52 protein-coding genes (2 of these 52 cut by a window edge) are annotated in these 57,671 nt (G+C 36.6%); 25 read left to right on the top strand and 27 right to left on the bottom strand.

What is annotated here, in order from left to right; genetic code table 11:
* The 8 genes from EGI05_RS15210 to EGI05_RS15175 all read left to right on the top strand — a co-directional run.
* On the top strand, positions 1-1,032 hold the final stretch of the coding sequence (locus EGI05_RS15210) for a GH92 family glycosyl hydrolase (protein WP_228428626.1). Its footprint begins 1,200 nt before the window's first position; 1,032 of the gene's 2,232 nt are visible here — the last part of the coding sequence; its start codon lies beyond the left edge, outside the window; it ends in the stop codon at positions 1,030-1,032.
* A gap of 29 nt (positions 1,033-1,061) precedes the next feature.
* Positions 1,062-2,489: a glycoside hydrolase family 125 protein gene (locus EGI05_RS15205; RefSeq protein WP_123263880.1), complete on the top strand. Its 1,428-nt coding sequence runs from the start codon at positions 1,062-1,064 to the stop codon at positions 2,487-2,489.
* 133 nt (positions 2,490-2,622) lie between these two features.
* Positions 2,623-4,947: a glucosamine-6-phosphate isomerase gene (locus EGI05_RS15200; RefSeq protein ID WP_123263879.1), complete on the top strand. Its 2,325-nt coding sequence runs from the start codon at positions 2,623-2,625 to the stop codon at positions 4,945-4,947.
* Positions 4,948-5,006: 59 nt separating this feature from the next.
* A complete protein-coding gene (locus EGI05_RS15195; protein ID WP_123263878.1) occupies positions 5,007-7,157 on the top strand; it encodes an endo-beta-N-acetylglucosaminidase H in 2,151 nt (716 codons plus the stop codon).
* Positions 7,158-7,227: 70 nt separating this feature from the next.
* Positions 7,228-9,615, top strand: a complete 2,388-nt coding sequence (locus EGI05_RS15190; protein WP_123263877.1) for an endo-beta-N-acetylglucosaminidase H — start codon at positions 7,228-7,230, stop codon at positions 9,613-9,615.
* 165 nt (positions 9,616-9,780) lie between these two features.
* On the top strand, positions 9,781-10,644 hold the full coding sequence (locus EGI05_RS15185) for an ROK family protein (RefSeq protein ID WP_123263876.1): 864 nt from the start codon (positions 9,781-9,783) through the stop codon (positions 10,642-10,644).
* Positions 10,645-10,658: 14 nt separating this feature from the next.
* Positions 10,659-12,932, top strand: a complete 2,274-nt coding sequence (locus EGI05_RS15180; RefSeq protein WP_123263875.1) for a GH92 family glycosyl hydrolase — start codon at positions 10,659-10,661, stop codon at positions 12,930-12,932.
* Between the two features lie 33 nt (positions 12,933-12,965).
* Positions 12,966-13,463, top strand: a complete 498-nt coding sequence (locus EGI05_RS15175) for a cupin domain-containing protein (protein ID WP_123263874.1) — start codon at positions 12,966-12,968, stop codon at positions 13,461-13,463.
* Positions 13,464-13,557: 94 nt separating this feature from the next.
* On the opposite strand, the gene EGI05_RS15170 is transcribed toward EGI05_RS15175, so the two are convergent.
* The 5 genes from EGI05_RS15170 to EGI05_RS15150 form a co-directional block, all read right to left on the bottom strand.
* Positions 13,558-16,242, bottom strand: a complete 2,685-nt coding sequence (locus EGI05_RS15170; protein ID WP_185144977.1) for a TonB-dependent receptor domain-containing protein — start codon at positions 16,240-16,242, stop codon at positions 13,558-13,560.
* A 67-nt stretch (positions 16,243-16,309) separates the two neighbouring features.
* Positions 16,310-16,678, bottom strand: a complete 369-nt coding sequence (locus EGI05_RS15165) for a hypothetical protein (protein ID WP_123263873.1) — start codon at positions 16,676-16,678, stop codon at positions 16,310-16,312.
* An 18-nt stretch (positions 16,679-16,696) separates the two neighbouring features.
* Positions 16,697-17,332, bottom strand: a complete 636-nt coding sequence (locus EGI05_RS15160) for a hypothetical protein (protein ID WP_123263872.1) — start codon at positions 17,330-17,332, stop codon at positions 16,697-16,699.
* Between the two features lie 78 nt (positions 17,333-17,410).
* A complete protein-coding gene (locus tag EGI05_RS15155) occupies positions 17,411-18,097 on the bottom strand; it encodes a response regulator transcription factor (RefSeq protein ID WP_121462357.1) in 687 nt (228 codons plus the stop codon).
* Between the two features lie 79 nt (positions 18,098-18,176).
* The gene (locus EGI05_RS15150; RefSeq protein ID WP_123263871.1) at positions 18,177-19,724 is read right to left on the bottom strand and encodes a sensor histidine kinase; all 1,548 of its coding nucleotides are present in this window, start codon (positions 19,722-19,724) and stop codon (positions 18,177-18,179) included.
* Positions 19,725-19,925: 201 nt separating this feature from the next.
* Between EGI05_RS15150 and EGI05_RS15145 the strand changes: the two genes are divergently transcribed.
* The gene (locus EGI05_RS15145; RefSeq protein WP_123263870.1) at positions 19,926-20,414 is read left to right on the top strand and encodes an SRPBCC family protein; all 489 of its coding nucleotides are present in this window, start codon (positions 19,926-19,928) and stop codon (positions 20,412-20,414) included.
* A 111-nt stretch (positions 20,415-20,525) separates the two neighbouring features.
* On the opposite strand, the gene EGI05_RS15140 is transcribed toward EGI05_RS15145, so the two are convergent.
* The 5 genes from EGI05_RS15140 to EGI05_RS15120 all read right to left on the bottom strand — a co-directional run bounded on the left by EGI05_RS15140 (position 20,526) and on the right by EGI05_RS15120 (position 24,744).
* Positions 20,526-20,867, bottom strand: a complete 342-nt coding sequence (locus tag EGI05_RS15140) for a hypothetical protein (RefSeq protein ID WP_123263869.1) — start codon at positions 20,865-20,867, stop codon at positions 20,526-20,528.
* Positions 20,868-20,911: 44 nt separating this feature from the next.
* Positions 20,912-21,274: a four helix bundle protein gene (locus EGI05_RS15135; RefSeq protein WP_228428625.1), complete on the bottom strand. Its 363-nt coding sequence runs from the start codon at positions 21,272-21,274 to the stop codon at positions 20,912-20,914.
* Between the two features lie 14 nt (positions 21,275-21,288).
* Positions 21,289-23,334 (bottom strand): S9 family peptidase, encoded by a 2,046-nt coding sequence (locus tag EGI05_RS15130; RefSeq protein WP_123263868.1) that lies wholly within the window; start codon positions 23,332-23,334, stop codon positions 21,289-21,291.
* An 88-nt stretch (positions 23,335-23,422) separates the two neighbouring features.
* On the bottom strand, positions 23,423-24,163 hold the full coding sequence (locus tag EGI05_RS15125; protein ID WP_123264382.1) for a uroporphyrinogen-III synthase: 741 nt from the start codon (positions 24,161-24,163) through the stop codon (positions 23,423-23,425).
* Positions 24,164-24,174: 11 nt separating this feature from the next.
* Entirely contained in the window at positions 24,175-24,744 is a 570-nt protein-coding gene (locus EGI05_RS15120) for a DUF4271 domain-containing protein (RefSeq protein ID WP_245142994.1), read from the bottom strand.
* A 175-nt stretch (positions 24,745-24,919) separates the two neighbouring features.
* Between EGI05_RS15120 and EGI05_RS15115 the strand changes: the two genes are divergently transcribed.
* The 4 genes from EGI05_RS15115 to EGI05_RS15100 are packed head-to-tail and all read left to right on the top strand — an operon-like array spanning position 24,920 to position 28,264.
* The gene (locus tag EGI05_RS15115; RefSeq protein ID WP_123263866.1) at positions 24,920-25,636 is read left to right on the top strand and encodes a polyprenol monophosphomannose synthase; all 717 of its coding nucleotides are present in this window, start codon (positions 24,920-24,922) and stop codon (positions 25,634-25,636) included.
* Positions 25,633-26,001, top strand: a complete 369-nt coding sequence (locus tag EGI05_RS15110) for a DUF4296 domain-containing protein (RefSeq protein WP_123264381.1) — start codon at positions 25,633-25,635, stop codon at positions 25,999-26,001. The genes EGI05_RS15115 and EGI05_RS15110 overlap by 4 nt, the downstream gene beginning before the upstream one ends.
* Positions 26,002-26,007: 6 nt before the next feature.
* Complete coding sequence (gene tgt, locus EGI05_RS15105) at positions 26,008-27,141, top strand: tRNA guanosine(34) transglycosylase Tgt (RefSeq protein ID WP_123263865.1); 1,134 nt, start codon at positions 26,008-26,010, stop codon at positions 27,139-27,141.
* 10 nt (positions 27,142-27,151) lie between these two features.
* Entirely contained in the window at positions 27,152-28,264 is a 1,113-nt protein-coding gene (locus EGI05_RS15100; protein ID WP_123263864.1) for an LptF/LptG family permease, read from the top strand.
* On the opposite strand, the gene EGI05_RS15095 is transcribed toward EGI05_RS15100, so the two are convergent.
* Positions 28,258-28,971 carry a biotin--[acetyl-CoA-carboxylase] ligase gene (locus EGI05_RS15095; RefSeq protein WP_123263863.1) on the bottom strand — a complete coding sequence of 238 codons (714 nt, stop codon included), beginning with the start codon at positions 28,969-28,971 and terminating at the stop codon, positions 28,258-28,260. The two genes, EGI05_RS15100 and EGI05_RS15095, sit on opposite strands and share 7 nt — an antisense overlap.
* An 87-nt stretch (positions 28,972-29,058) precedes the next feature.
* Here EGI05_RS15095 and rsfS point away from each other — a divergent pair, with 87 nt between their 5' ends.
* From rsfS to EGI05_RS15065, 6 genes are all read left to right on the top strand, one after another.
* On the top strand, positions 29,059-29,427 hold the full coding sequence (gene rsfS / locus EGI05_RS15090) for a ribosome silencing factor (RefSeq protein WP_123263862.1): 369 nt from the start codon (positions 29,059-29,061) through the stop codon (positions 29,425-29,427).
* Positions 29,428-29,442: 15 nt separating this feature from the next.
* Positions 29,443-31,434, top strand: a complete 1,992-nt coding sequence (ftsH, locus tag EGI05_RS15085; RefSeq protein WP_123263861.1) for an ATP-dependent zinc metalloprotease FtsH — start codon at positions 29,443-29,445, stop codon at positions 31,432-31,434.
* A gap of 135 nt (positions 31,435-31,569) precedes the next feature.
* Positions 31,570-32,151 (top strand): LUD domain-containing protein, encoded by a 582-nt coding sequence (locus EGI05_RS15080; RefSeq protein ID WP_123263860.1) that lies wholly within the window; start codon positions 31,570-31,572, stop codon positions 32,149-32,151.
* A 24-nt stretch (positions 32,152-32,175) separates the two neighbouring features.
* Entirely contained in the window at positions 32,176-33,048 is an 873-nt protein-coding gene (locus EGI05_RS15075; RefSeq protein ID WP_123263859.1) for a phosphatidate cytidylyltransferase, read from the top strand.
* A 4-nt stretch (positions 33,049-33,052) separates the two neighbouring features.
* The gene (locus tag EGI05_RS15070) at positions 33,053-33,706 is read left to right on the top strand and encodes a phosphatidylserine decarboxylase family protein (RefSeq protein WP_123263858.1); all 654 of its coding nucleotides are present in this window, start codon (positions 33,053-33,055) and stop codon (positions 33,704-33,706) included.
* A 165-nt stretch (positions 33,707-33,871) separates the two neighbouring features.
* Entirely contained in the window at positions 33,872-35,203 is a 1,332-nt protein-coding gene (locus tag EGI05_RS15065) for a peptide-N-glycosidase F-related protein (RefSeq protein ID WP_134197463.1), read from the top strand.
* Positions 35,204-35,239: 36 nt separating this feature from the next.
* On the opposite strand, the gene EGI05_RS15060 is transcribed toward EGI05_RS15065, so the two are convergent.
* The 4 genes from EGI05_RS15060 to EGI05_RS15045 form a co-directional block, all read right to left on the bottom strand.
* A complete protein-coding gene (locus EGI05_RS15060; RefSeq protein ID WP_123263856.1) occupies positions 35,240-35,587 on the bottom strand; it encodes a DUF1801 domain-containing protein in 348 nt (115 codons plus the stop codon).
* 23 nt (positions 35,588-35,610) lie between these two features.
* Entirely contained in the window at positions 35,611-37,479 is a 1,869-nt protein-coding gene (locus EGI05_RS15055; RefSeq protein WP_123263855.1) for an ABC transporter ATP-binding protein, read from the bottom strand.
* A 51-nt stretch (positions 37,480-37,530) separates the two neighbouring features.
* Positions 37,531-38,454 carry a M28 family peptidase gene (locus EGI05_RS15050; protein ID WP_123263854.1) on the bottom strand — a complete coding sequence of 308 codons (924 nt, stop codon included), beginning with the start codon at positions 38,452-38,454 and terminating at the stop codon, positions 37,531-37,533.
* 208 nt (positions 38,455-38,662) lie between these two features.
* A complete protein-coding gene (locus EGI05_RS15045) occupies positions 38,663-39,052 on the bottom strand; it encodes a DUF4293 domain-containing protein (protein ID WP_123264380.1) in 390 nt (129 codons plus the stop codon).
* Positions 39,053-39,196: 144 nt separating this feature from the next.
* On the opposite strand from EGI05_RS15045, the gene rho reads away from it, so the two are divergent.
* Both rho and EGI05_RS15035 read left to right on the top strand, forming a co-directional pair.
* Positions 39,197-40,993, top strand: coding sequence for a transcription termination factor Rho (gene rho / locus EGI05_RS15040; RefSeq protein ID WP_123263853.1), 1,797 nt, complete (start codon positions 39,197-39,199; stop codon positions 40,991-40,993).
* Between the two features lie 237 nt (positions 40,994-41,230).
* Positions 41,231-41,827, top strand: a complete 597-nt coding sequence (locus tag EGI05_RS15035; protein WP_123263852.1) for a superoxide dismutase — start codon at positions 41,231-41,233, stop codon at positions 41,825-41,827.
* Positions 41,828-42,162: 335 nt separating this feature from the next.
* On the opposite strand, the gene EGI05_RS15030 is transcribed toward EGI05_RS15035, so the two are convergent.
* Together EGI05_RS15030 and EGI05_RS15025 are read right to left on the bottom strand one after the other, a co-directional pair.
* The gene (locus EGI05_RS15030) at positions 42,163-42,585 is read right to left on the bottom strand and encodes a DUF6146 family protein (protein WP_123263851.1); all 423 of its coding nucleotides are present in this window, start codon (positions 42,583-42,585) and stop codon (positions 42,163-42,165) included.
* Between the two features lie 47 nt (positions 42,586-42,632).
* Positions 42,633-43,832: an endonuclease/exonuclease/phosphatase family protein gene (locus EGI05_RS15025; RefSeq protein ID WP_123263850.1), complete on the bottom strand. Its 1,200-nt coding sequence runs from the start codon at positions 43,830-43,832 to the stop codon at positions 42,633-42,635.
* 242 nt (positions 43,833-44,074) lie between these two features.
* Here EGI05_RS15025 and EGI05_RS15020 point away from each other — a divergent pair, with 242 nt between their 5' ends.
* Both EGI05_RS15020 and EGI05_RS15015 read left to right on the top strand, forming a co-directional pair.
* Positions 44,075-46,810, top strand: coding sequence for a TonB-dependent receptor (locus EGI05_RS15020; RefSeq protein ID WP_123263849.1), 2,736 nt, complete (start codon positions 44,075-44,077; stop codon positions 46,808-46,810).
* Positions 46,811-46,820: 10 nt separating this feature from the next.
* Complete coding sequence (locus tag EGI05_RS15015) at positions 46,821-48,893, top strand: DUF5689 domain-containing protein (protein WP_123263848.1); 2,073 nt, start codon at positions 46,821-46,823, stop codon at positions 48,891-48,893.
* Between the two features lie 67 nt (positions 48,894-48,960).
* On the opposite strand, the gene EGI05_RS15010 is transcribed toward EGI05_RS15015, so the two are convergent.
* The 6 genes from EGI05_RS15010 to EGI05_RS14985 all read right to left on the bottom strand — a co-directional run bounded on the left by EGI05_RS15010 (position 48,961) and on the right by EGI05_RS14985 (position 52,993).
* Entirely contained in the window at positions 48,961-49,365 is a 405-nt protein-coding gene (locus EGI05_RS15010) for a DUF6896 domain-containing protein (RefSeq protein ID WP_123263847.1), read from the bottom strand.
* A gap of 66 nt (positions 49,366-49,431) precedes the next feature.
* Positions 49,432-49,902, bottom strand: coding sequence for a DUF6702 family protein (locus EGI05_RS15005; protein WP_228428624.1), 471 nt, complete (start codon positions 49,900-49,902; stop codon positions 49,432-49,434).
* 59 nt (positions 49,903-49,961) lie between these two features.
* On the bottom strand, positions 49,962-50,711 hold the full coding sequence (locus EGI05_RS15000) for an LOG family protein (protein WP_123263845.1): 750 nt from the start codon (positions 50,709-50,711) through the stop codon (positions 49,962-49,964).
* A gap of 7 nt (positions 50,712-50,718) precedes the next feature.
* Positions 50,719-51,432, bottom strand: a complete 714-nt coding sequence (locus EGI05_RS14995) for a nucleotidyltransferase family protein (protein WP_123263844.1) — start codon at positions 51,430-51,432, stop codon at positions 50,719-50,721.
* A 77-nt stretch (positions 51,433-51,509) separates the two neighbouring features.
* Entirely contained in the window at positions 51,510-51,920 is a 411-nt protein-coding gene (locus tag EGI05_RS14990; RefSeq protein WP_123263843.1) for a RapZ C-terminal domain-containing protein, read from the bottom strand.
* A 50-nt stretch (positions 51,921-51,970) separates the two neighbouring features.
* Positions 51,971-52,993: an aminoglycoside phosphotransferase family protein gene (locus EGI05_RS14985; RefSeq protein ID WP_123263842.1), complete on the bottom strand. Its 1,023-nt coding sequence runs from the start codon at positions 52,991-52,993 to the stop codon at positions 51,971-51,973.
* 38 nt (positions 52,994-53,031) lie between these two features.
* Here EGI05_RS14985 and xrtF point away from each other — a divergent pair, with 38 nt between their 5' ends.
* Positions 53,032-53,562, top strand: a complete 531-nt coding sequence (gene xrtF / locus EGI05_RS14980) for an exosortase family protein XrtF (protein WP_123263841.1) — start codon at positions 53,032-53,034, stop codon at positions 53,560-53,562.
* Complete coding sequence (locus tag EGI05_RS14975; protein ID WP_123263840.1) at positions 53,549-53,983, top strand: exosortase F system-associated membrane protein; 435 nt, start codon at positions 53,549-53,551, stop codon at positions 53,981-53,983. Before xrtF ends, EGI05_RS14975 begins: the two co-directional genes overlap by 14 nt.
* Before the next feature lie 5 nt (positions 53,984-53,988).
* Here EGI05_RS14975 and EGI05_RS14970 read toward each other — a convergent pair whose 3' ends face one another.
* The 4 genes from EGI05_RS14970 to EGI05_RS14955 all read right to left on the bottom strand — a co-directional run.
* Positions 53,989-54,975: a cation diffusion facilitator family transporter gene (locus EGI05_RS14970; RefSeq protein ID WP_123263839.1), complete on the bottom strand. Its 987-nt coding sequence runs from the start codon at positions 54,973-54,975 to the stop codon at positions 53,989-53,991.
* 54 nt (positions 54,976-55,029) lie between these two features.
* Positions 55,030-56,022, bottom strand: coding sequence for an aspartate-semialdehyde dehydrogenase (locus EGI05_RS14965; protein ID WP_123263838.1), 993 nt, complete (start codon positions 56,020-56,022; stop codon positions 55,030-55,032).
* Positions 56,023-56,054: 32 nt separating this feature from the next.
* Positions 56,055-56,486: a hypothetical protein gene (locus EGI05_RS14960; RefSeq protein ID WP_123263837.1), complete on the bottom strand. Its 432-nt coding sequence runs from the start codon at positions 56,484-56,486 to the stop codon at positions 56,055-56,057.
* 77 nt (positions 56,487-56,563) lie between these two features.
* A protein-coding gene (locus tag EGI05_RS14955; RefSeq protein WP_123263836.1) for a TonB-dependent receptor crosses the window boundary here: on the bottom strand, positions 56,564-57,671 show its 3' portion. Its footprint extends 1,577 nt past the window's final position; the window shows 1,108 of its 2,685 coding nt (coding positions 1,578-2,685); the start codon falls outside the window, past its right edge — the gene reads right to left on this strand; it ends in the stop codon at positions 56,564-56,566.

The raw sequence follows: 57,671 nt of genomic DNA, 5'->3' as shown, positions 1-57,671 counted from the left end.
GGGTATGATAATTTCTGTATGCTTGGATATCACAGTGCTTCCGTAATTTGGGATGCTATTTCCAAAGGAGTGCCGGGGATTGATGCTGAAAAAGCATTTGCAGCCATGAAAGATGCTTCCTTAACAGATAAGATGAGCAGCAGTGACGGGGGAGGAGGCCTCAATGATTACATTAAATTAGGATATACCCCGTCAGAAAATGGAGCTTCTGTTTCAGCAACTCTGGAATATGCTTATGACGATTGGTGTATTCAACAATTGGCAGAAAAGCTTGGTAAAAAGGAAGATGCAGAAGTATATAAAAAACGTTCAATGAACTTCCTGAATACATTCAACAAGCAAAACAATCATTTCTGGCCAAAACAGAAAAACGGAGAATTTATCCCTGATTTTGCTTTGAATGACTGGAAAAAACTACAACCTCACTGGGTTTCAGGAAATATTTGGGCGTATGACTTTTTTGTTCCCCATCAGATTGATGAAATGATCAGTTTGTACGGGGGAAAGAAAGGATTTGAAGAAAAGCTGGACAAAACATTTACCGAAGAGCTTAAGATGGAAGGCGAACAGCATGTTGATATTTCAGGATTCATTGGGTCTTTAGGATTTGGAGATGAGCCGGGACATCATGTTCCATATCTTTATAATTATGCAGGAGCTCCATACAAAACCCAGAAAATGGTAAAATATATCCGCGACAATATGTATGCTGCAAAACCCGATGGAATTGTGAATAATGAAGACTGTGGGCAAATGTCGGCGTGGTATATTTTCTCTTCATTAGGATTTTATCCTGTGACGCCGGGAAAACCTGTGTATGCGATCGGAGCTCCACAATTTCCAAAAGTATCTCTACAATTGGAAAATGGAAAAACCTTTACTGTTATCGCGGATAAAATATCAGATAAGAATATCTATGTTCAGAAAATGTTTTTGAACGGAAAAGAATTTAAAAGCTGGGAACTGAATCACAGTGATATTATGAAAGGAGGGGAGCTTAGATTTGTAATGGGAAGCAAACCTGTAAAATAACGATAAAAAAATAACGAAATAAAGTATCAATGGAAAGGAGAAAATTTATAAAAACAAGTGCACTGGCAGGAGCAGGATTGCTGTTTACGCAGAATGTTTTTGCAAAAAGCTTACACATCGAAGAATTTCCTGTTGTCCGTGTTCCTAAAGATAAAAGACACTTTACCAGTGAAGCGGTGGAAAATGCAATTGCCGCTTTTAAAAAGAAAGTAAAAAATAAAGAATTGGCCTGGCTTTTCGAAAACTGCTTTCCTAATACATTAGATACCACTGTTTTTTATAAAGAAGCCAATGGAAATCCAGATACCTATGTAATTACCGGAGATATAGATGCGATGTGGCTTCGCGATAGTTCTGCACAGGTTTTCCCTTACCTGCAGTTTTCAAAGAAAGACGAAAAACTGCATAAACTTATTTCGGGTGTTATTCATAAACAGACAGAATTTATTCTGAAAGATCCTTATGCCAATGCATTCTATAATGATGAAAATAAGGTAAGCGAATGGAAAGAACATGATCATACGGATATGAAACCGGGAACCCATGAGAGAAAATGGGAAATAGACTCACTGTGTTATCCTATTCGCCTGGCGTATCATTTCTGGAAGACCACCGGAGATACAAAACCTTTTGACAATAAATGGTTGCAGGGAATTAAACTTACCTTGCAGACGTTTATAGAACAGCAAAGGAAAACCAATTTAGGTCCCTATAAATTCGAGCGTACAACATCCTGGGCTACAGATGGAATTCCGATGGGAGGATATGGCTATCCTACAAAACCTGTCGGACTCATCAATTCAATGTTCCGTCCAAGTGATGATGCTACTATTTATGCATTCCTGATTCCGTCCAATTTATTCGCTGTAGTAAGCCTGCGTCAGGCAGCGGAAATGGTTTCACAGATCAAAAACGAAAAAGCATTAGCTCAGCAGTTGAGCAGCCTTGCCGATGAGGTGGATGCTGCCATCAAAAAATACGGGATCTATGACCATCCTGAATATGGAAAAATATATGCTTTTGAAACCAATGGGTTTGGAAGCTATAACCTGATGGATGATGCCAATTGCCCAAGCCTGCTGGGATTACCTTATTTAGATGCGGTGAAGCCGGATGATCCTGTATATCTTAATACCAGAAAATATGTGTGGTCAAAAGATAATCCATTCTTTTTTAAAGGCAGACTGGCCGAAGGGATCGGAGGTCCTCATATCGGTCTTGACATGATCTGGCCGATGAGCATCATTATGAAAGCTCTTACCACAAAAGATAAAAGTGAGATCCGATGGTGCATAGAAACCTTACAGAAAACCCACGGAGGCACAGGTTTCATGCATGAGTCCTTTCACAAGGACGATGACAAGAAATTTACCAGGGCATGGTTTGCATGGGCGAACACATTGTTCGGGGAACTATTATGGAAAACCTTTAATGAAAATCAGGATTTATTGACGTAACAGATAAATAATATTCCGTTTTCTTTTTGAATGATAACATTGGCAAAGCTTGTTCGGGCATTGCTCGTGGAGGTATTGCTAAAAACGACCATATTCTTTTCAAACAAAAACAATACAGTAAAACTCTTGAAACATGGGAAACAGTGATCATTTTACTCCGGTAGAAAAATCATTTTTAAATGATTCTTTGAGAAACAATAAGGTGAATGTACCTTATATTGTGGTGGACAATTTTCCTAATCTGGGAATGCTTACAGCGTTTCGTTTTCTGGAATGGGTAAGCAAAAACCCAAAAGGGGTGATCAGTCTTCCTACAGGGAAAACCCCGGAATACTTTATTTTCTGGACCAAGCATATTCTTGAGAATTGGGATAAAGAAAATATTATAGAGCTTAGGAAAAAGCACCATTTGGTTTTCAATGAAAAACCATCACTGGCTGATCTTCATTTTGTTCAGATTGATGAATTTTATCCGATAGATTCATCACAGGTCAACAGCTTTTATCATTATGTGAACAAATATTACATTGAAGGTCTGGGTTTGAAACCGGAAAATGCATTGCTGATTAATTGTAAAGAAATTCCTCTGGCTTCAGGAAAAAGTATTCAGGAAATTTTTCCTGATAATAAGGTCAATCTCGAGCTGAGATATCGTGAAGCTCAAAACCCGTTAGAAGAATTACAGCAAGAATCCATTTTTCTTATTGATAACTGGTGCTCGGAATATGAGCAGAAAATCCGCAAACTGGGGGGGATCGGTTTTTTTCTGGGCGGAATTGGACCAGATGGACATATTGCTTTTAATATCAAAGGTTCTGACCCTTATTCCACCACACGATTAACCTCCACGAACTTTGAGACACAGGCTGTTGCAGCCGGAGATCTTGGCGGAATTGAAATTTCAAGAGAGCGATTGGTGATTACCATTGGGTTGGAAACCATTACGTATAATAAAAATGCAGTAGCTATCATATTCGCAGCGGGAGAAGCGAAGGCTCCCATGGTAAAAGATGCGCTGGAGCTTCCACCTTCCAATCTGTATCCTGCATCTGTTCTCACTCACCTTCCAAATGGCAGGTTTTATCTTACATCCGGGGCCGCAAGCTTGTTAAAAGACTCTGTTGATGAATATTATCATTCAGGAGATTGGTCTCAGGAGAAAACAGATAAAGCAATTATGAGCCTCACTGAAAAGCTGAACAAATATGCAGAACACATTACTTTAGATGACCTTAGAGCAGATCAGTACACCCGTCTGATTCCGGACCTCAATGAAAATACGGTTCAATCGGTTATTGATTCCATTAAAAATAAAATACAAAAAGGTACGGCCAGACTTGGAAATGAAATTTTTTACCACACAGGTCCGCATCATGACGATATCTCTTTAGGACTTTTACCTTATATCCACTATCAGTCAAGAGATGAGACCAATATATCCCATTATTCGGTTCTTACATCAGGATTCACGGCAGTTACCAATAAATTTTTGATAAAAATCCTGAATGATACCCTTTCTTTTATCAAAAAAGGAGATATAGAAATGCTTCAGTATCCGGATTTCTTTGAGATAGGATATAAAAATAAAAAAGATAAGGACGTTTATCATTACCTGATCAATATTGCTTCCGGAAATGCGGATGAGAAATCAAGGGCAGTTTCCCATAGGATGGTAAGGAATATAGTTGAGCTTTGGAGCCTGAAAACACAACAGGAGTTGGAAGAAAAGATCAGTGAAATTATTAATGTGATCAATTCCAGCTATGACGGGCAAAATCCGGCACCTAAGATCCAGACATTGAAAGGAATGATCCGTGAATATGAAGAAGAATTGGTCTGGGCGCATTTCGGGGTTAGGACAAAGAATGTACATCATCTCAGGCTTGGATTTTATACAGGAGCTATTTTCACGGAAAAGCCCAATAGGGAGAGAGATGTTATTCCGATCCTTCAACAGCTCAGAGACATCAATCCTACTGTAATAAGTTTAGCATTTGATCCTGAAGGAAGCGGACCCGATACTCACTACAAGGTTTTACAGGCTATCGCAGAAGCGGTAAGAGAATGGGGGAAGGAAAAAGATCTTTCTCAGCTTAAAATCTGGGGATATAGAAATGTATGGTATCAGTTCCATGCAGCGGATGTCACTCATATTTTTCCGGTATCACTCAATGCAATGAATACGATGGACGAGAGTTTCACCAATAGTTATCTGAGCCAGGTGGAGGCCTCTTTTCCAAGCTACCGGTACAACGGGAAATTCAGCAGTCTTTCTATCCAGACTTGGGTGGAACAATTGCAGGCAGTTCAGCTTGTATTGGGGAAACCCTACTTTTATGATAATGAAAGCCCAAGATTACGGGCCACCCATGGTCTCCTTTTTTTCAAAGAAATGAATGTGGAAGAATTTTTACGATCTGCCCGGGAGCTGGAGAAGTCAACAGAAGGAGTACTCTGATCTCACTTGAAATTTTGTTTCAACAATCTTATAAAAATCAACAAAAAAATGCTCTATTTATGAAAAAAATGAAACTCTTTTCTCTACTGGCTATACTTTTTATGTATGGCTCGTTATGTGCCCAAGGCAATAATCCTAAAGGAATTTGCTATGTGGAAGTGAATAATAACAATATCCTGAATGCAGGATCATACAAACTGCAGACATCTAATAAATACTTATTTGATGTGGTGAATATTTTTGCGGCCAATATCAACTATGATACAAGTCGTGGAAGAGCGTATTTATATAGTAATAATAATGTGACCAAAGTACTGACTAACGCACAGACCTATATTAAGCCATTACAGGATAAGGGGATGAAAGTGTTGTTGACTATTTTGGGAAACCATCAAGGTGCAGGAATCTGTAATTTCCCAACCCGTGAGGCGGCAAAAGATTTTGCTTTACAGCTTGCTCATACCGTTAATACCTATGGCCTGGATGGAATTGACTTTGATGATGAATATTCCGATTATGGAAATAATGGAACGGGGCAGCCCAATTCAAGTTCATTTGTAATGCTTGTACAGGAATTGAGAGCACTATTGCCTGATAAGATCATTTCGTTTTATTATTATGGTCCAGCTTCCTCAAGACTGTCTTGGAATGGGTTCAGGGTAGGAGATTACATCAACTATAGCTGGAACGCTATGTATGGTACTTTCTCTGCTCCCAATGTTCCGCCTCTTACCAATGCACAGATTTCTCCTGCAGCAGTTTGGTTGGGGAATACTTCCAATTCTACGACAACCAGTCTGGCGACTCAAACCAAGAATGGTAGCTACGGATTATTCCTTTGGTATGATCTTCATGGAACCAATGAGGCTACACAGCTTTCGGCAGGAACCCAAACATTATATGGAGAACAAACGGTGTTAAGCACTCCTTTACAGTCATGGTCGCAAGGGACGAACTGTGATGCGCCTATTGGATTATTAGCAAATAATCTTAACGGGACAAGCGCCAAATTGAATTGGACAGCAGTGGGAACCAATACTTATGATGTAGACTATAAGCTGGCAACTTCCAGTACATGGATCAACGCTGCAACAGCTACTGCCGCAACTTCCATTACCATATCCGGATTAACGGCAAATACTGAATATGATTGGAGAATCAGAACGAATTGTAGTGTGAAAAGCACCTATATGTTCGCACCAAGATTTAACAGTGGAACTGGAGTGGTACCTCCAACGGGGTCTTATTCTCTTTCTCTGGATGGAAGCAGTGAGTCAGGATCAGCCGGGAGTCTTAATTTAAACGGATCAGCATTATCTTTTGAAGGCTGGATAAAACCAGCATCTTTCAAGTCCGGGTTCCCTTACATCTCATCGATTATGGGAACTGAAGTAAGTGACAGCAATTCTGCCTTATTGAGATTGGGCGATGGAAATCTTGCCAATAACAAGCTTCAGTTTGTATTAAGCATCAATAATGTACAGCAAAAATTAGCTTCCAACACTGCATTGAATGCCAATACCTGGTATCATGTGGCAGCAACGTATGATGGTGCTACTATGAAAATTTACATCAATGGTGTTCTTGATGCCAGCAAATCCCAGACAGGAAGTGTGAATTCCAGCGGAGCATTCAATGTAGGATATTCATACAATATATCCAGAAACTTTAATGGTAAAATAGATGAGGTGAGAGTGTGGAAACGTGCCTTAAGCCAGACAGAGATCAGCCAGAATACATGTAACGTAACTCTTCCTGCTACTTCTCTTACAGCCTATTGGAAATTTAATGAAGGAAGCGGAACGTCTGTTCAGGATCATTCAGGAAACGGAAGTGCATTAGCATTAACAGGAGTAGATAATACGAACTGGTCTACAGATGTGGCATGTACTACGAGTACTCAAAAAGGTTTAGTTACAACAGAAAGTCAAAATCAAAAGGCTTTAGATGAACAAACTATTAAGAGACAAATAAAACTATATCCGAATCCGGTAAGCAGATCTTCTCAGCTTATGATTTCTGTTCCGGCGGAATTCAATAAAGGAAAACTAACAGTATATAGCTTAAGCGGAAGTGTTATAGAAACTCAAATACTCAATGTGGGTGATAATCAATATAATCCGTCCAAGTTGTCTACAGGGAATTATATCATTCAATTTGAATCTCAGAACGGAAGTCTGAAGCAGGTTGAAAGATTCATTATAAAATAATACATCTAAACCGGGGAGTTTCAATCAATAACATTCCCCGGTTTTATCAATCTTTAAAACTGGTTATACTATGAAGCAAAAATCTTTTCTTATTGTTCTTTTGATACTCATTTTTCAGGCAAAAACCCTGATCAATGCACAGCCGCTTAACCCTTTGGGAATATGCTATGTGGAAGTGAATAACAACAATATGCTGAATGCGGGTTCTTATACTCTGCAGACCAGCAATAAGCAGTTGTTTAATGTTGCCATCATTTTTGCGGCTAATATTAATTATGATGTGTCCAAAAGCAGAGCTTATATTTCCAATAATAATAATGTTTCCAAAGTTCTGAACGACGTCAATACATATGTAAAACCCCTGCAGCAAAAAGGAATAAAAGTGTTGCTGGATATTTTGGGTAACCATCAGGGAGCAGGAATCTGTAATTTCCCGACTCGTGAAGCTGCACGCGATTTTGCTCTACAAATTGCTCATACTGTTTACACATACGGCTTGGATGGCGTTGATCTGGATGACGAATATGCAGACTATGGAAATAATGGGACGGGACAGCCTAATAATAGCTCGTTTGTCATGCTTTTGCAGGAACTAAAAGCCGCGATGCCGGATAAACTGATCACTTTTTATTATTTAGGCCCTGCTACAACAAGACAGTCTTACAATGGTGATGCCGCCGGAAATTATATAGATTATAGTTGGAATGCTTACTACGGAACATACAATGCTCCTAGTGTACCACCTCTTACGAATACTAAGCTTTCTGCCGCGGCTACATGGATTAATAATACTTCTGCATCCACTCTTTCCAATCTGGCAACCAATACGATTAATGACGGTTATGGAGTATTCATGTGGTATGATTTAAAAGGAATAAATTCTGCAAGCTATTTAAGCACCGGATCAAACATTCTTTATGGTGAAAATACGGTATTGAGCGGGCCGTTGTATTCATGGACAGCAGGGACGACCTGTGATCCGCCTTTGGGGTTGGAAGCAACCAATATGACAGGAATTTCAGCTAAGCTAAACTGGACATCGAATGGAACTCAAACATATAATATTGATTACAAACCAGCCAATTCAACCACCTGGACTAATGTGGCAAGCAATTATTCAGGAAACAATATCACAGTCAATAACCTGACAGCGAATACGAATTACGATTGGAGAATACAAACCAATTGCTCTCCGACTTTAAAAAGTACTTACATCTTTGCGCCAAGATTCAATTCCGGGAACGGATGTGCTATTCCTACTGGTCTTACATCGGGAAGCTTTTTGGGAACGACTACACAATTGTCATGGGATGCAGGAACAGCCTCTTCTTACACTTTGCAATATAAAACGGCGGCAGCGGCCACATGGACTGAAATTCAGAATATTACAACCAATACTTATACGCTTCAGAATTTAACACAAAACACCAATTATGTGTGGAAAATACAAGCGGTATGTGGCTCTACAACTTCTGCATATTCATCGGAAGCATCATTTAACAGTGGATTTACTCCGGTTCAAAGCCCGGGAGCAAGATCACTTATTTTTAATGGAAGTACAACTTATCTTAACGCCGGACAATTTAATCTCAGCGGAAATGCTATAACATTTGAAGGCTGGGTAAAAGTGAATGCATTCAAATCAGCTTTCCCTTATATTTCATCTGTAGTGGGAGTAGAGGTGGGAGATAATAATTCGGCCATGCTGAGATTTGGCGACGGTAACCTTGCCAATAACAAGCTGCAGTTTATATTAAGTTTCGGGTCATCTCAGGTAAAGCTCAACAGCAATACAGGACTCAATACCAATACCTGGTATCATGTAGCAGCGACTTATGATGGAGCTTCCATGAAAATTTATGTTAATGGAAATCTCGATGCTAGCTCAAACGTTACAGGAAATTTTACCGCAAACGGGATCCTTTATCTGGCGAGAAATTATGACAATTCAAGAACACTTAATGGCTTCCTTGATGAGTTCAGGGTTTGGAAAAAAGCACTGACACCACAGGAAATTTCTAATAATAACTGTAATGTATCACCTTATTCAACGGGGCTTGAAGCCAACTGGAAAATGAATGAAGGCAGTGGCAACGGAGCCTTGGATACCACATCCAACACTCATTTCGCTACATTAGTGAATATGTCAGACTCAAACTGGAGTACTGATGTAGCTTGCACCACTTCATTATCTACAGAAAACAGTATTTTGAAAGATGAAAATAGCATCTATCCAAACCCTGTTAAAAAAGGGGAAGATATCCATTTTACCATCAAAGATAACTCTATCAATGAAGTATCGCTGTATGATATTTCAGGAAAGCTGGTAAAAAAACAAACCATTGATAAAAATAATGCTACGGTAAGTACTCAAAGCCTGTCCAGCGGTACTTATATCTATACCATAACATCAACAAAAAAACAGACTGCTTCTTCCGGAAAAGTAATTGTGAAATAAATCGTAAAAATGAAACTATACTGACGGAAAATTAAAATTAGGTGTAAAGTTGCAGTCTAAGATGGACAACAAGGAGCAATTTTCGTATGAAAATACTTAACTTGCTTTCTTGTTTGTCTATTTTAATTTCACAACGTAATTTATCAGTAAAATAAAGTAAAAATAATGCAAAATATACTAGGAATAGACATTGGGGGCTCACACATCACGATGGCTCAGGTACATCCGGAGAAGCGTGAAATTATAGGGTCAACCTATATCAGAGAACATGTCGATTCTTTTGAACCCCGGGAAATCATCTTTTCCGCATGGGTTTCCGCCATTGAAAAAGCTATATGGGATCTTGCTAAGGAAGAACTTTTAATAGGTATTGCCATGCCCGGACCTTTCGATTACGAGAATGGGATTTCTCATATGCAGCAAGGTAAATTTATGGATATTTACCAGGCAAATATTAAAGAAGAGTTAGCCCAAAGGTTATCTATTTCAAAGGACCAGATTTATTTTGTTAATGATGCAGCTGCCTTTTTGGAAGGTGAAGTATTCGGTGGTTGTGTAAAAGAATATAAAAGAATTTTTGGAGTAACCCTGGGAACAGGACTTGGAACAACCTTTTATGACGGAACAGTAGCTACCGATGAAGATTTGTGGGATTCACCGTTAAAAGACTCTATTTGTGAAGATTATTTGGCGACACGTTGGTTTATCAACCGTTATGCTGAACTCACTGGAGAAACAATTTCAGGGACTAAAGACCTCCTGGAAAAACCTGAAGACATCCAAACTAAAATGTTCGGTGAATATGCGGATTCTTTTGCTGAATTTATTACAAAATATGTCAGATCCTATGATCCGGAAGTCTTGGTCATAGGAGGAAATATTGCCAAAGCGTATCCTTATTTTGAAAAAAGATTTACTCAAAACTTAATTGAAAATAACATCCACCTACCGGTTAAAATTTCTGCCATTTTTGAGGATGCTGCTATTTTAGGCGCAGCAAGTTACGCTTTGAAAAAATCTAAAGAATAAATAAAAATTGTATAATGAAGTTTCTATTATCCACCTTCTTTATTGTATTGAATATTTTGGCATTCGGCCAGGATCTGTCTCCCGTTGATTATGTAAATCCGTTGATGGGGACCCAGTCCAAACCGTCTTTATCTAACGGAAACACCTATCCTGCCGTGGGACTTCCCTGGGGGATGAATCTCTGGACACCGCAAACCGGAAAAATGGGTGACGGATGGGCATACACTTACGATGCAGATAAAATAAGAGGCTTTAAACAAACGCATCAGCCGTCTCCCTGGATGAATGATTATGGCGCATTTGCCATAATGCCGGGAGTGGGAAAATTAAAATTCAAAGAAGATGACCGGGCAAGCTGGTTCAGTCATAAGGCAGAAGTGGCCACACCTTACTTTTATAGTGTTTATCTCGCGGATATCAATGTAACTACGGAGTTTGCCCCTACTGAGAGAGCTGCTTTCTTCAAATTTGACTTCCCTAAAACAGACAGTGCTTATGTGGTTATTGATGCCCTTAACAGAGGATCATATATTAAAATTCTTCCGAAAGAAAGAAAAATTATAGGTTATACCACAAAATATTCCAGAGGGAAATATGAGAGCTTTAAAAACTATTTCGTCATTCAATTTGATAAAGGCTTCGAAGTAACGAAGGCATGGAAAGACGATCAGTTTGTAAATAACCAATTAGAGATCACAAGTGATCACGCAGGAGCGGTGGTTGGATTTAAACTAAAAAATAAAGAATCTGTTTATGCTAAAGTAGCCTCTTCATTCATCAGTTTTGAACAGGCAGAACTCAATTTGAGCAGAGAGATTGGAAAACGTGATTTTGAGCAGGTGAAAACCGATGCCAAAAACATCTGGAACAAAACTTTAGGAAGAATTGAAGTGAAGGGAGGAACCGATCAGCAGATAAGAACTTTTTATTCCTCTTTATACAGAACATTATTTTTCCCGCAAAAATTATATGAGATTGATGCTCAAAATAAAATAAAGCATTGGAGTCCTTACAACAGCAAGATTTTAGACGGAAGAATGTTTGCCGGAACGGGTTTTTGGGATACTTTCCGTGCATTATATCCTTTTCTGAATCTGGTTTATCCAAGCATCAATGTAGAAATGCAGGAAGGACTGGCTAATGCTTTCAAGGAAGGAGGTTTTCTGCCGGAATGGAGCAGTCCGGGATATTCCGACATTATGATCGGAAACAATTCTGCTTCTGTAGTGGCAGACGCCTACATCAAAGGACTTCGTGGTTATGATGTAGAAACCCTTTGGCAGGCAGTGAAACATGGAGCAGATCATGAAGGGCCGATCAGTGCGGTAGGTCGTAAAGGTGTAGAGTATTACAATACATTAGGCTATGTTCCGTATGATGTGAAAATTAACGAAAATGCTGCCAGAACGTTAGAATATGCATACGATGATTTTTCCATTTATCAATTGGGAAAAGCGTTGGGAAAACCGGAATCCGAAATTGAAATCTATAAAAAAAGAGCCTACAATTATAAAAACCTGTTTGATCCTGAATCAGGTTTAATGCGGGGTAAAAATAAAGACGGGAAATTTCAGTCTCCGTTTAATCCTTTCAAATGGGGAGATGCTTTCACTGAAGGAAATAGTTGGCATTATACGTGGTCCGTTTTCCAGGATATTGATGGCCTGGCTAAATTAATGGGCGGCAAAAAGAAATTCGAGGCCAAACTGGATGAGGTTTTCTCACTTCCTCCGATTTTTGATGACAGCTATTATGGCAGCGTAATCCATGAAATCCGTGAAATGCAGATTATGAATATGGGGCAGTATGCACATGGAAACCAACCGATTCAGCACATGATCTATTTATACAATTATGCAGGGGCACCATACAAAACCCAATATTGGGCAAGACAGGTGATGGATAAATTATATTATGCAACACCGGATGGCTATTGCGGAGATGAAGATAACGGGCAGACTTCTGCCTGGTATGTATTTTCAGCTTTAGGATTTTATCCGGTAACGCCTGCCACAGATCAGTATGTTTTGGGGGCTCCATTATTCAAACAGGCAATAATTCATTTGGAAAATGGAAAAACAATTGACATAAAAGCACCGGAAAACAGTGCAAAAAACCTTTACGTACAATCATTGAGCGTAAATCTTCAACCTTATTCCAAAAACTGGTTAAGCCATAAGGAACTCATGAAAGGAGCGGTTTTAGACTTCCATATGGATGATCGGCCGAATAAAGAAAGAGGATCACAGGAAAAAGATTTCCCGTATTCTATGTCAAAAGAGAAATAATAAAACAGAAATACTATTAAAAGAGAAAAGGATATGAGTGCAGAGAAACAGCAAATATTTGAGAAAGTAGAAAAAATGTTGACATCACAAGGGTTTAATCTTGTTGCCAAAGATGATACAAGACCTTGGGGAGGTTTTTTCGTAATTGATGAAAATCAGGCACAGGATTTTGCCAATCAGTATTTTGACGGGATTGATGTTGAAAATCTGAGAATTGGAGGAAAACTAAGCCCTAAAATCCTTGTGGTAGCCCCAAATGCAAGATTAAGCTGGCAATATCACCACAGGAGAGCTGAAATCTGGCAGGTAGTGGAAGGAACAGTGGGAATAAAAAGGAGCAATACCGATGAAGAAGGTGAGTTAAAAGAATATCAGCCAAAAGATCAGGTAAAGCTTCAGCAAGGAGAGAGACACCGTTTGATCGGTTTAGACGGATGGGGAGTAGTTGCTGAAATCTGGCAGCATACTGATGCATCCAATCCTTCAGATGAAGATGATATTGTGAGAGTGCAGGATGATTTCGGGAGATAAATAAAAAACAGCTTCAATATTGAAGCTGTTTTTTATTTAGTTAGGAAGATTAGGCAGCTAATATTCCCGGCTTAATTCTTCCAGTTTTCTGTCTTTAAAACGTCACATCCAGACCCACATAAAAGTTAGCTTTCATGATCGGGGCATACACCATTCCACCATCAAAATAATTTCCGAAAGGATTTTTAAAATCGATGATAGGGTTTTCCTGCTGATAAGACGTTAAATTCTCTCCGCCGAGATAAGCTCTCAATTTTTTATTGAAGTTTCTTGAAATCTGGGCATTCAGCACCGCATAAGAATTCGAATAAGCCGGAAGCTGAAATTCTGCAGGATTCCCGGACATATCAGGAAGCCTTTGCTTTCCTACCCAGTTTAAGGTAGTGTCGAAGCTCCAGAATCCTCCTTTGCTGTTTTTATTGGTCGCATAAGCTAGGTTCATAAATCCTCTATGCTTTGCCATAAAAGGAATTTCTCTTCTTCCCTCCAGATAGTCCGCCTGAACATCATAATATTTATAGGCCAGCCTTACATCAAAGTTTTTGAAAGGAGTGAAATCCCATTGTGTTTGAAAACTGTTGGCAAAAGACCTTCCTTCAAGATTATAGAACGTTAATTGTTGAGGTGATCTGTCCAGATCTACCAAAACCTGATCTTGGAAATCTGTTCTGAAAAAATCAGCCACAATACTGGATTTTTTTCCAAAAAGTTTGAACTCCTGTTGTAAACTTATTCCATAATTCCATGCAATTTCAGGTTTTAATCCATAAATATTCCCTCCGTTTTGCAGAATCTGAATACTACGGTTTGATGCAAAATATTGCTGATTTTCCGCAAAAACAGAAGCCGTTCTGAACCCTCTTCCTGCAGAAAGTCTTACGATGGTTTGTGGAGTGAAGTCATATTTGAAATTTAATCTTGGAGTGAATTGTGTTCCTGCAAGATTATGAAAGTCAGCTCTTGCACCGGCCACCAAAGTATATTTTAACCCTGTTAAAGTATATTCTGCAAAAATACCCGGAACAATTTCATTTCTTTTATAATTATCCGTTAAGTAGGTCTCATCATACCCATCATATAGAAAACTTGCTCCTGCTTTATATTTATGATTGGTATTACCGAGAATACTTTCAAAAATTAAATTGGAATAATACGTGTGCTGTTTCCCGGAATAATTTCTCAATCCGAAAAAGCTGTCCTGCTGATGATACACATATTGATTCATCCAGCCTAGGCTCTGATATGGCTTTCCTTTAAAAACATATCCTGTTTTATTCCAAACCTGGAATCTTGAAATATTGATTCCCACACCATAAGCAGATTGCTCATCCTGGTCCAATTGCTTATTGAATCCCGTTTGTCCTGCCGTTCTTTCATCTTTAATAAAATTAATTCCAAAATGCGAACCTAAACCGGACTTTTCTAAATCGTTGTAATTTAATAAGTAAGCTGCGTTTAATTGGGTTCCTTTAGGTCTGTCCAGAAACCCGTCGTCATTCATATCCGTGTTTCCGAAAGTGCCGTTTCCATGCAATAAAAAAGTCTGCGACCATTTCTCATTAATAGGAGCAACACTTGTAAAATTAGCTTCCGCTCTTCCATTAAAATCTGAAAAAAGATTCAATGAAGTCTCTGGTTTTTCTGAATTTTTTAAAAGTTCCGTGTTGATTTGTCCAGTAATACTTTCATAACCATTCGTTACAGTACTTCCTCCTTTTGTCAGCTGGATGCTTTCAATCCATCTTCCTGGAATGAAATTCAATCCATAAGCGGACGCAAGACCTCTGATTTCCGGCAAAAGTTCCTTGGTCAGGCTTGTATATTTTTGATCCAGACCTAACATTTTTAATTGTTTTGTACCCGTAACTGCATTACTGAAAGAAACATCTACTGTAGCATTGGTTTCAAAACTTTCGGATAAATTACAGCATGCTGCTTTTAACAGTTCCTTTTTATCAATATTGAAAGTTAAACCGGCCTCTTTTTTACTTAAAGCAGTGGGCGCTTTTGAACCGGATATGGTAACACCTTCGATTTTATTTTCATGATCAGCATGATTATTTTCTGATGCCACATTATGATTTTCATGTGCAGATGACGTTTCTTCTTCAAAATGGACTTTTGGATTCGTTGCCCCCATTGGAATTTCCCTGTCATAAAGACAACATCCCGGAAGATCGTTATAGACATCATCAGAAGCTTTGTACTTTTCATTATCATGTCCTACTTCGGCAATCTTTTTTAAAATTTTGTCTGCTGACGTTTTGGAAGCATCAAATTGCAAAATAACTGTTTGTGTTTCTGCACTCCATTCTGCTGAACTGGCACCTGCGTCTTTAGCTGCCTTTTCAATTCTTGCTTTACAGGAACCACAATTCCCTTTTACATAAAACTCATTTTCTTTTTTATGCTGATGATGTTGTGCTTCTGTTTGAGAAGAAGGCTGCAGATCTCTTTCATAATGGCAACATCCCGGAAGGCTTTCATATGTTTCATCTGCTGCTTTGAATTTTTCATTGTCGTGCCCCGCCTCCGCAACTTTTTTAAGGATATCATCAGTAGAAATATTGCTCTCTGTTTCTAACGTCAATATTTGTGTATCAATAGAATATCTTGCTTCTTTAGCACCTGCTTTTTTAGCAGTGGTTTCTATTCTTTCCTTACACATATCGCAGTTTCCTCTTACCTGGAACTGGCTTTTTGATAGGTTTTGAGCAAAAATAAAAGATGTTGATAATAAGAATAAACCAAGAATTAACTTGGAAATATATAATTTCATTTTGTTTAGAATTTAGATTAATTAAAAAACCGTTCATTAAATGATAATGAACCTAAATGTATTTTAATTAAGCTATTTTAGGCGGTTGCCAGATTTCTTTTAAACGGTCTGAAATATGGGGATCAGAATACTGGAACTGTAAGTTCTTATTGGCTTTATAATAAGATAATTCCAGATTCAGGCTTTTAGAAAAAGGGGTTTCTATGAAAGTATAACAGGCAATGCAGGAAGAACAGCAGTCATCGTTACATGATTTTGTTTTTTCCTGATGATGTTTGGAAGAAGGAGCGGACTGGTGATTTTTGCAGCAGTCGTCACCTGTTTTAGAATCTGCTTTACAGCAGGTTTCTTTGGCAGATAAATTATAGAAGTTATCCTTAGGAACCAGAAAAATTCCCAAACAGAAAATGACCGTCAGAATCTGCAATAACTTCATGAGACAAAATTACGAAAATTATGGCAATGGATCTCCTACTTTTACGGCGCAATTATGCCATGGTTCTCCGTGAGCCGGGTTCACTTTGGGTTTTTCTCCTGTAGGAGCCGGTTGTTGTACAGGAGCCGGTGTATTTTGAGCAATTGTCTGAGCCGGTTGTGGAGCAGGAGCCGGTTTGCTATTTAACGGTTGTCCTACAGGAATATCACATCGATGTCCTGGTTCTCCATGAGGAGGATTCATTCCCGGAGCCGTTTTTACAGGTTTTCCGGTTTTGTTGTCAACGGTAAACTTACCGGGTTTCATGGCATTAGGATCAATCTGAATGGTCTGGTTGTTTCCTACTGTTATGTTTTGAGCTGAGCTAGCTTGAGCCGGTTTGCTGTTTAATGGCTGTCCAACAGGAATATCACAACGGTGTCCTGGCTGTCCGTGCGGAGGATTCATTCCCGGAGCGGTAGCTTGGACAGGTGCTGCGGTTTGGGCAGGCTGAATTCCCGCCTGATTCAAAAGAGAAGCTTGAGGAGTATTGTTCACTGCCATATTGGATGGCTGAGTCCCTGCTTCTTCTTTCAGATAGGTTGCTCTTTCATCTTTTTTGCAGGAAACGGTAAGTATGGAAATGGCCATGAAGCCCAACAATGTATTTTTCATATCCAGTCGTATGAAACAAAATTAGCAAAACATTTTTAATTGTTTTGCTAATTTGATATTTATAATCTTTTTTACGGATTAATTTTTAACTAAAAGCCTGAATCCTTCTCCGTGAACGTTGATGATTTCCAATCCTTCGTCATCTTTCAGTAATTTACGAAGTTTGGCAATGTAAACATCCATACTTCTTGCCGTAAAATAGTTTTCCTTTTTCCAGATCTTTCTTAAAGCCAAATCTCTCGGCATAAAATCATTTCTGTGGATACAAAGAAGTTTTAGCAATTCATTTTCTTTTGGAGAAAGTTTATATTCTTTATCACCCACTCTTAGTTGTCTCAACATAGAGTCAAAGAAGATATTGCTGATCTTAAACTGCTCCTGCTCTTCATTTTCCAATGTAGAGCTTCTCTGAAGGATTGCCTTTATTTTATATAAAAGTAGTTCAGTATCAAATGGTTTTGTGATATAATCATCTGCACCCAACTGATATCCTTTTAAAATATCTTCCCTCATGTTTCTTGCCGTAAGGAAAATGATCGGTGTATTTTTATCGATCTTTTTTACATCTTCCGCTAATGAAAACCCATCTTTTTTAGGCATCATCACATCGAAAATACAGATGTCGAATTCATTTTCCGTGAATTCTTTCAATCCTTGTTCTCCGTCTGTAGCAAGGGTAACATCAAAATTATTTATCGTTAAATAATCTTTCAATACAGCCCCAAAACTCTGATCGTCTTCTACTAATAATATTCTGTTGCTCATAATTTCAGTAATTAAAAATTAATAATAAGAATGAACGTTCTCACTCTATCTTCTATACTTTGTTATTTAGGTTTACTATTTAATGCATTGGCAGTTTGATGATAAACGTGCTTCCCTTTCCTTTATGGGAATCTACGATAATCTGGCCTTTATGCAGTTCTACTATTTTCTTTACATAGGATAATCCCAATCCTTGTCCCTTCACATTATGGATGTTTCCTGTTTCCTCTCTAAAGAATTTCTCAAAAATCTTAGTCTTGTTCTGGGTTTCCATTCCCATTCCTTTATCGGAGATCTCAATCACATACCAGCTTCCTTCATTTCTTGTTTTAACATGAATCTCAGGAGCTTCAGGAGAATATTTGTTGGCATTGTCCAATAAATTCACCAGCATGTTCGAAATGTGGAACTCATCTATTTTGAAGATATATTGATCTGCTGTAAATTCCTGTGTAAGAGAACCGTTTCTCTGATCGACAATCAGATTGAATGATTCTGTAGTCTTTTTGATCAGTTCCCTTACATTGGTTTCTTTTAAGAATAATTTTACCTCATTTCTTTCAAGCTTAGACATATTCAATACATTCTCCACCTGTTTTTTCATCCTAAGGTTTTCCTGTTTGATGAGGTTTGAATAATATCTTACTTTTTCAGGATTCGTAGCAATTTTGTCATTCGCTAAAGAATCTGTTGCCACGGAAATGGTTGCTAATGGAGTTTTGAACTCGTGTGACATATTGTTGATGAAATCCGTCTTTACTTCCGCCAGCTTTTTCTGCTTCATCATATAATTGATGGAAATGATATAAATTCCTAAAATGGTCAGAAGAGAAAGGAATGTTCCCAATAACATCGGCCAGTTGTTCATCGCTAATGAGTATTCTTTTTTAGGAAAAACTAAAGCAAGGCTATATAAAGTGCGGTCTTTTTTATCTGTAAAAAGCGGATACGTATAGGCATCACTGTCTTTTTTCTCTTTATAAACCTTGTTCGCAACACTGGTTACTTTATTATTCTTATCGGTGACACCAAATCCAAATTTAGCGTTAATTCCTCTGATTTTCAATTCCTTGGTAAGGATTGAGTCCAGGACTTTAGTATCGACTCTTTTCGTAATCGGTAAATTATTCCCATAGATTTTGGCAAATTCCTTCATGGAATAATCTCCATTTTCTATATCCTGGTTGATCTCCGCTGTAAGAGGCTCACGATTGGTCGTGTCTCTTTTTATTTTATAAGCCGCTTCATCTGTATATAATGTCGTAAGCTTTATAGAATCTCCTTTTTGAGAAATAGGAAGCTGCGTTTTTTCAATAATATTTTTAGAGTAGATGATTTGTCTCTGTGTACCGGAATCTTCTACCTGTTGAATCGTGGTTAAAGAAGGCTGGTCATTATTGGCAAGAACATTAGATCTGAAATTTTTAAAATCATCATTCAAATATTTTTCAACTTCAATTTCGGAAACATTCTTAACTGTATTTTCAAGAGCAGAATATACTTTGTTCGAAAAATCCTGTTCAAGGGCACCATAATAACCTTTCAGCCAATAAAACTGGAGCGTGACAAAAACAATCAGGGAGATTGTCATAAACACCGAGATTATTGGGATGAATTTATTATTCATTACTTATTTTTAGTTTATTTAAAGGTCGTGAATGTTAAAATTAATTATTTTAAGACTTGATAAACAAAAAACGAGCCAAAAAATTGTATAATTTTTCTTAAAAAGCAGTTTTTTAACATTTATTTATAAGTTTTTAAATACTTGTCATATGCAAAGAGCTTCCTGGGAATAAAAAAGTAAGTTTGATAAAAATATTTATTTATGGAATCTAATATTGTTTTTAACAAAGATTTTGACTCAAACAGTGTGTATGTCATGAAAATTTATGACGCAGAAGTGTCAAAAGTGTGGGATTATTTTACCAAATCCGAATTATTGGATCAATGGTGGGCTCCGAAGCCTTGGAAATGTGAGACTGTGAATCAGGATTTCAAAGAAGGAGGTGAGTGGTTTTATGCAATGGTAGGTCCGGAAGGTGAAAAGCATTATGCGAAAGTAAAATATGGAGAGATCATAGAACACCGAAGCTTTGATGGCGTTGATGTTTTCTGTGATGAAAACGGGAATGTGAATGAAAGTTTTCCGGAGGCCAAATGGTTGTTGGGTTTCACAGGAGTGGAAGAAGGAACCAAAGTAACGATCAATATCCATTTTGAATCTTTAGAAGCAATGAAACAATTGCTTGAAATGGGCTTTGAGGAAGGCTTTAAAATGGGCTTAAACCAATTGGAAGAAATTCTGAAAGGGTAATAAGGGCTTGAAAATTACATATCAAAATTTGCTTAACGGGCTTTAGCCCGTTTTTTATTTTTTTGAAAAAAATGCGGCAGTCAAAAATGAATACCGCATTTATATTTCAAACTAAATCAGTTCTTCATCCTGAAAATACTGAATGATAGCCTTTTTCATGAGTAAAGTTTGCTCATTAGGCTTTAACTCGGGCAAATCTTCCAGCTTTTCAAATTGAGGCCATCCGTCTTCATAGTGAGTAAATTTATAATACCCGAATGGCTCTAGTAACCTGCACACTGCAATGTGAATCAGGTTTAGCTTGTCATCTTTCGTATATTTTTGCTGACCGCTTCCTAGCTCTTGTAACCCTATAAGAAATAATAAAGTTTCCACAGGAGGGTTCTTTTCTGTTTGGAAATTGTCTTCAAAAAACTGTTCTATTTTTTTCCAGTACTCCGCTTCGTTGATCATAATTATTAATAAATGATAAATGATAATTGATGAAAGATAAAAAGCTAGGCTTTTAACATCTTTCTGTAGGAAGAAGTCACTTTCAGGATTTCTTCAGTTCTAATTTTTAAATCTGTTAAAATTTCTTGTTGAGCAAAACCTAACTCATCCAACATTTCAAGCCAGAATAATGTTTCGTCGGTCTCTTCTATGACAATGGATATTTTAGAATACCTTTCTGCTTTTGATCTTGCTCTACACATTGCTCTATAATTAGCCGCCATTGATGTTGATGAACGGAATACCTGCTTCCTGATCACTGAAAAAGCTTCATTATAAGGAAGTTTAGATAATTCCAAAATGATATTGATAGCCAGTTCTTTTGTCTTTGAGGCAAAAAGTTGATTGTAATCTATGCTATCCATCATTAATCATTTATGAATTATCGCTTATTCTCTAGTTTTAATAAAAACGCATATTCTAACGCATCTTCTTTCAAAGATTCAAATCTTCCGCTTGCTCCTCCGTGTCCGGCACTCATATCCGTTTTAAAAATGAGCAGGTTATAATCCGTCTTCAGTTCTCTAAGTTTAGCGGTCCACTTCGCTGGTTCCCAATACTGAACCTGAGAATCATGTAGTCCGGTTGTAATCAACATATGAGGGTAATTCTTTGCTTCCACATTGTCATAAGGAGAATAGGATTTTATATAATCATAATATTCCTTATTGTTAGGATTTCCCCATTCATCATATTCTCCGGTAGTCAATGGGATAGTTTCATCAAGCATGGTAGTTACGACGTCTACAAAAGGCACTTGTGCTACAATTCCGTGGAATAAAGCCGGCTCATAATTAATAATAGCTCCCATCAATAATCCTCCTGCACTTCCACCCATCGCGTACAGATGTTCGGATGAAGTGTAATTTTCTTTGATTAAATATTTACCCGCATCAATGAAATCAAAAAAAGTATTCTTTTTAAATAACATTTTCCCATCTTCATACCATTCTCTTCCCAGATATTCTCCACCACGGATGTGAGCAATCGCATAAATAAATCCTCTGTCTAAAATCGATAATCTTACATTGGAGAAACTCGCGTCTACGGTGTGTCCGTAACTTCCGTAACCATATAAAAGCAAGGGAGTATCAGCAGATTTCTTAGTATCCTTATGATAAACAAGAGAAATTGGAATTTTAGTTTCTCCATCTCTGGAATCTGCCCAGATTCTTTCGGAAATATAATTTTCAGAGAAAAACTTTCCACCTAACACTTCCTGTTGTTTCAAGAGTTGAGTGGTTTTCTCTTTCATATTATACTCATACGTAGAACTTGGCTGAGTCAATGAAGTATAACCATAACGTAGAACTTCAGTATCAAATTCTAAGTTAATGCCAATATAAGCGGTATAAGTAGGATCTGAAAAAGGTAAATAATGAGACTCTTGTGTGTGTTCATTAATAATTTTGATCTGCAACAATCCTTTTTCTCTTTCTTCAAGAACCAGGTAATCTTTAAATATTTCAAAACCTTCTAACAAGACTTCTTTGCGGTGAGGAATCACATCTGTCCAGTTTTCCATTCCGCAATTATTGATTTTGGTCTTTACGATCTTAAAATTAATGGCATCGTCGGCATTGGTAATGATATAAAACTCATCTTCATAATGTTCCACAGAATATTCCAAGTCATCTATTCTGGGCTGAATAACCGTCCAGTCCGCGAAAACATTATCGGAAGGGATAAAACGATGTTCATCTGAAATTGTGCTTGAACTTGCAATGAAAATATATTGTAGAGATTTTGTTTTGAAGACATTCACATCAAATGTGTCATCCTTTTCATGGAAAATCAGAACATCTTCGGAAGAATCAGTTCCTATTTTATGCCTGTACACCTGGAATGCTCGAAGATTCTTGTCTTTTCGGATATAGAAAACATGTTCATTGTCATTTGCCCAAACTGCTTTTCCCGTAGTGTTGGGAATAGTATCAGCAAGGATTTCCCCGGTTTCTAAATTCTTAAAATTGATGGTGTAAATTCTTCGGCTTACATTGTCGGTTGAAAAAGAAACCAATGTATTATTGGGAGAAACGGCTACGCTTCCCACTTCAAAATAGTTTTCGCCTTCTGCCAAAATGTTGACATCAATAAGAATTTCCTCCTCGTTGTCTAAACTTTTATATTTTCGGCAAAAAATAGGATATTCTTTCCCTTCTTCATAACGAACAATGTACCAATACTCATTAAAAAAGTAGGGAAGAGATTCGTCATCTTTTTTATAGCGGGCTTTCATTTCTTCAAAAAGATCCTCCTGAAGCTTTTCCGTATCCTTCATCACAAAATCGGCATACGCATTTTCTTCTTCAAGATATTGTATGACTGCCGGATTTTCTCTTTCATTAAGCCAAAAATAATTGTCGATCCTTTTATCGCCGTGTATTTCTAATATTTTCTCTATTTTTTGTGCCTGCGGAGCTTTCATTCAATGTTAATTCTTGTTCAAATGTAATTAAAAAAAAACCATCTTTCCTGCATTGAAAAGACGGTTATTATATTTTTAGGATGTAAAACTACTTATGAAGTGCTTTTACATACTTTTCAAGTGCCATAGTCATAGACGGGGTTTCCTTGGTAGGAGCCATCAAATCTACTCTTAATCCAGCTTCTTCAGCGGCTGCTAATGTAGTATTTCCGAAAACACCGATTTTAGTTTCATCCTGATTGAAGTTAGGGAAATTCTGTTGTAAAGATTTGATTCCTTGTGGGCTGAAGAAGATCAGCATGTCATAATCTTTAACATTAATATCAGTAAGGTCGCTGCAAACTGTTCTGTACATGATCGCTCTTGTCCAGTCGATATTTGCGGCATCTAATGTTTTAGGAATATCCGGACTCAATACATCCGATGATGGAAGTAAATATTTTTCCGTCGGGAATTTTTTGAAAAGAGGTAACAGGTCAGAGAAATTTTTCTCCCCAAAGCTGATCTTTCTTTTTCTGTAAACAATATGCTTTTGCAGATAGTTGGCAATAGCCTCCGACTGGCAGATGTATCTCATCGTATCCGGAACGGCAAAACGCAACTCTTCCGCAAGTCTGAAGTAGTGGTCCACCGCATTTTTACTGGTAAAGATAATCCCTGTATACTGCGTTAGATCAATCTTCTGAGTTCTAAGCTCTTTATTATCAACCCCTTCAACATGGATGAAAGGACGGAAATCAATTTTTATTTTTTCCTTCTTCGCTATATCCAAATATGGGGAAGACTCACTTGGTGCTGGTTGAGAAACCAATATAGACTTTATTCTCATCATTGACTATATTAAAAAAATAATAATTTCCAAAGCAACAATAAAGGCGCGATTTGGAGGGTGCAAATATACAAAAATTTATAATACCATTTTTCCGGTAAGATGTTGTTTCTGTGAAATAAATAGAAAAACACCTTGAAAATGAATACGAAACAGAAAAAGAATAAGTAATATAAAAATATTTTATTTCTGTCTATCGGGAAATAATAGTGGGTAACACATAAAATTATTAATAAAAACGATAGAATAAAATAAAATTTGGTGGCGGTAAAGTAAAAAACAGTCCATTTTTTTCCATCTCCTATACTTTGATAGAATAAAAAGCCTAAAGTGGACTTCACTCCATAAAAAAATACAATAGCAATTAAACTATACCCGAATTTGTTCAGCTGATATCCTGCAATTTGCAGATCGGCAATATATTTAGGGACGATAGGGATGTATTGGGAAAGAAGAACAGCAAGAGTGAGAGCAGTAACACAGGAGGTGATTACCCAGCTCGGAAGATTATTGCTTGCATCAAAATATTTTTGAAGCATAAAATCTCGAAGGTTGGCCTCTCTTTCTATGACATTCATCATGAAAATATATAAAAACACACAGCCCAACAATATAAAGATTACCCAATCGTTGTTCTCAGGTATTCTTACATGATTTATAAAATTTTGTGATAGCGGCAACGGAATATTTTTTGCAAAATTATAGATTATTTTGTATAAAATAAAAAGGTTAAATAAACTATCTTTGCAAACTGAAATGAAAAAACTCGTCATTATTCCAACTTATAACGAAAAGGAAAATATTGAAAATATTATTTCCGCGGTTTTTGCATTGGAAGAAGACTTTCATATTCTGGTAGTGGATGATTCATCACCCGATGGAACAGCAGAAATAGTAAAAGACTTACAGAAAAAATATCCTCATCATCTTCATTTGTCCATCAGGCATACAAAAGATGGTTTAGGAAAAGCTTACATCCATGGATTCAAATGGGCTATTCAGAACCATTATGATTACATCTTTGAGATGGATGCCGATTTTTCCCATAATCCGAATGACCTGCCTAAACTATTCAAGGCTTGCTTACAAGCAGATATGGCGATAGGATCTCGATATTCAAAAGGGGTGAATGTGGTAAACTGGCCCATGGGAAGGGTTTTACTTTCCTATTTTGCTTCCAAATATGTAAGATTTATTTTAGGACTGCCTATTCATGACACAACTGCGGGTTTTGTCTGTTTCTCAAGAAGAGTTCTGGAAGAAATCGGGCTGGATAATGTAAAGTTGAAAGGATACGGATTTCAGATCGAAATGAAATTCAGAGCCTTTAAAAAAGGATTTAAAATTGTTGAAGAACCTATTATCTTTACCAACAGAATTTTAGGAGAAAGTAAAATGAATGGAGGGATTATTCATGAAGCCGTTTTTGGAGTTCTTAATCTGAAATGGAAATCTTTAATCAACAGATTATGAGAAAAGCAATCAGTATTTTCATTTTGTTGTGCATGTTTTCGTGTATAGACTATATCGATAAGCCAAAAAATCTTGTGGATAAAGATACGATGGCTGAAATTCTGGCTGATTTGGCAGTGAACGATCAGGCAACTTATATGTATCAGGGAAAAAACATGGAAAGCGGAACCAGATTTGTTCTGAAGTCTCACCATGTAAAACCGGACGATTTTGTGGAAAGTTATAAATATTACGTAGTAAAGAATAAGCTGAAAGGAATTGCTGATGAAGCTCAAAAGATATTATTAGAGAAAGATCCGAAAGCTGAAAAATATGTTGACGAAAAAATGAAGAAGAATCAGAATGTTCCTTCTTTTGCAAGATAAAGTATGATGCAGAAATTTTTTAATATAGAAAAAACCTCTGAGGGAAAGGCGAGAGCTGGAGAGATTACCACAGATCACGGTACAATCCAGACGCCTATATTCATGCCGGTAGGAACTGTTGCCAGTGTGAAAACAGTCCATCAGAGAGAATTAAAAGAAGATATCAAAGCTCAGATTATCCTGGGAAATACTTACCACCTGTACCTTCGTCCCACCATGGATATTATGCAGGAAGCAGGAGGTTTACATCAATTCATGAACTGGGACCTGCCTATTCTTACGGATTCAGGAGGATTTCAGGTATTTTCACTAGCCAGTAGCAGAAAAATGACGGAAGAAGGAGTGAAGTTCAAATCCCATATTGACGGAAGTTATCATTTTATCTCCCCGGAAAAATCTATGGAGATCCAAAGACAGATCGGAGCAGATATTTTCATGGCATTTGATGAATGTACACCTTATCCTTGCGAATACAATCAGGCTAAATCATCAATGGAGCTGACCCACCGTTGGCTGAAAAGATGTATTGACTGGACAGAAGAAAATAAAGAATTATACGGTCATAAACAAAGATTATTCCCGATTGTTCAAGGGTCTACCTATTCAGATCTGAGAAAGATCTCTGCGGAGGTAATTTCTGAAGCTGGAGCAGAAGGAAATGCAATTGGCGGACTTTCCGTAGGAGAACCGGAAGAGGAAATGTACAGAATTACAGATGAAGTAACAGACATACTTCCAAAAGAAAAACCAAGATATTTAATGGGAGTGGGTACTCCATGGAATATTCTGGAATCTATTGGCTTAGGAATTGATATGATGGATTGTGTGATGCCGACAAGAAATGCGAGAAATGCCATGCTTTTCACCTGGAAAGGAGTGATGAATCTGAAAAACGAAAAATGGAAACGTGATTTTTCGCCTTTGGATGAATTCGGAACCAGCTATGTAGATCAGGAATATTCCAAAGCATATCTGCGTCATTTATTCGTGTCTAAAGAGTATTTAGCAAAGCAGATTGCCTCCATCCACAATCTTGCGTTTTACTTAGACTTAGTAAAAGTAGCCAGAGAACATATTATGGCAGGGGATTTTTATGAGTGGAAAAAATCCGTAGTACCGGTTTTAAGACAAAGACTTTAAAATAAAGAATATGTTTACCATTATAGACAGATATATCATTAAAAAATATCTTGGAACGTTCAGTTTCATGTTGATATTGCTGTCTATAGTGGTATTGATCATTGATATTCAGCAGAAGATTCCCCGAATAGAAAATGCAAAACTACTGGACCCTAAATTAGATTTAGGATATTTCTTAATGAATTTTTATCCTTTCTGGATCATAAATCTTGTGATGACTTTCTTGTCGATCCTTGTTTTTATCTCCGTGATTTATTTTACCTCCAGAATGGCTAATAATACAGAGATTGTTGCGGTTATCAGTAGTGGGGCAAGCTTTCACCGATTTGCAAAACCTTATTTGCTTACGTCGTTATTCATCGCTTCAATATCATTGGTAGTCAATCACTTTGTATTGCCTTGGGCGAATATCAAAAAAAATGAATTGGAGGCCTATACGTATAATGCAGCCAATAAAGAAAAAGTTTTGGGGACTGCTCCCGCTTCCGCGCAGCTTAGCAAAACAGAATACATCTTCGTTAATTCCTGGAACAAAAGAGAAAGAAGAGGTTCTGGTTTTATTTTCCAAAGGTTTGATAAAAACAGAAAGTTGATGTATGAGCTTAAAGCTAATGACGTTTATTGGGATAAAGACAAGAAGCAATTTGTCTTGAACAGCTATTTTGAAAAAACGGTCAATAAAGATGATTCTGAAAAATTAGGAAATGGTTTTGAATTAAGGAAAAGCTATGGACATGCTCCCGAAGAGCTTTTCCCGAACGAACTTTTAGGACAGAACAAAACCACCCCGGAACTGCTTAAATTTATCCAAAGAGAAAAGGAAAAAGGAAACAGTAACCTGAATGCCCATTTAAATGAGCTGTATCAAAGGACTTCTATGCCGGTTTCCATTGTTATTCTTACCTTTTTAGCGCTTTCACTTTCTTCTCAAAAAAGAAGAGGAGGATTGGGTATTAACCTTGCGGTAGGGATTTCTTTGGCGTTTATTTTCGTATTCTCTTTTGAAGCATTAAAAGTAGTTTCTGAAAATAAAAGTATGAGCCCTGCTTTAGCCATGTGGTTCCCGAACATAATATTCTTACCGTTAGCTTTATTCCTATATCTGAGAAGAGCTAATCAGTAAAGAAGCCTTATTTCTTTGTGATAAAAAGATTGCAGACCGTCTTTTTCCATCTCGATCCAGATTTCACCCTTTTCATCTGCAAAACGGATAATGCCATTTTGTCTGCCTTGTTCGTTTTCAAACACTGAAATCTCATCTTTTCGGAATAGGTTCGAATTAAAACGATCCATGATTTCCTGCTCAGAAGGAATGGTTTTCAATTTCTCCACCAAAAAATCATGATATTCGGAAACAAAATTCTCAAGATCAAAACGTTTTCCTGTCTGCGTTAATAATGATCCAGCATTAGAAACCTCAAATTTTTCCTGAAGAATATTGATTCCGGAACCAATGATGAAATAATTTTGATCATTAATTTTTTTCTTTTCAATGAGAATTCCAACTATTTTCTTATTTTTAAGAATGATATCATTCGGCCACTTGATTTTCACGGGGCTTTCAGTCAAATTGGCAAGAAAATCCCTGATGATGGTTGCGGTATAATAATTGAATAGACTATCAGGAACAGTAAAGTTTGAAGTGTTTACAGCCAACGTGTAAGCCAGATTGTGTTCCGGAGCAGATGCCCAGCTATTTCCATATTGTCCTCTTCCTTTGGTTTGATTAAAAGTGTAAACACAGACAAAATCTGAACCTTCGTAAAGTAAAAACCTGGAAATTTCGTCATTAGTAGAAGAACATTCTTTTAGGTAAAACAGTTCGCCCATTTAAGAAAACTTTAAGACATTAAAGGCCTAAAAATAAGGCTAAAGTAAAGAAAAAACAATAAATTTGCAGATTATAGTATATTTTTAATGAGTAAAACAGCAGAAAAGCAAGCATTATTAGATAAAATCGTTGACGCTATCCAGGATGTAAAAGGAGAAGATATTATGATCTTCGATCTTTCCAAAATAGAAAACTCTGTAGCAGAGACGTTTGTGATATGTAGCGGAAATTCCAACACGCAGGTTGCCGCCATTGCAGGAAGTGTAGAAAAAAAAGTAAGAAACGAGCTTAAGGAAAGACCATGGCATGTGGAGGGCACCGAAAATGCGATGTGGGTTTTGGTAGATTACGTTTCAGTAGTAGTTCATATATTTCAAAAACAGATACGAGAGTATTATGATATAGAAGAACTATGGGGTGATGCGGTAATCACCAAAATTGAAAATGAATTTTAATTTTAAAAAGGATCAATGAACAATAAAGGATTTAACTGGTTTTTTCCTATTGCGATCATAGCACTTTTGTTATTTTTTGGTTCCAATTTTTTAGGAGGCGATAATGCAAAATCTATAGATGAAGATGAATTCTTCCAAATCATGCAGTCGGGAAAAGTTCAGAATGTATTAATATATAAAGACACCGAAAAGGCTGATGTATTCCTTACACAAGCTGCTAAAGCGGAAATGGTAAAGAAAACACCTGAAACCAATCCGTTTTCAGCTTTTGAAATGGCTCCTAAAGCAGATTATACTGTAAAATATGGAGACCTTCAGCTTTTTCTTCAAAAATTTGATAAAATAAAAGCCGATAACGCTAATCTAAAAACCACTAAGGATTATGGAGCAGGAAAAAGTCCGTTCACGGATATTTTAGTTTCTGCATTGATCTGGATCGCCATCTTAGGATTATTCTATTTTCTTCTGTTCAGAAGAATGGGGGGTGGTGGAGGTCCTGGTGGACAAATTTTCTCTATCGGAAAATCTAAAGCGAAGCTTTTTGATGAAAAAGAAAGAATCCAGGTAACATTTAAGGATGTTGCGGGATTAGAAGGGGCAAAAGAAGAAGTTCAGGAAGTCGTGGATTTCCTTAAAAACTCTGAAAAGTATACCAAACTGGGAGGTAAAATTCCGAAAGGAGTTCTTTTGGTGGGTCCTCCGGGAACAGGTAAAACATTATTGGCGAAAGCCGTTGCAGGTGAAGCTAAGGTTCCTTTCTTCTCGCTTTCAGGTTCAGATTTCGTTGAAATGTTTGTTGGGGTAGGAGCTTCCAGAGTAAGAGATCTGTTTGCGCAGGCAAAAGCGAAATCTCCCGCGATTATTTTCATCGATGAGATTGATGCGATTGGACGTGCAAGAGGGAAAAACAACTTCTCTGGCGGAAATGATGAAAGAGAAAATACCCTGAACCAGCTTCTTACGGAAATGGATGGTTTCGGAACAGATACCAACGTTATTGTAATGGCAGCTACCAACAGAGCGGATATTCTTGATAAAGCTTTGATGAGAGCGGGGCGTTTTGACAGATCTATTTATGTGGATCTTCCGGAATTACATGAAAGAAGACAGATTTTTGATGTTCACTTAAAGAAAATCAAATTAGCGGATAATGTAGACAGAGAATTCCTTGCCAAGCAAACTCCTGGATTCAGTGGAGCGGATATTGCCAATGTTTGTAATGAGGCAGCACTTATCGCGGCTAGAAATAATCATGAGTCTGTAAATAAACAGGATTTCCTTGATGCGGTAGACAGGATCATCGGAGGTCTTGAAAAGAAAAATAAAGCCATTAAACCTTCTGAAAAGAAAAGAGTGGCTTATCATGAAGCAGGACATGCTACAATCTCATGGTTGGTAGAACACGCATCTCCACTATTAAAAGTAACAATTGTACCAAGAGGACGTTCTTTAGGGGCAGCATGGTACCTTCCTGAAGAAAGACAGCTTACTACTACTGAGCAAATGCTGGACGAAATGTGCGCCACATTGGGAGGTAGAGCAGCAGAGCAGGTAATATTCAATAATATTTCTACAGGAGCGCTTTCTGATCTGGAAAGTGTAACAAAAAGAGCTCAGGCAATGGTAACGATCTATGGATTAAGCCCGAATATCGGTAATATTTCTTACTATGACAGTTCAGGGCAATCTGAATATTCTTTCGGAAAACCATATTCTGAAGAGACAGCAACCAAAATTGATGCAGAAATCAAGAGATTGATTGAGGATCAATATGAAAGAGCTGTACAGATTCTTACCGAGAATAAAGATAAATTAGATGCACTGGCTAATAAGCTTTTAGAAAAAGAAGTTATCTTCCGTGAAGATTTAGAAGAAGTATTCGGAAAAAGAGCCTGGGATCCGGAATTAACGGAGAAACCGGTAACGAATACCATTCCTACAATAAAAGAGAAAGAAGAGGTGGAAGAAAGCGAAATTCAGGCTCCTGAAAGCCCGTCTCAGCTTTAAAAACGTCTCAAACTGATCAAAATATAAACCTGGTAATTCAAAATTACCAGGTTTTTTCATATTTAAGGACACTTTTTTAGAATCTATATAATTAATTTTTTACTTTTGTATAAAGTTGACTAAAAATAATTTAAGTTGAGTTTATTTAAGAAAATTGTAAGCAAACTTACCAACCAGCCTGAAGAAGAGGACAAACAGAGTTTGGAGAAGCTTGGGGATTCGTTGAAAAACGCGGATCTTGACTATAAGTTTGCCCAATTGTTTACGCATTCCGGAGGTTTTTTCAACTACTGTGCAGATGAGGCTGAAGCGCTTCAGACTTTAAATCAGATTGTCAAAATAGAAGGTATCCACAATATTTTTTGTTGGGACAAAGAACTTCAAAGCTTTTTGAATGTGGTGAAAACACCTTATACTTCAGAGCTTGCCCATTCTAATGATGCTGCGTTTATTACGTGCGAATATCTTATTGCGTATGATGGCAGAATTATGCTTTCTCATAACAATATTCTCCACTATCATTCGTCAAGACTTCCTGATAAAATTATTATTATGGCCAATGTTTCCCAGATCGTTAACAATCTAAATGATGCGATGGGGAAAATCAAAAGGAATGGAAATATTAAGAACCTTACTTCCATCAGCGGAAGCCAATCAAAACTAGACAGTTCTTCCAATTCCAATACAAAACTGTTTTTATTGCTGCTTGAAGATTAAGCATCAACTTATAAAATTTTAATTTTGGATAAAAACCTCATACAAAGAACCATTTCCGGAATTGTATATATTGCAATTATCATCCTTTGTACTTCTCCGCTTGGAGCCCGGCTCATTAACTCTATTTCACCTGAAGTTATTCAGCAGCAGTATCTGTATTACTTATTGATTACTGTTTTGATGATTGTTGGTTCATGGGAATGCGTGAAAATCATGAAATTTGGAAAAGGGTATGAAAAATGGGTTGTCTTTCCTGTTATTGTGGTCATATTTTATATGTTCTCCAAAAGGTATTTCTACCATGATTTTTACTTTGACTTCAGATTAAATGAAATATTAGCCCTAGCTTTGATTGCCATTGCGGTAGTTACATTATTCAAATATCCGAACGAGCTCTATTATGACAGTGGAAAACTGATTTTCACAGTTATTTATGTGGCATTACCCTTTAGTTTTGCATTGGGATTACCAAAATATTCTACTTATAATCAGACATTTTCACTGGAAGTACTATTTCTGTTTATCCTCATCTGGAGTAGTGATACTTTTGCTTATTTGGCAGGGAAGTTTTTCGGGAAGCATAAAATGGCTCCTAAAATATCCCCTAAAAAAACCTGGGAAGGATATGCAGGAGGGGTTATCCTGACATTAGTTCTGTCTTACTTTGTAGAGAAATATCAGCCGGATCTTCGTGGAAACTGGATGATCGTAGGATTTTTAGTGGCCACTTTTGCGCCTTTAGGAGATTTGGTGGAAAGCCAGCTGAAAAGAACCTTTGGCGTGAAAGACAGCGGAAACATCATTCCGGGGCATGGAGGGATTTTAGACAGACTGGATAGTTTCATAATCTGTGCTCCTGTCGTATATTTGTACTTTATTTTAGAAAAATTTATTTAAACTCATGAAACTACATAAAGAATCAAAAGGAACCATTATTGTAGCCACCCTGCTTTTTATTATTATTGGCGCATTAGCTGTTTATTTTCTTAAAATCTGGTCGCTGCTGGTTATTATGCCTTTATTGGTCATCTATAGCCTTGTGTTTTGGTTTTTCAGAGTTCCTAACCGTGAAATTCTGGACCATCGTGAAAATGTGATTGCTCCTGTTGACGGAAAGGTAGTAATGATCAAAGAAGTGGAAGAAAATGAATTTTTAAAAGGGAAAGCAATTCAGGTTTCCATTTTCATGTCACCTCTGAATGTACATATTTGCCGTTACCCTGTTTCAGGAAAAGTAATCTATAAAAAATATCATCCGGGAAAATATCTGGTAGCTTGGCATGAAAAGTCTTCTACAGAAAATGAGAGAACAACGGTTGCCGTTGAAAGCTTGACGAATCATAAGGTAGTTTTCAGACAAATTGCAGGATATGTAGCGAGAAGAATTGTTTTCTATTGTAATGAAGGCGATGAGGCAAAAGCAGGACATGAATTCGGATTTATCAAGTTCGGTTCCAGAATGGATGTGTTTTTACCACTGGATACGGAAATCATTTGTAAGATCGGAGATATTACCAAAGGCGGACTAGATGTTATCGCCAGATTAAAAGAGTAAATAAATAATAAATAAATATCAGAAGAGAAGGTCAGAAATGAACTTCTCTTTTTGTTTTAAATACAATATTTGGGTTTGTTTGATGATTATTCTTCATCTGGTTTTGATTTATAGCATTTAATTTGTAATCTTGTGGCGTCTAAAAAAGTAAAAAGAAAAAGATTTATGAAAAAAACACTATTTTTTTTAATGGTGATCACATCACTATTGAATCTGCAAGCCCAAACTACGATCAATGTTTTTTCACAGGCCGTTTTTTATGATGGCTATGCAGGTCTGGTTTCACAGCCTGTACCCGCAAATACAATAAGGCTGGCTAATTACAGATATGCTAAAAAGCTTACTGATGCTGAACTCAATTCTTTTCAAAACAAGGTAAAGCTCAATGTTACTATTGGTGCTTTGTGTGATAACTATGACAGAATAGGGGGAGTACATATTGCTCTCGTTCCGAAAGGCCTGGCTTCTTATACACTTAATGATACTCAGGTAAAACGGTTTGAGATCGGAAGATTTATTACTCCGTTCATGAATAAAAATGTTTCTCCGACGGAAGTTCCATATACCTATGATGTAGATAATTTGTATTCTGTTTTCAGTAACCTTGCTTTGAGAAATATATATGATATTTGGGTGGAGCTGGATGTATTTGGGGTACCTTATGCTGCAAACACTCAGGTTGCAGGATGTTCTGGGAGAAATGACGTCTTTGCCGGAACTTTAAATTTTGTAACTTATAATGATCCGGGAATTACAGCCACTTATAGCAACATTGTACCTTTGCTGGATTCAAATAACCTGAATAACTATAATAATACTGATGTTTCAGGACAAACGGTTAGATTAGTTAATTTCAATCTTGCAAACGAAGTAACCAACGCTAATTTTTTCATTGTAGCAACACCGCATGGCGCTAATTCTGGAGGTGAGGAATATATAAGAAGACAAAATATTGTTTCTTTGGATAATTCCCAGGTACTTACCTTCACTCCGGGAGGAAAGTCTTGTGAACCTTACAGGATGTATAACACCCAAGGAAACGGTATTTATGGATCGAGTGCACAAACTGAAGCTTGGTGGACATCATGGAATAACTGGTGTCCCGGAGATGCGGTTCCGATCAGAAGCTTCTCTGTGCCTACACTGGCTTTAGGAAATCATACGTTAAAATATGAAGTGCCAACAGCTGTTTTCAACGGGCAGCAAGGGCAGGTTGTTCTTTCCATTTATATGCAGAGCTTGAATAGTTTGAGCTTATCCGTTAAGGACGTTTCTACAATAGACGTTTCTATTTTCCCGAATCCTACTCCTGATTATGTGAACGTCAGATCAGACAAAAAAGTAAAAGAAATAACAGTTTTCTCTGCTGAAGGAAGAAAGCTGAGTAATACGAACGAATCAAGAATTGATCTTACTTCTTATCCAGCAGGAATATATTTCCTCGATATTGTTATGGAAGGCGGAAGTCATTTCAAGCATAAAATTATCAAAAAGTAGTTTTAATAAAAAAGAGCAACATATTGTTGCTCTTTTTTATTGAATATGTGTTTTTACTTCATTAATGATGTTGAAAATAAGTTCTAAAGGCAAATCCTCTTCCATGTCAATTAAGAGGATTTTAAACTTCTTTCTGCCTTCCTGCAAAAGCTCAGGATACATCAATCGATCTCCGTGATAAAAGCTGATATAATGTGTACGATATTTTTTGCTGTAATATAAATAGCAAAGCATTTTCTTTTTATACTTGAAGAAAGGGAGTCCGAAACTCAATGTTTCCGTAATATATTCCGGGTCAGATTCCAGAATCTTTTTTCGTAAAAACAAAAGAGTACTTCTTGCAGGTTCTTCAATTCTGTAGAAATACTCTTGTATGGGATTCATTTAATGGAAGTTAAATGATCTGTTTAATCAAAGTTCTGGAGCTCAACAAGCTTGTAATACATCCCTTTTTTGGCAATAAGCTCATGATGAGTGCCTTGCTCCACAATATCTCCTTTTTCCATTACCACGATCCAGTCTGCTTTCTGAATGGTTGAAAGTCTGTGGGCAATTACCAGGGATGTTCTGTTCTCCATCATTTTTTCCAGCGCATCCTGAACAAATCTTTCAGATTCAGTATCCAAAGCGGATGTGGCCTCATCCAAAATCATGATCGGAGGATTCTTTAATACCGCTCTTGCAATGGAAACTCTTTGTTTTTGCCCTCCGGAAAGCTTATTTCCATCATCTCCGATATTGGTATCATAACCTTCAGGAAGTTGGGAAATGAATGAGTCTGCATTCGCAATTTTAGCGGCAGCAATGATCTCATCTTTCGTAGCATCCGGTTTACCCATCAAAATGTTATTGTACACAGAATCGTTGAATAAAACTGATTCCTGAGTTACCATTCCCAAAAGCTGTCGGTATTCCTTTAATTTCAAATGTTTGATATTAACACCGTCGATTAAAATATCTCCTTCAGAAACATCATAAAATCTGGCTAAAAGGTTGGCAATAGTTGTTTTCCCACTACCACTTTGTCCTACTAAAGCCACTGTTTTACCTTTTGGAATGGTAAGAGAGAAATTTTTAAGAATTACATTGTCTTTATCGTAATAAAAACCAATGTTATTGAATTCAATGTTATTGTTAAGTGTAGAAATAGAAACGGGTTCTGCAATTTCTTCTACCTTCAGATCATAATCAAGAACCTCAGAAACTCTGTCTAAACTTGCCATTCCTCCCTGAATAGAAGAAATAGAGTTGGAAAGCTTTTTTGCAGGATCTAATATTTGGAAAAATAACCCGATGAAAGCTAAAAATGTTACGGGATCGTCATTGGTTCCGTTAATAATATTCAAACCTGCAAACCAGGTAATTAATAGAATAGTTACAGATCCTAAAAACTCGCTCATCGGAGAGGCTAATTCCCTTCTTCTGCTCATTCCGATAGCATATTTCTGCCATTGGGTAGTGGTTGTATTGAATCTGTTTTTTAATATTCTGTCTGCGTTAAATATTTTAATAACCTTAGATGATTTTAGGGTTTCGTCAACCAATGAAAACATATTTCCCAGCTCTTGTTGAGCAGATGTAGCCTGTTTTTTCAAACTTTTTCCTACCCATGAGATAATCAATCCCATGATCGGGAAAATGATCAATGAAAACAACGTTAAATTCGCATCAAGCATAAATAAGGTAACCAATGTACCGATGATCATGAAAGGGGCATTCACGAGATCTACGAGAACTCCCATGATTCCTCCTTCTACCGCACCAATGTCATTGGAAATTCTGGACATCATATCGCCTTTTCTCTGCTCGGTAAAGAATGATACCGGTAACTGCAAAAATTTATCATACATTGCCGTTCTTAAATCTCTGGTAATTCCTACTCTATAATTAACGAGTAAAAAAGCACCCAGATATCTGAACAGGTTTCTCAATAAAAATGCAAACGCCGTAATAATACACAATGTCGCTAAAACATGAACACTTCCATGCTCATTAATGTTCATTTGAATTTTATAATAGGCCAATTCTTTTACATAATCGAAATATTTACCCAAATCACCTACATAGCCAAAAAAACTTTCGGAATTTCCTTTATAAACCGGAGGGGTTGAAATATCAACGGCCTTATCAAGTCTAAATAAAATCCTAAGAATAGGAAGCATGGTGATCACTGAGAAAATACTTAACAGCGAGTATAGTATGTTGAATAATATACTTCCTAAAAGATATTTTTGGTGGGGTTTTGCAAAATAGAGTATTCTTTGTAATGGTTTCATTTAATGAGAATAGAAAAACAAAATTACGGAAAATTAAAGGATTAGACGTTTCTAATCGAATTTTACTTTATTATTATACTTAGGAGCAAAATTTTGAGGTGTCAATTTTTCCAGTGTTTTTCCAAAATTATTGATGATTTGGGTAAGATTATCAAAATCAACTACACTTACATCATCGCTTTCATGATGATAGTGAGAAGCTTTATCCATATTCACAGTAGAGAAAGAATGAGCAATGATTTTTTTCTTGACAAAGCTTACATTATCTGATCTGTAGAATAACTGTTGTGCTGCATACGGATCAGGATGTATCATCAAGCCATTTGAAGCATTCTTGTTAAACAATTCATCCAGATCAGAATACTCATCACCCGTCATAAATAGTGCATTTTTTCCAAACTGTGATTCTGTAGCCACCATCTCAAAATTGAAAAGGGAATATAAATTATTATAAATTTTATCTAAATTTTTATCCTTAGAAATAGCTCTTGATCCCAACATTCCTTTTTCTTCACCATTAAACGCAATGAAAACCATCGAAAAATCCGGCTTTTTGTCTTTAAAATAATCTGCTATTCCTACCAAAGTGGTTATTCCGCTTGCATCATCATCAGCGCCGTTATAAATATTATCACCACTTTTTTTACTGGTTCCGATGTGATCGAAATGTCCGGAGAATCCTAAAAATTTATCGGTTTTTCCTTTTTTTATCCCACAAACATTGTAAGCGGTTTTTCCTTTATAATCAAAAGGGATCAGGTAAGAATTTCCGGTGCAGTATTCAAGATTGTTTTCTTCAAAAAGTCTTGCAATGTATTTCGCTGCATTTTCATTTTCAGGAGTTCCGATTTCACGGCCTTTCATATCATCAGAAGCAAGAGTGGAAATTACCGTTTTGATTCTGTCTGGAGAAACATCCTGTGCAAAAGTGAATGCAGAAAAAAAGGTTACAGTAAAGAAAGCTAATTTTTTCATTGATAATAGAATTTATTATATCTGTCGTAAATGTTATGAAAATGTTGCATAAAATTAGATAAATTAAAATAAACTCTTTTATTGCGGAATCTTCCAGATAGGAATATAATTCGACCGTCTGGGTAAATTGATATAATCTGTAGGAGTGAAGATATAAAAAAACAGCTCCCGAAAAGGAACTGTTCTCACTCAAAAAATCGTTGTAAGGTTATCGAAGTCTGTCTACAGATTTTACGAGCCTCTCATCTCTGCGGATATATACATTTGCAATAAGCAAACAAATCACCGCGATCAATGGGAAAACTGGCTCAATACCCTTCTCAGGAAACTGAATTCCTCCGGATAAGTTTAGTAACCAGTACACCAATACACCAATCAACAAAGCGTTTATAATCATGCTGATGTTATTCAGCAGAATTTGTCTTTTTCTGTTTTTAAAGCTGAATACGCTAAGCAATCCAACCAAAACAAGTGCTACACAGGCAATATCTATCACAGGAATGGTGCCAAAAACAGCCACATCCTGTCCTGTAACAAAAAGAAAAACAGCAGCTAAAACTGCCAGGAAAACCCATATTGTCTGTATTCTTTGTAGCATTGAATAGTAAATTCCTGGCAAAAATAACATAAATTTTGCACAATTCAAAAATAAGTGTAGATTTGCATTATACAATGTACTTGAAAACAAAAGTCACCGGACTTACTTTTCTTATTCACAATTAATTACATTTTTACATAAAATATGTTTAACCTAGAAACGTTAAGGTCAAAATCCGTAACGGAACTGACTAAAATCTTGAAAGATTTGGGCGTTAAAGTTGCAAGAAACAGCAATGAGAATGATAAAATCTTTGCAATTCTTGATTTTCAGGCTTCAAACCCCAAAGTCTCAAAAGATTATTTCAATGCTACAGAAACCCATGTGGCAACTGTAGAAACGCCGGCGGAAAAACCAACGAAAGCACCCGTTAAAAAGGCTGCTCCGAAAAAAACAGCAGCTAAACCAAAACCTGAAGCGAATGCTCCGGAAGAAATGAAAGCCAATACAGAAGAAAAAGTGATAGAAAAAGAGGATACTTCTGAACGGGCAAAGCCGGAAGAAGCAAAAGCTGAAACAACAACACAGGAAAACCCAAATACGGGATCAGCTAAGAAAAAAAGAAAAAGGGTTTCTGCTAATACAAATAGTACTGAAACTTCTCAGGAAAAAACAACAGAAGCTCCTAAAAACACAGAATCTATTGAATCTGCTCCAGCAGAAGAAAAGCCTGCTCATTCTCAATCTCAGGCCAGACCGCAAAAAGGACAAAATCATCCGCATAACACAGGGAATTCCAATAAAAATCCTAACCAAAACCAAAATCAAAACCAGAACAGACAACCTGAAAGACAGGAAGAAACTGAGCACAAAAAAGAGTTCAATTTCGATGGAATGGTAAGTATTGAAGGCGTTTTGGAAATATTACCGGATAATTACGGATTCTTACGTTCATCGGATTTCAGTTATATTTCATCTCCGGATGATGTGTACGTTTCCACGGCGCAGATCAGAAACTTTGGACTGAAAACAGGAGATACTGTAAAAGGGATCGTGAGATTACCTAAAGAAGGTGAAAAATATTTTTCATTATTAAAACCGACAGAGGTTAATGGGCGTGATTTGGCATTTATCAAAGACCGCGTTGCATTTGAATATTTAACGCCGCTTTTTCCTGAAGAGAAATTTAATCTTGCAGGAAAAGGATCCACGGTTTCTACCAGAGTGGTAGATCTTTTTGCTCCTATCGGAAAAGGGCAGAGAGCGATGATCGTTGCTCAGCCTAAAACCGGTAAGACCATGTTGCTGAAAGATATTGCCAATTCTATTGCAGCCAATCACCCGGAAGTGTATATGATGGTTCTTCTTATTGACGAACGTCCTGAAGAAGTTACCGATATGGAAAGAAGCGTAAATGCAGAAGTCATTGCTTCTACATTTGATGAGGCGGCAGAGAAACATGTGAAAGTAGCCAACCTGGTTTTAGCAAAAGCACAAAGAATGGTGGAATGTGGTCACGATGTGGTCATTTTATTAGATTCCATTACAAGATTGGCAAGAGCTTATAATACAGTAACCCCTGCTTCTGGTAAAGTTCTTTCCGGAGGGGTGGATGCCAATGCTCTTCACAAGCCGAAAAGATTCTTTGGTGCAGCGAGAAAGATTGAAGGGGGAGGTTCATTAACCATTATTGCAACAGCTCTTATTGATACAGGTTCTAAAATGGACGAAGTAATCTTTGAAGAATTCAAAGGAACTGGTAATATGGAACTTCAATTAGACAGAAAAATCGCTAACAGAAGAATTTATCCTGCGATTGACCTGGTTGCATCAAGTACCCGTAGAGATGATTTGCTTCTTGATGAGGTAACTTCCCAAAGAATGTGGATCTTAAGAAAGTATCTTTCCGAAATGAACCCTGTGGAAGCAATGGAATTTGTAGATAAAAACATCAAAGGAACTTTAAATAATGAAGAATTCCTGATGTCTATGAACAAATAAATAATTTAACTTTGTTAATGAAAAGCATGGGATGAATATTCCGTGCTTTTTTATATCCAATACAAAGAGTAGACGATATAACTTCCGGCTTCTTTCCTTTATCTTCCTTTCTTTTTAAATTTAATTCATTCTTAATCAAAAAATCAATGTTAAAGATTTATTAAAGTAATCTTCAGTTTTTGATAATAGCTTAAATAATGGCTAAATTTGAATATTAACATTAAAACAATCAACATTATGTCATTTGAATTACCAAAACTAGGATATGCTTATGATGCATTAGAGCCGACTATTGATGCAAGAACTATGGAAATCCACTATACAAAGCACCATCAGGCTTATATAGATAATTTAAACAAGGCAATTGAAGGCACAGACCTAGCTGGGAAAACTATAGAAGAAATCTGCAAGACAGGAACAGATAAGCCTGCTGTAAGAAATAATGGAGGAGGACATTTCAACCACTCTTTATTCTGGGAAATTTTAACTCCGGGAGGTAGCAAAGAACCGGTAGGAAATGTAAAAGCTGCAATTGAAAATTATGGTGGGTGGGAAAAATTCAAAACAGATTTTTCTGAAGCTGCCAAAACTAGATTCGGATCAGGATGGGCTTGGTTGATTAAAAATAGTGATGGATCTGTATCTATTTCTTCTACTCCAAACCAGGACAACCCTTTAATGCCTGTAGCAGATGTAAAAGGAACTCCGGTTTTAGGATTAGATGTTTGGGAACACGCTTATTATTTGAATTACCAAAACAGAAGACCAGATTATGTAGCTGCATTCTTTGAAGTAGTAAACTGGGATAAAGTGGAGGAATTATTTAACAAATAATTAAAAACTATATAAAAAAAATAAAAGGTTCGGAATATTTTCTGAGCCTTTTTCGTTGAGTTTTATATATTTGTGAAATAAAAACTAATTGCAATGAAAGTATATATTCAAATGTTAAGAATAGTAGCATTAGTATCCCTAATTCTTTTTGTATTTTTCAAATTCTCAAATCTTAATCAGAATTTTGAGCTTGTTTTCTCAATTACAGCAATAAGCTGTTTTGCTCTATTGTTGATAGTTTCAGTTTCTAAATTGATCATGAAATATCTTAAATCTTAAAGGAAAAGTTGAATTTAAAATAATAAAGGTTCAGAAAACTTCTGAACCTTTATCTTTTATCTTACGAAAGCATCACTTCCGGAAAGCCCGTTCAGGCGAAGCTTATACTTCCAGTTCACAAAAACAAAAACCTGGTATAGTTTGTACTCAAACTTCAGCCCGTAGTTTTCTCTAGGATCATACTCGATGGAAGACTCAACGATATTTCTATACCTTCCTGAAAAGTAATAAGAATTCCATTCGCTTACCAATATTGCGTTTTTACTTTTTAAATAAGGCTCGGAGTATTGATTCATCGGTTTTGCAATGGCATTCAGGAAATAATCAAACTGGGAATCCAATACGGTGATATCCCATTCTCCGTCTTCATTTTTTGACGGCTTGATTTCGGATTTTTCTTGTTCGTTCTTAGGCGTAGTCTGAGACTGACAACCAAAAGAAATAAAGACAAGAGCTACTATTAAAATCAAATTTTTCATAGCCAATACATTTATACAAAAAAGCACTCCAATAAGAGTGCCTTTCTTTATTTTTTTACATATTCTTTCTGAATTACAGAAACCGCAGGAAAGTGGTCACTGTATCCTCCTGTGAATCTGTCACCATCCCAAGAACGGAAAGGATATCCTTTCCATTGTCCTTCTTTGTTCACTAGATAAGAAGGAGCATAAATTTCGGCCTTATATATAGTATAAGTTGGAGTAAGCTTTTCCGGGGAATATAAATTCTTCGATACAATGATCTGGTCGAACAAATTCGGAGCATCTCTGTACGCTAAAGAAGCAACTCCCGCTTTGTATAATTTATACATCAGATTATAATAAGGATATTGATCTGATAATTCACTTGGGTCTCCAACAGCGCTTAAATGTTTTTTCAAACTCGGGCTTACCGGATCATCATTGTAATCTCCCATTGCGAAAGTTTTAATTCCTGGATTTTCAGCAATTACTTTATCCATTTCATTTTTTAAAACAGTAGCCGCAGCATTTCTTTTTGCCTGTGAAATGGCTTCACCACCTCTTCTGGATGGCCAGTGATTCATAAAAATGGCTACTTTTTCTCCATCCAGTAATCCGATTGCGACTACAATATCTCTGGTATATTCTCTTTTCCCGTCTTCATCAAAGATCTTAACTTCCTTTTTGTAAGAATTTAAAACTGAAAATCTGCTTTTTTGATAAATGATGGCGACATCAATACCTCTAGCATCATAAGAATTGAAATGAACAATTCCGTAGTTGCTTTTTGCTAAAGCGGGCTGTTTGATCAGATCTTGGATAACCTGTCTGTTTTCCACTTCGATAAGTCCACAGATCGCCGGGTTGTCATTGGTATATTGTCTTCCCAATTCTGAAATTACCTTAGCTTCATTCGCTAATTTCTGATTGTAATATTTAGTTCCCCATCTTTTAGGGCTGTTTGCAGTAAAATCGTCTGCAAGGATCTGATGACGGATAACTTTTTTACCGATTAAAAGTTCATCGCTCCATTCGCCTTTATAGTCTTCAGTGGTCTGAAGGTATTTTAAAGAATCCACAGGGACGCTTCTATGGAATTTAGGGCTGGAAACGGGAAGAGTTCCGTCTATGTAATCAGCAGAAGGAATAGTATCCCAAAGATTTTCCACATTAAGAAAAGCTACAGCGGCTCTTCTTACCTGCTTTTGTTGGGAAAAACTCAATCCGAAACAAAATATTGCAGCAATTATTAGATATTTTTTCATATTCTTAGTATATTCAAAATAAAAATGAGGGGGTAAAATTACTAATTTTATATAATAATTGAGATTAAAATTATTTAACAAATATTTTTTCACTATTCATGATAAACAGGGGATATTTTTAAAAGATGTACCACACGTTAAGAAAAATTAATAGAATAAGTTGCTAAAAATGTTTGTGTTAATGAAAATAGTTCTAAATTTGTTGCCCCTTAATTAAAGAAGGAGTTAAAAATAAGTTTATTATGATTAAAAAACTATCCCTAATCTCTTTATTTACATTATTGCCTGCATCTTATTATTTTGCGCAAACTACAGTGTATGCGTACGTTAAGGATCAGGATGGTAAGCCTTTGGAGAGAGCAGAAGTAGATCTTGCGCAATCCAGCAATGATGTGACCGCGGATAAAATTGGGTACTTCCAATTTGTGGATTTACAACCTGGCCATTATCTGATTACAGTTACAAAACCAAGCTTTGAATCTAAGATTCTGGAGTTTGATGTAACGGCCGGAGAAAAAAGAAAAGACCTTGGTGTCATTACACTGAATTACAATGTGGGAAATGATGCTGGAGTAGTGGTTATTGATGATTCTGCAAATGATACCGAAGACGGAGGTTCTGCTATGCAGCCTACTGTAGGACTATTGAGTTCCGGAAGAGATGCCTTTCAAAATGTTTCGGCTTTTGAATTAGGTGCTTATTGGTTCAGACCAAGAGGTGTAGATAACAGATTTGAGGATGTGGTTTTCAATGGTGTTCCGATGTCTAAAAATGATGACGGAAGAATTGATTTCAGCAACTGGGGTGGTTTGAATGATGTAACAAGATATCCTTATGAAAATGTAGACAATATTACTCCTTCAGAATATACATTCGGTAATTTAGGTGGAGTTGTTTATTATAATACCAGGGCTTCTTCATACAGAAAGCAAACATCATTAGCATATTCATTTACCAACAGAAGCTACCTGCACAGAGCAATGGCAACTTATTCTTCTGGTTTAACTAAAGATGGTTGGGCAGTTACGCTTTCTGCAAGTAGAAGATGGGGAGACCGAGCAATTCTTGACGGAGTTTATCAGGATGCTTACGCTTATTTTGCATCTATTGAGAAAAAATTCAGCGACAGACACTCGATTAACTTTACAGGTTTCGGATCTCCAACTTACAGAGCGTCCAATTCTCCAAATACCCAGGAAGTATATGATATTATGGGGAAAAACTATAACTCTTACTGGGGATGGCAAGATGGAGAGAAAAGAAATTCAAGGATAAGAAATGTATTTGAGCCAATCTTTATGTTGACAGACTACCTTAAAATAGGTAAGAACTCTAACTGGACGAACACGGTTTCTTATCAGTTCGGAAGTGATGCAAGAAGCAGGTTAGACTGGTTCCATGCAGCAGATCCAAACCCTACTTATTACAGAAAACTACCTAGCTACGGAATCTATACGGCTGATGAATTTAGAGAAAATGCACAGATCGACTGGACTTCTCTATATCAGGCAAACTATCTGAACCTTACAGATATGAATGGTACTCCGAGAGGAGCTGTTTACACCGTAGTAGAGGATGTAAATAAAGATAAAACATTCAATTTTGCTTCTCACTTTGATACAAGATTGAAAGACAACTGGAAATTGAATATCAACTTCAATTATCAGAATTTAAAATCAGATAACTTCAGAAGAATTAAAGATTTATTAGGTGCTAATTTCGCATATAACTTGAATGCTTTTGATAGTGATGTAAGATATAATATTGATGATCCAAATGTAGAGGTAAGAAAAGGAGACAGAACTCAATATTCTTATGAGTTGACAAGGAATAATTATGCATTGAACATTTCATCCGAAATAGATTTCACAAAATGGAATGTAATGGCATCGATTTTCTCTTCTTATTCAGAAGCTCAGAGAGAAGGAGACTTCAGAAGCTTCAGGTTCCAGAATAATTCCAAAGGAAAGAGTGCTATTTATGATGCATTGGATGCAGGGATCAAGGCTAGAATTACTTACAAGATCAATGGTAAGAACTTCATCGTCTATAACGGAACATTCTTTAGCTTAGCACCGACTCTTAATGAAATCTATATCAATCCTAGAGTCGTGGATTTCGTAACTCCGGGAGTGAAAAACCAAATGATCAATTCAAACGAATTGAGCTATATTTTAAGAGGACAGATCTTGAAACTTAGATTATCAGGATATTACACTACTATCAACAACTCTACTGAAATTGCAAGATATTATGCAGATGTAAACAGTGATACTGGTACTTCATTAAGTACATTGGTAAACGAAGCAATGACAGGTGTAGATAAGAGATATATTGGAGCCGAATTAGGATTTGATTTGAAAATTACTCCTACCTTGAACGCAATCGGGGTAGCAAGTGTTGGAGAATACAAATATACCAACAATCCTAATGTCGCTACTTTTGATGACCTTAATGAGTTCAGAGGTTCTGATGTTTGGGGACAAGCTAATATTAAAAACTATAAAGTAGCAGGAACTCCGCAGAAAGCATTCTCTTTCGGTCTTAAATACAATTCCCCTAAATACTGGTGGGTAGGAGCTTCAGCTAACTATTTAATGGATCAGTATCTGGATTTCTCAGCATTGAATAAAACTCCTTATATGTATACCAATCCGGCAACGGGTGATCCATATCCGGAGGCAACTCCTGAATTGATCCAACAGCTTACTGCTCAGAAGAAATTCGATAATCAGTTTATGTTGAATGCTAATGCAGGAAAATCTTTCTTAATAGGAAAATACAGAATGGGAATCAGTGTTTCCGTAAACAATATCCTTAATAACAGAGACTATGTTACAGGTGGATTCGAACAAGGTAGAAATGTGAACTTCCCGGATGCACTTGAAGATTCTCAGAGAGCTATACCATACTTTGGACCAAAATTATGGTATGACAGAGGAACTACGTTCTTTACCAATGTTTATTTAAGATTCTAAACTACTATTTATGAAAAAATATAATTCAATCTTCAAATATATTTTCATCATTTTTGCCTCTCTGATGATCACGGGATGTGTGCACGATGATAAATATGATGAGCCGGGCGTTGGTGATTTTCAATGTGCGGACCTTACGGCAACAATGACTCTTGCTCAGGTAAAAGCTAAGTTTGCTAATAATACAACTTATGTTTTCCCTGATGATTCTCAGGATATCATCGAAGGGTATGTTTCTTCAACAGACGAAACAGGTAACATCTATAAAACTATCTATATCCAAGATAAACCGGAAAACCCTACACAAGGTTTCACCATCAGTGTAGATATGGTAAGTACATATACTCAATACCCTCAAGGATCAAAAGTATACATCAAACTGGCTGGTTTAGCGGTAGGTACTTATGGAAGTGTAGTGCAGTTAGGAGTTAAAGATCCTACTTCCACTGCTACCAATGCAGTAGCAAGAATCCCCGAAAAGCTTGTTCCTGCGCGCGTTTTCAGATCTTGCTCTATCAGAGAAAAGATTGTACCTAAAGTAATGACTTTGGCTCAGATGGTTACTGCAAACGATCAGTATTTAGGATGTCTTATTCAGGTTAACAATGCTGAATTCGACAGCAGAATATTATGTACCAATTATGCGCCTAGTGGAGTAACAGTAGACAGACAGATCAGAGATGCAAGTACAACTACTGCAAGAGTGGTAAGAAACAGTGGTTTTGCTTCATTTGCGAACCAGATTATGCCTGCCGGAAACGGTAAGTTCGTAGGAATTTACAGCAAATTCAACTCTACTTACCAAATGTACATCAACAAGGTAACAGACCTTGAAATGAATAATTTCCCACGTTTGGACGGTATTGCTGCTAATCCTTGCCAGTACAGTGATGCAGGATTAACTCCAAAAACTGTTGCTGAGGTGAAGCAATTATCTACAAGCAACCCTCTTAACCAAATTACAGGAGATTTTGTATTAAAAGCTAAGGTAACGGCTAATGATAAAACAGGAAACCTTTTCAAATATCTATATGTTGAAGACGCAACAGGAGGAATCAGAGTAAATATTGATAAAGCGGATCTGTATAACGATGCGAGATTCGTTGTTGGAAAAGAAGTATATATCAAACTTAAAAACCTTTATGTGGGAGCTGTAAACGGAGAGATCCAGATAGGTTCGCCTTTCAATGGAGCTGTTGGTAGAATTGCAGAGGTAGATGTATATAAATATTTCTTTGATTCTAACAAGCCGGCAACAGCAGTAGTGCCTACAGAAAAAATGATTACCCAATTTACTGCAGGGGATGTAGGAAAATGGGTTAAAATTAAAGACCTGCAGTTTATTGAAGCAGATCTGGAGAAAACGTATGCCGGAACAGCTGTAACCAACAGAACACTTCAGGACTGTGCCGGAAATACGATTGTTTTAAGAACAAGCAACTTCGCAACCTTTGCTGGAAATACAATAGAGTCAGGGAAAGGAGATGTATATGCTATTTTAAGTGTATTCAACGGAACATATCAATTATGGATCACAGATATTTTAGGGGCAGATTTAGATGAACCTAGATGTGACGGAACTGTTTATACTCCGCTGCCTGTAATTTATAGCGATAATTTTGCTGCCGGAGGGTTCAGTTCAGACTGGACAACTGCCAATGTTGTAGGTGCTCAGGTTTGGGGAACTTCCAACCAAGGGAATGGAACAAATTATTATGCTGTAATGAATGGTTTCTCTTCAGGTAATAAAGCCAATGAAGACTGGTTGATTTCAAAAGCAGTAAGCTTAGTTGGTAAAACAAAAGCCGCTGTAAGCTTTACAACAGATGTTAGATATGCCGGAAATGCTTTGCAGGTATATGCTACTGAAAACTATACAGGAGATCCTGCAACTACAGCATGGACTTTACTTCCTGCAACGCTTGATACCAATACCGGAGCCTTCGGAGATTGGGTAAGCTCAGGAAATGTGAACTTAAGTGCTTTCTTAGGTAAAAACGTAAGAATAGCATTTAAATATACTTCTACAACTTCAGCTGCGGCAACGTGGGAAGTTGATGACTTCAAAATTAAAGCGCAATAATTGACTTTTAATAATAAAAAATGCAGGCTGAAAATCAGCCTGCATTTTTTATTGCAAAATATTTGAATTAATCTTTATAATGATATACCTGCCAAACCACTCCGCCATCTATTTTCCAGAATAATTGTTTAGATTCAACAAGCTTATACAATTCTAATTCTAAATATTGGTCTGTTAATAATAACTCATTTTTGTACCTAGGGTGAGTAATAATGAACTGTTTAAAACTCCACAAGGTAAAAGTGATATCATGAATGTAATAATCATAGTGACACTCGATTCCATCCGCTTCCAAACTACATCCGCTTCCATGAAACCAATAAGTGTAATTTTCTATTTCACCTTTTTTCCCATAAGGAGAGTCCATTCCTGGCATAACGCGCTGATCATCGCTAAGTTTGTATTGTTTACGGATGAGGGTTTCAAAGTCTTTAACAAAAGAAATGTAATCAGTAAGTATATTTTTTACCATACTATAAAATTAAAAATAAAAAAACCACCGCATGAGCAGTGGTTTGATAATTCAAATTAAAATTCATTAAAAAGAAACTTCGTTGACTTCTTTTCCCCGTTGGAAATTCATTGTTTTCTGACTTCCTTTATAAGCAATGTTAACCAGGTTAATCTGCTTAGGAAAAGCACTTAAAAGTATCGTATTTTTGATCTTCAGCGTATTGATATCGGAAACACCTCCCGTTTCAAAATACACCCATACAGTTTCTCCGCTCACCTGACTTCCGGTGAAAGTTATAGTTTTAGGAGAACCATTGACGTACACATCAAAATTATTATTTACATATTTTTTTACTTCAGCTTCAAATCCTGCTGTGTTAGGATTTATTTTAATAGCGTCCGAAATATGACTTGTATTCATTTTTGTGGTAAACTTCAACGTCTTGCTTCCTTCGATATAATCCACTTTTGTCATTGAGGAGAAAAAGTCTACATTCATGAAACTCATTAACACAAAAAATGTTAAAATTCCTGATATATATAAAAGTTTTTTCATCTTAATTAATAGATTTACAATCATGCTTGTTGTTTATAAAGTCACAAATAATATGCCAATTAAAAGTTTACGTTCACAGAATATTTATCATAGAATGCCTTAATATGAGCTACAGCTTCATCAGCCGTGTCTACCACACGATAAAGATCAAGATCCTTTTCAGAGATCATCCCTTCTTTTAATAAAGTTGCCTTGAACCAATCCAATAGGCCACCCCAAAATTCAGATCCTACCAAAACAATAGGAAATCTTCCTATTTTATTAGTCTGAATTAAGGTCAAAGCTTCCGTAAATTCATCTAAAGTTCCAAATCCGCCGGGCATTACAATAAACCCTTGAGAATATTTTACAAACATTACTTTCCGTACAAAAAAGTAATCGAAGTTCATGGAATATAACTTATTGATGTATGGATTAAAGTGCTGTTCAAAAGGGAGATCAATATTCAACCCGATTGATTTTCCTGTCGCATTAAAAGCCCCTTTGTTTCCCGCTTCCATAATCCCGGGACCACCTCCCGTAATAATTCCGAAGCCAATTTTGGTGATTTTTTCAGCAATATCTACCGCCATCTGATAATATTTGTTATCAGGCTGCAGACGGGCAGAACCAAAAATAGAAACACAAGGTCCTATTTTGGCCAATTTTTCATATCCATCTACAAACTCAGCCATCACCTTGAAAACCATCCAGCTGTCTTTGGTGATGGTTTCATCCCATGTTTTTTGTCTGAAGCTGTTGTGTAGTTTTGTTTCGTTACTATCTAATTCAGGATTGATTAAACTTTCATCCCTTCCATCAATTTCCATTATACAACTATTTAAAATATTTTTCGGCTTCTATTACGGACTCCGGCCTTCCCACATCTATCAGGATACTCTCATGCAGAAAACCATGGATATGTTCCGTATGCATAAGATCCAGATATTCTTCCATAACAGAAAATTTGCCTGTTCTTTTTATTTTTTCAAATATAACAGGGTTAATGCAATGTACTCCGCTGAAAGCTAATGCTTTAAATCCTTTATTGAATTCTGCAAGTCTTTGTTCTCCGGTTTGTACATTCAGCCACCCTCTTAAAACCATATTGTCATTGAAGAGTAATTTTCTTGAACTTTCTCTATCAGAAACAGCTAAAGTAGCAAAGTCTTTCATCTTTTTGTGATAGGCAACCAGGCTGTTGATATCAATGTTAGTAAGGATATCAGCATTCATGATTAAGAAATCTTCTCCATGATCAAGAAATTTTCTAGCAAAAATCAAACCACCTCCGGTTTCCAACAGCTCATCCGTTTCATCAGAGATTTCTATATTGCAGTTGAAGTTGTTGTTTTTCTTAAGAAAATCAACAATCTGATCTCCGAAATGATGAATATTAATGACAAAATCCCTGATTCCGAAACCTTTAAGGTAAGTAATATTTCTTTCCAATAAAGGAATCCCATTCACCTTGACCAATGCTTTTGGATGATGATCGGTAAATGGCTTAAGGCGGGTGCCTTTTCCTGCTGCAAAAATTAAAGCTTTCATTTATATATAATTGATAAGTGATGAATGATAATTGATTTTAGTTGGGTGAAGATAAATCATTTATATCTTATCAATCATCATTTATAATTAAGTTGATGCTGTTCATCATGATGAAGGCTGATCTCGGTACTTTCAGGGTATTTTTCCTGGATAAATTCAGCAATTTTTATCGCACAGTACACTGATCTGTGTTGCCCGCCCGTACATCCGAAATTGATCTGAAGATTTTCAAAGCCCCTTTCAATGTAATTATCAATATTAATAGAAATGATGCTTTTGATCAGTTCTAAAAACTTAGGCATTTCAGTTTTTGTTTCCAGAAACTCCTGAACACCAATATCATTTCCAGTCTGGCTTTTATACTCTTCTATTCTTCCCGGATTAAGAATTCCTCTGCAGTCAAAGGTGAAACCACCTCCGTTCCCGGATTCATCTTTTGGGATGCCTCCTTTTTTATATGAAAAACTGTGTATGTCTACGTGTAACATTTCCTATTTAATTATAATTGATTATTTATCGTTTATTTTATTTTTTGTTCTCAAGCCTGAATATTTAAAATTTTGTCAATTTTTAATTGGGTCTGTTCCAGAGCCAGCTGCTGTATCACTTTTTCAAGTTCGGGATAATCTTTCATATTTTCCCAGGATTTAGCAAACTGCGTGATATTATCTATTCCTTTTTCAATACTTGAAATAAAGTGCTGTTTTCTTTGAATCAGCCCCCTGAAACCATAAGCTCCCAAAACCTGGAGAAATCTCATCATTTGGATTGGCTTTATCGAGTTTCTTAATTGATGTTGTACCTCTTCACTGTCAAACAATTGGATATAGAATTCTATCATTTCGTTTTTAAAATCTTCCGGGAAATTAGCTTTTGCCTGAAAAAGAAATGATACTACATCATACATTAGAGGACCATGCATAGCAGACTGATAATCAATGAATGAAACTTCGTCCTGATCATTTATCATAATGTTTCTGGCCTGAAAATCACGGATCATTAAACCTTTCGGTTCCAGACTTTCGATGAGGTAAACTATTTTTTTGAATTCTTTGAGAAGGGTAGATTTATGGTATTCCAATTCCAGAACATCTGCAATGAAGTTTTTAAAGTAATACAGATCATGCGTTACTGGCAGATCATCATAACTTTGGTATTCGAAAGTTTTGGTATAATCGATCTTTCCGTTTGTCCCGGTTTGCAGATGATACAGTTTTTGCAATGTTTGCTTTACCAAATCTTTTACCCGTTGAGACAAACCTTCATTTGTAATAATGTCTGAGAGGGTGTTTTTTCCTAAAAATTCCTGTATATAAGTTTTCCGGTCATCAGAAATTGCAAAAATAATAGGAGTATTAATGCCTAATTGTGTGAAGATCTCGGAAAAATAGAAAAAACTTTCATTTTCCTGGATATTTTCATTGTAGGTAACGATATAATCTTTTTCAGCTTTTGCTAAAAAATTAATCCTCGCGGAACCGCTTTGAGCTAATGTAATAAACTCAGAAGATTTTTTACCTGTATAATTTTCAAAAAATCGTTTGGCGTTCTCGGAATCCATAGTAGGAAACAAATATAGTAAATTTATATATTTGTAGTATGTTAAAGGATTTTAAGCCTGTTTTGGGAATTTTGCTGAGATTCATCATCATTTATATGGTGCTGCTTTTTGGTTATCAGTTTTATCTGAATAGCTTTAGGGCAAGTGGTCTTGATCCTTTTTCCAGATTAATTGCAGAACAGGTGAGACATGTTCAGAATGTTCTTGGCTATACAACCCAACTCTATAACGATGTTCCTAAAGAACAAATATGGTTCTACGTAAAGAAGGTTTATGCCACAAGAATGGTGGAAGGCTGTAATGCAGTTTCGGTCATGATCCTGTTTCTGGCTTTCATTTTTGCCTTTTATAAAGGCAAACAAACATTTGTCTTTGCATTGGTAAGCCTTGTTTTGTTATATATCATGAATGTATTGAGAATTACAGGATTGAATATTGTAATGACGGATTACAAGGAATATGGGAAAGTTTCTCATGATTTTATTTTCCCTGCCATTATTTATGGAAGTGTGGTGCTGCTTTGGCTGATCTGGATTAAATTTTTTGCTTTAAGAAATGAAAATTCTTAATTGGTTTTTTGTTGCAATAGGAATTGCCGGACTTATAAGCGTGAGAATGTTTGAAGATAAGATATTCTATGATCCTTTTCTTGGCTATTTCCATGAAGCTGATAAAAGTATTTCTTTTCCTGCATTTGAATGGGGAAAATTGATTGCTAGTCATTTTTTCCGGTTTGTTCTCAACTTATTTTTTTCTTGCGTAATTATTCATTTTCTGTTTAAGAATAAGGAGTGGACTATTCAAGGAGCGATACTGATAACCATTGTTTTTGTTATTACGTTCCCAATCTACTTGTATTGTATAAACGATCGTTTTGAAGTCGGTTATCTTTTTTCTTTCTATATGAGAAGATTTGTAATACAGCCTTTGATCATACTGCTTATTGTTCCTATGTTCTATTACAGAAAACAGATCATGCAAAAAAGCTAAGATATTTAGGCTGTATGTTTATCCTCTCTGGTTATATTTTCCGGAGTCCATTCTACTCTTTTCACAAATTCTCTTTCGCGTACAGGGCATTCTTTAATCTGACAAACAGGGCATGAAATGGTTTTGCAGTCATCCATATGAAAATTGAATTCCACACTTCGTTTGGTGTGCTTTGCCAAAAGTTTGATCACATTTTCCATTTCTTTATGAGCATCCCGAAGACTGTAATACCAAGGAAGCGTAATATGGGCATCTATATGAAGTGAAGAGCCGAACTGCTGGATCTTCATGTTATGAATGTCAATCCATTCTGTTTTCCTGTTAGCCTCAAGAATTTCTACAATGTTTTTAAGGATGTTAGGATCCTGTTCATCCATAATACCGCTTAAAGATTTCCGAACAATTTTATACCCTATAAAAATAATATAAAGACCAAACATTAATGCTACAGCGGAATCCAGCCAATGAATTTTAGTGAAATAAACAATGATGAGACTTAAAACAACACCTAAAGTTGTGATGGTATCAGACTGTAGATGTTTCCCTGAGCTTTGGAGCACCAGTGAATTTTCTCTTTTTCCTTTCTGATACGAAATATACCCTAATAGATAATTAACAATTGCTGTAGCGGCAATAATATAAATTCCATAATCAAGCTTTTTTAAACTATTTCCGTGTAATAAAGAGTCTACTGCTTCTACAATGATCATTATCCCGGCAAAAATAATCATAGCCCCTTCAATCCCGGAAGTTATAAATTCAACTTTTCCATGTCCATAAGGGTGATCTTCATCTTTAGGTTTTGCGGCAAGATGCAATGAATAAAGTCCCATAAAGGCACTGATAATATTTACGATACTTTCCATAGCATCAGAAAATACGGCATCAGAATTTGTTAAATGCCAAGCTATTAATTTTCCAATGAAAAGGACAATTCCACATATTGTAATTATCTTTTGAAATGCAAACTTGTTTTTAGAAGTTAAATCCATAGGTTTGATAAAAAAAAGAATCTCAATTCTGAGACTCTTTTTATTTTTGTTAGGTTATACTAAGTTATTTGCTACAAGGTATTCCGCGATTTGTACTGCATTGGTTGCAGCTCCTTTTCGCAGATTGTCTGCTACGATCCAGAGATTCAGCGTTTTGGGCTGAGAAAGGTCCCGCCTGATCCTTCCCACAAAAACTTCATCTTTTCCTTCGGAATATAAAGGCATTGGATATTGATTGTTTTTTACATCATCCACTACGATTACTCCCGGAGTTTCAGATAAGATCTTTCTTACTTCATCAAGATCGAATTCGTTTTCAAATTCAATATTTACACTCTCAGAGTGTCCTCCCTGTACAGGAACTCTCACGGCGGTCGCTGTTAAATTGAATGTGTCGTCTCCCAAGATTTTCTTAGGCTCTTTCATCAATTTAATTTCTTCTTTCGTATAATCATCATCTGCAAAAACATCACAATGTGGCAAAGCGTTTTTGAAGATCTGATAAGGATATACCTTTGTGATGGAATCATCTCCTCCGATCTCTGCATTCAATTGATCAACAGCAGCTTTTCCGGTACCTGTTACAGACTGGTAAGTAGAGACAATTACTCTTTTTAAATCATATTTTTTGTTCAGCGGACCTAGCACCATTACCAATTGTATTGTTGAGCAATTCGGATTGGCGATGATCTTATCTTCTTTCGTTAAAACATCGGCATTGATCTCAGGAACCACCAATTTTTTGTCAGGATCCATTCTCCATGCAGAAGAATTATCAATGACCGTTGTTCCGGCTTCAGCAAAAAGCGGAGCAAATTCAAGAGAAGTTCCACCTCCGGCAGAGAAGATGGCAATGTCCGGTTTAGCAGCTATAGCGTCCTTCATGCTTACAATCGTAAATTCTTCCTGTTTATACTTCACCTTCTTACCGATAGATTTTTCCGAAGCTACCGGAATTAACTCTGTTACAGGGAAGTTTCTCTCTTCGAGAACTTTAAGCATGACTTGTCCAACCATTCCTGTTGAACCTACTACAGCTACTTTCATTTTAATGATTAAAAATTATTTAAGTTAATATATTATGCTCCAAAGACTCTCGCCCATGGAAACGCGAATGCAAATAAACCTACTGCGATTAATCCCATAATGACAATTCCTAAAGAAATGGTATCATTGGATTTTACTTTCTTATTGATGATGGTCATCAAAACCGCAGCAATTAACATGGAAAACGGATGCTCAACATATTGAAATCTCAGATCAGCATTTTTCATTACAGATCCCATATCCATTCCTTTGGTGAAATTGGTGATCAGCATAATGATCCCGATTAAAAACTGGATGTGGAAGAAGATCATAGTGAAGAGGGTGGTCTTCTTTAAAAAATTATTCACTTTTCCGCTAAATCCGAACATTGTCGTTAAAAGAGCAATGATAAATAATGCCACTAAAAGAAGTTCCAGATACCCGAATCCTTTGTGTGCATTAAGCAAAATGTTGTAAAAATCCATGTTCAATTTTTTTGTACACAAATATAACAAAAATCCCGGCTTATTGCCGGGATTGATATTGATAAAATCTAATGTGATTAGAAGTTAAATGATAATGTTGCAGCCCAAGTTCGTCCAAATCCGAAATAAACCTGGTTTTGCTGGCTAATACCGTTATAGTTACCTGCTGCCTGATAAGCTGCATAACCAGTGTTACTTCCATTGATAGCTGTATATTCTTGCTCAGTAAGATTAGCATGAATATTTGTGTTTGATTCAGCAATATAAACCTTGTCAAACAAGTTATATACATTACCTCTTACAGTAAAGAATTGTTTAGGATTGTTAAGTTTAATTTTAAATGTAACCCCTAAATCCACTAAACCGAATGTTGGTAATTCTAATGCTCCCTTTTGTCCGGCAGCTTCATTTAAGAAGTTCAATGGATTTACGTTAGCATATAGATTTCTTACCCCTCTGTACATTCCATCAAATGTGAACCAATCAGTAGGTTTGAATGTGAATCCTGCTCCTGCAGTGAATTGTGCAGAACTTCCAACTTTTACGTTATCAAGATATACTGTAGTACCCGAAGTATTGTTTCCTAATGGAATTGGGTCATTTGTTTCAGTAAATAAATCTCCGGTAGCATTTCCGTCATAATACCAATCCCCCATTGATAACATACCAGTTAATGATAGCATTTTGTGAACATTAGCTGTTACATCAACTTCAACTCCTTGGTGGATTTCAGTAATTCCTGAAATGTTAGCATACGCTGTGTTAGTTGTCACAGGAGCTCCTGTGTTAGGATCATTATATGTAACCGTAATGTTTGATCTTCTTTGGAATCTATCTTTCCAAGAAGTTCTGTAAAGGTTTACATTTGCATTGAATATACCTGAACGGAAACCATATCCTGCTTCAACACCGAAAATTTTCTCATTGGTCAGGTTAGGATTAAGGAAGTTTTTGTTGTTTGGATAGACAGCGTTTAAGAAAGGCTGCTTTTCATAGTATCCAATGTTAGCAAAAACATTGTGATGTTCGTTGATATTATAGTTAGCTCCTCCTTTAACGTTGAACCCGATTAGGTTTTTGAATCCTGTTTTAGTATTAAGAGCAGGGTTTGTAGGAGTTGCCTGAATAATTGTAGGGTTTGTGTTGCTGGTTGCATATCCTGCTACGCTTCCGTTAAGAAGAGAT

Origin of the sequence: Chryseobacterium daecheongense (assembly GCF_003729955.1) — a bacterium.
Classification (GTDB): Bacteria; Bacteroidota; Bacteroidia; order Flavobacteriales; family Weeksellaceae; genus Chryseobacterium; species Chryseobacterium daecheongense.
The sequence above is the reverse complement of the archived record's forward strand: the minus strand, read 5'-3'. Positions and strand labels throughout refer to the sequence as shown.

Coding starts and splice junctions, on each gene's coding strand:
- EGI05_RS15025 (WP_123263850.1), bottom strand. CDS start 43,832: ATGAAAAAATATCTAATAATTGCTGCAATATTTTGTTTCGGATTGAGT.
- EGI05_RS15070 (WP_123263858.1), top strand. CDS start 33,053: ATGAAACTACATAAAGAATCAAAAGGAACCATTATTGTAGCCACCCTG.
- EGI05_RS14965 (WP_123263838.1), bottom strand. CDS start 56,022: ATGAAAGTAGCTGTAGTAGGTTCAACAGGAATGGTTGGACAAGTCATG.
- EGI05_RS15140 (WP_123263869.1), bottom strand. CDS start 20,867: ATGATCAACGAAGCGGAGTACTGGAAAAAAATAGAACAGTTTTTTGAA.
- EGI05_RS15205 (WP_123263880.1), top strand. CDS start 1,062: ATGGAAAGGAGAAAATTTATAAAAACAAGTGCACTGGCAGGAGCAGGA.
- rho (WP_123263853.1), top strand. CDS start 39,197: ATGTTTAACCTAGAAACGTTAAGGTCAAAATCCGTAACGGAACTGACT.
- rsfS (WP_123263862.1), top strand. CDS start 29,059: ATGAGTAAAACAGCAGAAAAGCAAGCATTATTAGATAAAATCGTTGAC.
- EGI05_RS15175 (WP_123263874.1), top strand. CDS start 12,966: ATGAGTGCAGAGAAACAGCAAATATTTGAGAAAGTAGAAAAAATGTTG.
- EGI05_RS15050 (WP_123263854.1), bottom strand. CDS start 38,454: ATGAAAAAATTAGCTTTCTTTACTGTAACCTTTTTTTCTGCATTCACT.
- EGI05_RS15060 (WP_123263856.1), bottom strand. CDS start 35,587: ATGAATCCCATACAAGAGTATTTCTACAGAATTGAAGAACCTGCAAGA.
- EGI05_RS15135 (WP_228428625.1), bottom strand. CDS start 21,274: ATGATGGATAGCATAGATTACAATCAACTTTTTGCCTCAAAGACAAAA.
- EGI05_RS15065 (WP_134197463.1), top strand. CDS start 33,872: ATGAAAAAAACACTATTTTTTTTAATGGTGATCACATCACTATTGAAT.
- EGI05_RS15095 (WP_123263863.1), bottom strand. CDS start 28,971: ATGGGCGAACTGTTTTACCTAAAAGAATGTTCTTCTACTAATGACGAA.
- EGI05_RS15125 (WP_123264382.1), bottom strand. CDS start 24,163: ATGAGAATAAAGTCTATATTGGTTTCTCAACCAGCACCAAGTGAGTCT.
- EGI05_RS15185 (WP_123263876.1), top strand. CDS start 9,781: ATGCAAAATATACTAGGAATAGACATTGGGGGCTCACACATCACGATG.
- EGI05_RS15055 (WP_123263855.1), bottom strand. CDS start 37,479: ATGAAACCATTACAAAGAATACTCTATTTTGCAAAACCCCACCAAAAA.
- EGI05_RS15190 (WP_123263877.1), top strand. CDS start 7,228: ATGAAGCAAAAATCTTTTCTTATTGTTCTTTTGATACTCATTTTTCAG.
- EGI05_RS14970 (WP_123263839.1), bottom strand. CDS start 54,975: ATGGATTTAACTTCTAAAAACAAGTTTGCATTTCAAAAGATAATTACA.
- EGI05_RS15150 (WP_123263871.1), bottom strand. CDS start 19,724: ATGAATAATAAATTCATCCCAATAATCTCGGTGTTTATGACAATCTCC.
- EGI05_RS15015 (WP_123263848.1), top strand. CDS start 46,821: ATGAAAAAATATAATTCAATCTTCAAATATATTTTCATCATTTTTGCC.
- EGI05_RS15115 (WP_123263866.1), top strand. CDS start 24,920: ATGAAAAAACTCGTCATTATTCCAACTTATAACGAAAAGGAAAATATT.
- EGI05_RS14985 (WP_123263842.1), bottom strand. CDS start 52,993: ATGGATTCCGAGAACGCCAAACGATTTTTTGAAAATTATACAGGTAAA.
- EGI05_RS15110 (WP_123264381.1), top strand. CDS start 25,633: ATGAGAAAAGCAATCAGTATTTTCATTTTGTTGTGCATGTTTTCGTGT.
- EGI05_RS15165 (WP_123263873.1), bottom strand. CDS start 16,678: ATGAAGTTATTGCAGATTCTGACGGTCATTTTCTGTTTGGGAATTTTT.
- xrtF (WP_123263841.1), top strand. CDS start 53,032: ATGTTAAAGGATTTTAAGCCTGTTTTGGGAATTTTGCTGAGATTCATC.
- EGI05_RS15120 (WP_245142994.1), bottom strand. CDS start 24,744: ATGATGAATGTCATAGAAAGAGAGGCCAACCTTCGAGATTTTATGCTT.
- EGI05_RS15100 (WP_123263864.1), top strand. CDS start 27,152: ATGTTTACCATTATAGACAGATATATCATTAAAAAATATCTTGGAACG.
- EGI05_RS14990 (WP_123263843.1), bottom strand. CDS start 51,920: ATGTTACACGTAGACATACACAGTTTTTCATATAAAAAAGGAGGCATC.
- EGI05_RS15000 (WP_123263845.1), bottom strand. CDS start 50,711: ATGGAAATTGATGGAAGGGATGAAAGTTTAATCAATCCTGAATTAGAT.
- EGI05_RS15195 (WP_123263878.1), top strand. CDS start 5,007: ATGAAAAAAATGAAACTCTTTTCTCTACTGGCTATACTTTTTATGTAT.
- EGI05_RS15035 (WP_123263852.1), top strand. CDS start 41,231: ATGTCATTTGAATTACCAAAACTAGGATATGCTTATGATGCATTAGAG.
- EGI05_RS15045 (WP_123264380.1), bottom strand. CDS start 39,052: ATGCTACAAAGAATACAGACAATATGGGTTTTCCTGGCAGTTTTAGCT.
- EGI05_RS15200 (WP_123263879.1), top strand. CDS start 2,623: ATGGGAAACAGTGATCATTTTACTCCGGTAGAAAAATCATTTTTAAAT.
- EGI05_RS15005 (WP_228428624.1), bottom strand. CDS start 49,902: ATGAAAAAACTTTTATATATATCAGGAATTTTAACATTTTTTGTGTTA.
- EGI05_RS15020 (WP_123263849.1), top strand. CDS start 44,075: ATGATTAAAAAACTATCCCTAATCTCTTTATTTACATTATTGCCTGCA.
- EGI05_RS15180 (WP_123263875.1), top strand. CDS start 10,659: ATGAAGTTTCTATTATCCACCTTCTTTATTGTATTGAATATTTTGGCA.
- EGI05_RS15170 (WP_185144977.1), bottom strand. CDS start 16,242: ATGAAATTATATATTTCCAAGTTAATTCTTGGTTTATTCTTATTATCA.
- EGI05_RS15145 (WP_123263870.1), top strand. CDS start 19,926: ATGGAATCTAATATTGTTTTTAACAAAGATTTTGACTCAAACAGTGTG.
- EGI05_RS15155 (WP_121462357.1), bottom strand. CDS start 18,097: ATGAGCAACAGAATATTATTAGTAGAAGACGATCAGAGTTTTGGGGCT.
- EGI05_RS15160 (WP_123263872.1), bottom strand. CDS start 17,332: ATGAAAAATACATTGTTGGGCTTCATGGCCATTTCCATACTTACCGTT.
- EGI05_RS15130 (WP_123263868.1), bottom strand. CDS start 23,334: ATGAAAGCTCCGCAGGCACAAAAAATAGAGAAAATATTAGAAATACAC.
- EGI05_RS15030 (WP_123263851.1), bottom strand. CDS start 42,585: ATGAAAAATTTGATTTTAATAGTAGCTCTTGTCTTTATTTCTTTTGGT.
- tgt (WP_123263865.1), top strand. CDS start 26,008: ATGCAGAAATTTTTTAATATAGAAAAAACCTCTGAGGGAAAGGCGAGA.
- ftsH (WP_123263861.1), top strand. CDS start 29,443: ATGAACAATAAAGGATTTAACTGGTTTTTTCCTATTGCGATCATAGCA.
- EGI05_RS14995 (WP_123263844.1), bottom strand. CDS start 51,432: ATGAAAGCTTTAATTTTTGCAGCAGGAAAAGGCACCCGCCTTAAGCCA.
- EGI05_RS14975 (WP_123263840.1), top strand. CDS start 53,549: ATGAAAATTCTTAATTGGTTTTTTGTTGCAATAGGAATTGCCGGACTT.
- EGI05_RS15010 (WP_123263847.1), bottom strand. CDS start 49,365: ATGGTAAAAAATATACTTACTGATTACATTTCTTTTGTTAAAGACTTT.
- EGI05_RS14960 (WP_123263837.1), bottom strand. CDS start 56,486: ATGGATTTTTACAACATTTTGCTTAATGCACACAAAGGATTCGGGTAT.